Annotated in this window: 57 protein-coding genes, 1 pseudogene and 2 riboswitches (1 of these 60 running past the window's edge); of the genes and pseudogenes, 44 read left to right on the top strand and 14 right to left on the bottom strand. The window is 36.6% G+C overall.

Going from position 1 to position 57,671, the window contains the following annotated elements:
- From HF876_RS09480 to HF876_RS09470, 3 genes are all read left to right on the top strand, one after another.
- On the top strand, positions 1–624 hold the 3' portion of the coding sequence (locus HF876_RS09480) for a ParA family protein (protein WP_169359841.1). Its footprint begins 138 nt before the window's first position; the window shows 624 of its 762 coding nt (coding positions 139–762); its start codon lies beyond the left edge, outside the window; it ends in the stop codon at positions 622–624.
- Positions 617–1,459: a ParB/RepB/Spo0J family partition protein gene (locus HF876_RS09475; protein WP_169359822.1), complete on the top strand. Its 843-nt coding sequence runs from the start codon at positions 617–619 to the stop codon at positions 1,457–1,459. Before HF876_RS09480 ends, HF876_RS09475 begins: the two co-directional genes overlap by 8 nt.
- 62 nt (positions 1,460–1,521) lie before the next feature.
- The gene (locus HF876_RS09470) at positions 1,522–2,220 is read left to right on the top strand and encodes a DUF554 domain-containing protein (RefSeq protein WP_169359821.1); all 699 of its coding nucleotides are present in this window, start codon (positions 1,522–1,524) and stop codon (positions 2,218–2,220) included.
- On the opposite strand, the gene yyaC is transcribed toward HF876_RS09470, so the two are convergent.
- Complete coding sequence (gene yyaC, locus HF876_RS09465; RefSeq protein ID WP_169359820.1) at positions 2,185–2,772, bottom strand: spore protease YyaC; 588 nt, start codon at positions 2,770–2,772, stop codon at positions 2,185–2,187. The genes HF876_RS09470 and yyaC overlap by 36 nt on opposite strands.
- A 75-nt stretch (positions 2,773–2,847) precedes the next feature.
- On the opposite strand from yyaC, the gene HF876_RS09460 reads away from it, so the two are divergent.
- The 3 genes from HF876_RS09460 (at position 2,848) to ychF (ending at position 5,099) form a co-directional block, all read left to right on the top strand.
- Complete coding sequence (locus HF876_RS09460) at positions 2,848–3,702, top strand: mechanosensitive ion channel family protein (protein ID WP_169359819.1); 855 nt, start codon at positions 2,848–2,850, stop codon at positions 3,700–3,702.
- Positions 3,703–3,712: 10 nt separating this feature from the next.
- Complete coding sequence (locus HF876_RS09455) at positions 3,713–3,913, top strand: DUF951 domain-containing protein (protein ID WP_169359818.1); 201 nt, start codon at positions 3,713–3,715, stop codon at positions 3,911–3,913.
- 85 nt (positions 3,914–3,998) lie between these two features.
- Positions 3,999–5,099, top strand: a complete 1,101-nt coding sequence (ychF, locus tag HF876_RS09450) for a redox-regulated ATPase YchF (protein WP_169359817.1) — start codon at positions 3,999–4,001, stop codon at positions 5,097–5,099.
- Between the two features lie 20 nt (positions 5,100–5,119).
- Here the strand turns inward: ychF and HF876_RS09445 are convergent, their stop codons facing one another.
- Positions 5,120–5,683, bottom strand: a complete 564-nt coding sequence (locus tag HF876_RS09445) for a DUF3267 domain-containing protein (RefSeq protein WP_169359816.1) — start codon at positions 5,681–5,683, stop codon at positions 5,120–5,122.
- Between the two features lie 160 nt (positions 5,684–5,843).
- On the opposite strand from HF876_RS09445, the gene rpsF reads away from it, so the two are divergent.
- The 17 genes from rpsF (at position 5,844) to rlmH (ending at position 23,624) form a co-directional block, all read left to right on the top strand.
- Positions 5,844–6,134 (top strand): 30S ribosomal protein S6, encoded by a 291-nt coding sequence (gene rpsF / locus HF876_RS09440; RefSeq protein WP_169359815.1) that lies wholly within the window; start codon positions 5,844–5,846, stop codon positions 6,132–6,134.
- Between the two features lie 43 nt (positions 6,135–6,177).
- Entirely contained in the window at positions 6,178–6,675 is a 498-nt protein-coding gene (gene ssb / locus HF876_RS09435) for a single-stranded DNA-binding protein (RefSeq protein ID WP_169359814.1), read from the top strand.
- Between the two features lie 46 nt (positions 6,676–6,721).
- Positions 6,722–6,958: a 30S ribosomal protein S18 gene (gene rpsR / locus HF876_RS09430; protein WP_142540806.1), complete on the top strand. Its 237-nt coding sequence runs from the start codon at positions 6,722–6,724 to the stop codon at positions 6,956–6,958.
- 491 nt (positions 6,959–7,449) lie between these two features.
- Entirely contained in the window at positions 7,450–8,391 is a 942-nt protein-coding gene (locus tag HF876_RS09425; protein WP_169359813.1) for a YybS family protein, read from the top strand.
- 12 nt (positions 8,392–8,403) lie between these two features.
- Positions 8,404–10,380, top strand: coding sequence for a GGDEF domain-containing protein (locus tag HF876_RS09420; protein WP_169359812.1), 1,977 nt, complete (start codon positions 8,404–8,406; stop codon positions 10,378–10,380).
- A complete protein-coding gene (rplI, locus tag HF876_RS09415; RefSeq protein WP_169359811.1) occupies positions 10,377–10,826 on the top strand; it encodes a 50S ribosomal protein L9 in 450 nt (149 codons plus the stop codon). The genes HF876_RS09420 and rplI overlap by 4 nt, the downstream gene beginning before the upstream one ends.
- A gap of 12 nt (positions 10,827–10,838) precedes the next feature.
- Entirely contained in the window at positions 10,839–12,194 is a 1,356-nt protein-coding gene (gene dnaB / locus HF876_RS09410) for a replicative DNA helicase (protein WP_144540259.1), read from the top strand.
- 135 nt (positions 12,195–12,329) lie between these two features.
- The gene (locus HF876_RS09405) at positions 12,330–13,616 is read left to right on the top strand and encodes an adenylosuccinate synthase (protein ID WP_169359810.1); all 1,287 of its coding nucleotides are present in this window, start codon (positions 12,330–12,332) and stop codon (positions 13,614–13,616) included.
- A 551-nt stretch (positions 13,617–14,167) separates the two neighbouring features.
- Positions 14,168–15,643 carry a M23 family metallopeptidase gene (locus tag HF876_RS09400; RefSeq protein ID WP_169359809.1) on the top strand — a complete coding sequence of 492 codons (1,476 nt, stop codon included), beginning with the start codon at positions 14,168–14,170 and terminating at the stop codon, positions 15,641–15,643.
- Positions 15,644–15,896: 253 nt separating this feature from the next.
- Entirely contained in the window at positions 15,897–16,601 is a 705-nt protein-coding gene (gene yycF, locus HF876_RS09395; RefSeq protein WP_169359808.1) for a response regulator YycF, read from the top strand.
- A gap of 4 nt (positions 16,602–16,605) precedes the next feature.
- The gene (gene walK, locus HF876_RS09390) at positions 16,606–18,423 is read left to right on the top strand and encodes a cell wall metabolism sensor histidine kinase WalK (RefSeq protein WP_169359807.1); all 1,818 of its coding nucleotides are present in this window, start codon (positions 16,606–16,608) and stop codon (positions 18,421–18,423) included.
- Complete coding sequence (locus tag HF876_RS09385) at positions 18,420–19,775, top strand: YycH family regulatory protein (protein WP_169359806.1); 1,356 nt, start codon at positions 18,420–18,422, stop codon at positions 19,773–19,775. Before walK ends, HF876_RS09385 begins: the two co-directional genes overlap by 4 nt.
- Positions 19,762–20,568, top strand: a complete 807-nt coding sequence (locus HF876_RS09380) for a two-component system regulatory protein YycI (RefSeq protein ID WP_169359805.1) — start codon at positions 19,762–19,764, stop codon at positions 20,566–20,568. The genes HF876_RS09385 and HF876_RS09380 overlap by 14 nt, the downstream gene beginning before the upstream one ends.
- A gap of 12 nt (positions 20,569–20,580) precedes the next feature.
- Entirely contained in the window at positions 20,581–21,369 is a 789-nt protein-coding gene (locus HF876_RS09375) for an MBL fold metallo-hydrolase (protein ID WP_169359840.1), read from the top strand.
- Positions 21,370–21,501: 132 nt separating this feature from the next.
- Positions 21,502–22,722 (top strand): S1C family serine protease, encoded by a 1,221-nt coding sequence (locus HF876_RS09370; protein WP_169359804.1) that lies wholly within the window; start codon positions 21,502–21,504, stop codon positions 22,720–22,722.
- A 167-nt stretch (positions 22,723–22,889) separates the two neighbouring features.
- The gene (locus tag HF876_RS09365) at positions 22,890–23,075 is read left to right on the top strand and encodes a CxxH/CxxC protein (protein WP_169359803.1); all 186 of its coding nucleotides are present in this window, start codon (positions 22,890–22,892) and stop codon (positions 23,073–23,075) included.
- A 69-nt stretch (positions 23,076–23,144) separates the two neighbouring features.
- A complete protein-coding gene (gene rlmH / locus HF876_RS09360) occupies positions 23,145–23,624 on the top strand; it encodes a 23S rRNA (pseudouridine(1915)-N(3))-methyltransferase RlmH (RefSeq protein WP_169359802.1) in 480 nt (159 codons plus the stop codon).
- A 130-nt stretch (positions 23,625–23,754) separates the two neighbouring features.
- On the opposite strand, the pseudogene HF876_RS09355 reads toward rlmH, so the two are convergent.
- Both HF876_RS09355 and HF876_RS09350 read right to left on the bottom strand, forming a co-directional pair.
- A pseudogene (locus tag HF876_RS09355) lies at positions 23,755–24,432 on the bottom strand (DJ-1/PfpI family protein); the annotation flags it as partial.
- 39 nt (positions 24,433–24,471) lie between these two features.
- Positions 24,472–24,678, bottom strand: coding sequence for a hypothetical protein (locus HF876_RS09350; RefSeq protein WP_169359801.1), 207 nt, complete (start codon positions 24,676–24,678; stop codon positions 24,472–24,474).
- Between the two features lie 236 nt (positions 24,679–24,914).
- Between HF876_RS09350 and HF876_RS09345 the strand changes: the two genes are divergently transcribed.
- Together HF876_RS09345 and HF876_RS09340 are read left to right on the top strand one after the other, a co-directional pair.
- The gene (locus tag HF876_RS09345) at positions 24,915–25,619 is read left to right on the top strand and encodes a response regulator transcription factor (protein ID WP_169359800.1); all 705 of its coding nucleotides are present in this window, start codon (positions 24,915–24,917) and stop codon (positions 25,617–25,619) included.
- Entirely contained in the window at positions 25,597–26,661 is a 1,065-nt protein-coding gene (locus HF876_RS09340) for an ATP-binding protein (RefSeq protein ID WP_169359799.1), read from the top strand. The genes HF876_RS09345 and HF876_RS09340 overlap by 23 nt, the downstream gene beginning before the upstream one ends.
- A 589-nt stretch (positions 26,662–27,250) precedes the next feature.
- Here HF876_RS09340 and HF876_RS09335 read toward each other — a convergent pair.
- From HF876_RS09335 to HF876_RS09325, 3 genes are all read right to left on the bottom strand, one after another.
- Positions 27,251–27,712 (bottom strand): staygreen family protein, encoded by a 462-nt coding sequence (locus HF876_RS09335; protein ID WP_169359838.1) that lies wholly within the window; start codon positions 27,710–27,712, stop codon positions 27,251–27,253.
- A gap of 414 nt (positions 27,713–28,126) precedes the next feature.
- Entirely contained in the window at positions 28,127–28,861 is a 735-nt protein-coding gene (locus HF876_RS09330) for a glucose 1-dehydrogenase (protein ID WP_169359798.1), read from the bottom strand.
- A 107-nt stretch (positions 28,862–28,968) separates the two neighbouring features.
- Positions 28,969–29,598: a TetR/AcrR family transcriptional regulator gene (locus HF876_RS09325; protein WP_169359797.1), complete on the bottom strand. Its 630-nt coding sequence runs from the start codon at positions 29,596–29,598 to the stop codon at positions 28,969–28,971.
- Between the two features lie 370 nt (positions 29,599–29,968).
- On the opposite strand from HF876_RS09325, the gene ahpC reads away from it, so the two are divergent.
- Positions 29,969–30,532, top strand: coding sequence for an alkyl hydroperoxide reductase subunit C (gene ahpC / locus HF876_RS09320; RefSeq protein ID WP_169359796.1), 564 nt, complete (start codon positions 29,969–29,971; stop codon positions 30,530–30,532).
- Positions 30,533–30,775: 243 nt separating this feature from the next.
- Positions 30,776–32,329, top strand: coding sequence for an alkyl hydroperoxide reductase subunit F (gene ahpF / locus HF876_RS09315; RefSeq protein WP_169359837.1), 1,554 nt, complete (start codon positions 30,776–30,778; stop codon positions 32,327–32,329).
- A 162-nt stretch (positions 32,330–32,491) separates the two neighbouring features.
- Here ahpF and HF876_RS09310 read toward each other — a convergent pair whose 3' ends face one another.
- Positions 32,492–34,225 (bottom strand): methyl-accepting chemotaxis protein, encoded by a 1,734-nt coding sequence (locus HF876_RS09310; protein ID WP_169359795.1) that lies wholly within the window; start codon positions 34,223–34,225, stop codon positions 32,492–32,494.
- A gap of 306 nt (positions 34,226–34,531) precedes the next feature.
- Positions 34,532–34,578, top strand: a riboswitch (PreQ1 riboswitch).
- 124 nt (positions 34,579–34,702) lie between these two features.
- Between HF876_RS09310 and queF the strand changes: the two genes are divergently transcribed.
- The 3 genes from queF (at position 34,703) to HF876_RS09295 (ending at position 36,641) form a co-directional block, all read left to right on the top strand.
- Positions 34,703–35,203, top strand: coding sequence for a preQ(1) synthase (gene queF, locus HF876_RS09305; RefSeq protein WP_169359794.1), 501 nt, complete (start codon positions 34,703–34,705; stop codon positions 35,201–35,203).
- Positions 35,204–35,379: 176 nt separating this feature from the next.
- A complete protein-coding gene (queC, locus tag HF876_RS09300; RefSeq protein ID WP_169359793.1) occupies positions 35,380–36,054 on the top strand; it encodes a 7-cyano-7-deazaguanine synthase QueC in 675 nt (224 codons plus the stop codon).
- Between the two features lie 47 nt (positions 36,055–36,101).
- Positions 36,102–36,641 (top strand): VUT family protein, encoded by a 540-nt coding sequence (locus HF876_RS09295; RefSeq protein WP_169359792.1) that lies wholly within the window; start codon positions 36,102–36,104, stop codon positions 36,639–36,641.
- A 130-nt stretch (positions 36,642–36,771) separates the two neighbouring features.
- On the opposite strand, the gene HF876_RS09290 is transcribed toward HF876_RS09295, so the two are convergent.
- The 3 genes from HF876_RS09290 to hutG all read right to left on the bottom strand — a co-directional run bounded on the left by HF876_RS09290 (position 36,772) and on the right by hutG (position 39,693).
- Positions 36,772–37,362: a hypothetical protein gene (locus tag HF876_RS09290; RefSeq protein ID WP_169359791.1), complete on the bottom strand. Its 591-nt coding sequence runs from the start codon at positions 37,360–37,362 to the stop codon at positions 36,772–36,774.
- 207 nt (positions 37,363–37,569) lie between these two features.
- A complete protein-coding gene (gene gltS, locus HF876_RS09285) occupies positions 37,570–38,754 on the bottom strand; it encodes a sodium/glutamate symporter (RefSeq protein ID WP_169359836.1) in 1,185 nt (394 codons plus the stop codon).
- 9 nt (positions 38,755–38,763) lie between these two features.
- Positions 38,764–39,693 carry a formimidoylglutamase gene (hutG, locus tag HF876_RS09280; protein WP_169359790.1) on the bottom strand — a complete coding sequence of 310 codons (930 nt, stop codon included), beginning with the start codon at positions 39,691–39,693 and terminating at the stop codon, positions 38,764–38,766.
- A gap of 117 nt (positions 39,694–39,810) precedes the next feature.
- Between hutG and HF876_RS09275 the strand changes: the two genes are divergently transcribed.
- On the top strand, positions 39,811–40,689 hold the full coding sequence (locus tag HF876_RS09275) for a LysR family transcriptional regulator (protein ID WP_169359789.1): 879 nt from the start codon (positions 39,811–39,813) through the stop codon (positions 40,687–40,689).
- A gap of 263 nt (positions 40,690–40,952) precedes the next feature.
- Positions 40,953–42,512 carry a malate:quinone oxidoreductase gene (locus HF876_RS09270; RefSeq protein WP_169359788.1) on the top strand — a complete coding sequence of 520 codons (1,560 nt, stop codon included), beginning with the start codon at positions 40,953–40,955 and terminating at the stop codon, positions 42,510–42,512.
- Between the two features lie 98 nt (positions 42,513–42,610).
- Here the strand turns inward: HF876_RS09270 and HF876_RS09265 are convergent, their stop codons facing one another.
- Complete coding sequence (locus HF876_RS09265; protein WP_169359787.1) at positions 42,611–44,026, bottom strand: glycoside hydrolase family 18 protein; 1,416 nt, start codon at positions 44,024–44,026, stop codon at positions 42,611–42,613.
- A gap of 347 nt (positions 44,027–44,373) precedes the next feature.
- On the opposite strand from HF876_RS09265, the gene HF876_RS09260 reads away from it, so the two are divergent.
- Positions 44,374–44,595: a transcriptional regulator SplA domain-containing protein gene (locus tag HF876_RS09260; protein ID WP_169359786.1), complete on the top strand. Its 222-nt coding sequence runs from the start codon at positions 44,374–44,376 to the stop codon at positions 44,593–44,595.
- Between the two features lie 12 nt (positions 44,596–44,607).
- Positions 44,608–45,636, top strand: a complete 1,029-nt coding sequence (gene splB, locus HF876_RS09255) for a spore photoproduct lyase (RefSeq protein WP_169359785.1) — start codon at positions 44,608–44,610, stop codon at positions 45,634–45,636.
- Between the two features lie 86 nt (positions 45,637–45,722).
- On the opposite strand, the gene pgeF is transcribed toward splB, so the two are convergent.
- A complete protein-coding gene (gene pgeF / locus HF876_RS09250; protein WP_169359784.1) occupies positions 45,723–46,484 on the bottom strand; it encodes a peptidoglycan editing factor PgeF in 762 nt (253 codons plus the stop codon).
- A gap of 240 nt (positions 46,485–46,724) precedes the next feature.
- Between pgeF and safA the strand changes: the two genes are divergently transcribed.
- From safA to HF876_RS09210, 8 genes are all read left to right on the top strand, one after another.
- Complete coding sequence (gene safA, locus HF876_RS09245; protein WP_169359783.1) at positions 46,725–47,393, top strand: SafA/ExsA family spore coat assembly protein; 669 nt, start codon at positions 46,725–46,727, stop codon at positions 47,391–47,393.
- A 295-nt stretch (positions 47,394–47,688) separates the two neighbouring features.
- Positions 47,689–48,666 (top strand): M23 family metallopeptidase, encoded by a 978-nt coding sequence (locus tag HF876_RS09240; protein WP_169359782.1) that lies wholly within the window; start codon positions 47,689–47,691, stop codon positions 48,664–48,666.
- 135 nt (positions 48,667–48,801) lie between these two features.
- Positions 48,802–48,984: riboswitch (Lysine riboswitch) on the top strand.
- A gap of 127 nt (positions 48,985–49,111) precedes the next feature.
- The gene (locus HF876_RS09235; protein WP_169359781.1) at positions 49,112–49,948 is read left to right on the top strand and encodes a transporter substrate-binding domain-containing protein; all 837 of its coding nucleotides are present in this window, start codon (positions 49,112–49,114) and stop codon (positions 49,946–49,948) included.
- 105 nt (positions 49,949–50,053) lie between these two features.
- A complete protein-coding gene (locus HF876_RS09230; RefSeq protein WP_169359780.1) occupies positions 50,054–50,815 on the top strand; it encodes an amino acid ABC transporter permease in 762 nt (253 codons plus the stop codon).
- A 17-nt stretch (positions 50,816–50,832) separates the two neighbouring features.
- On the top strand, positions 50,833–51,567 hold the full coding sequence (locus HF876_RS09225; protein WP_169359779.1) for an amino acid ABC transporter ATP-binding protein: 735 nt from the start codon (positions 50,833–50,835) through the stop codon (positions 51,565–51,567).
- A 168-nt stretch (positions 51,568–51,735) separates the two neighbouring features.
- Complete coding sequence (locus tag HF876_RS09220; protein ID WP_169359778.1) at positions 51,736–52,536, top strand: alpha/beta fold hydrolase; 801 nt, start codon at positions 51,736–51,738, stop codon at positions 52,534–52,536.
- A gap of 18 nt (positions 52,537–52,554) precedes the next feature.
- On the top strand, positions 52,555–53,529 hold the full coding sequence (locus HF876_RS09215) for a sensor domain-containing diguanylate cyclase (protein WP_169359777.1): 975 nt from the start codon (positions 52,555–52,557) through the stop codon (positions 53,527–53,529).
- A gap of 13 nt (positions 53,530–53,542) precedes the next feature.
- Positions 53,543–54,250, top strand: coding sequence for a GNAT family N-acetyltransferase (locus tag HF876_RS09210; protein ID WP_169359776.1), 708 nt, complete (start codon positions 53,543–53,545; stop codon positions 54,248–54,250).
- Between the two features lie 50 nt (positions 54,251–54,300).
- Here the strand turns inward: HF876_RS09210 and HF876_RS09205 are convergent, their stop codons facing one another.
- Entirely contained in the window at positions 54,301–54,636 is a 336-nt protein-coding gene (locus HF876_RS09205; RefSeq protein ID WP_169359775.1) for a heme oxygenase, read from the bottom strand.
- A 260-nt stretch (positions 54,637–54,896) separates the two neighbouring features.
- On the opposite strand from HF876_RS09205, the gene HF876_RS09200 reads away from it, so the two are divergent.
- Complete coding sequence (locus HF876_RS09200) at positions 54,897–56,063, top strand: TraB/GumN family protein (RefSeq protein ID WP_169359774.1); 1,167 nt, start codon at positions 54,897–54,899, stop codon at positions 56,061–56,063.
- A 529-nt stretch (positions 56,064–56,592) separates the two neighbouring features.
- The gene (locus tag HF876_RS09195) at positions 56,593–57,585 is read left to right on the top strand and encodes an EAL domain-containing protein (protein WP_169359773.1); all 993 of its coding nucleotides are present in this window, start codon (positions 56,593–56,595) and stop codon (positions 57,583–57,585) included.
- The last annotated feature ends 86 nt before the right edge of the window (positions 57,586–57,671 follow it).

Genomic DNA, 57,671 nt, shown 5'->3' with positions numbered 1-57,671 from the left:
AGTGGCGTTGGTGTCAACAAAGGCGATGTGAATCAATGTATTTATGATGTGTTAATAGATGATGTTAGTGTAAAAGAGACAATTTTAGAAACGAAAGTGGAAAATTTACATATAGTTCCTGCAACCATTTCTTTAGCAGGTGCAGAAATTGAACTAGTATCTACCATTTCAAGAGAGGTACGACTTAAAAAAGCTTTGCAGGAAGTGCAAGCTGATTATGAGTATATTATTATAGATTGTCCTCCTTCACTTGGTCTCTTAACCATCAATTCTCTTACTGCTGCTGATGCTATTATAATCCCAGTTCAATGTGAATTTTATGCTTTGGAAGGGTTAAGCCAGTTACTGAGTACGATTCGATTGGTGCAAAAACACTTAAACAAAACGTTAGCAATTGACGGCGTGTTATTAACAATGTTTGATGCCAGAACAAATCTTGGCATTCAGGTAATTGAAGAAGTTAAAAAATATTTCCAAGACAAAGTATATAAATCTATTATTCCAAGGAATGTTCGTTTAAGTGAAGCACCTAGTCACGGAGAGCCTATAATTATTTATGATCCAAAATCTCGAGGAGCGGAAGTATATTTAGAACTTGCGAAGGAAGTGATTCGTCATGGCTAAAGGACTTGGAAAGGGGATTAATGCTCTTTTTCCTGGAGAAGATACAATGCCAGAAGAAAAAGTAGAACAGATTAGTATTGTTGATATTAAGCCTAATCCTTATCAACCAAGGAAAATATTTGACGATGAGGCATTACAAGAGTTATCGGAATCTATAAAAGAGCACGGAGTACTACAACCTATCATCGTTCGAAAAAAAGGTTCTAAGTTTGAAATTGTTGTAGGAGAGCGTAGATTTAGAGCTTCTAAAAAGGCTCATTTAGATGCAATTCCTGCTGTAGTACGCGAGTTAAATGATCAACAAATGATGGAACTTGCTATCTTAGAAAATCTACAACGAGAAGATTTAACACCCATTGAAGAAGCAGAGGCTTACCAAAATCTGATGGAGACTCTTGGCCTTACCCAAGAACAATTAGCGTTCAGACTGGGGAAAAGTAGACCTCATATAGCAAACCATCTTCGCTTACTTACACTCCCTGATGTTGTTAGAAATGCTGTCTCTGAAGGGAAATTATCCATGGGGCATGGGAAGGCATTATTAGGTTTAAAGAAGAAAAAATCTATCCCTCTCATTATGCAAAAAACAATTAAAGAAAATCTAAATGTAAGGCAGTTAGAAGCCTTAGTTCAACGTTTAAATGAAAATGTTCCACGTGAAACAAAAAAAATAGATAAAGATATTTTTACTTTAGAAAAAGAATCGGAATTAAGAGAACTTTTTGGGACAGCTGTAAAAATAACTAAAAACAATGAAAAAGAAAAAGGAAAAATCGAGATAGAGTTTTACTCGAAGGATGATTTGGAAAGAATTTTAAAATTATTAGAGGATTAGACGTGACCTATTTCTAGGACAACCTAGAGATAGGTTATATTTTTAGGAGAAGAGGATAGGATATGGTGTTATTTGGTACATTGGTCAATGCAATACTGATCATAGCAGGGACATTAATCGGACGACTTTTAAAGGACATCCCTGAAAATATGAAACAAACGGTAATGTATGCTATAGGAATAGTAGTAATGGTAATGGGTATACAAATGGGATTAGAAAGTAGTAATTTTGTTATTATCATTATCTGCATTGTGCTTGGTGCGGTAGTAGGTGAGTGGATAGATATAGACAAATGGATTAACAGGTTAGGGCAGTCTATTGAAAAAAAGTTTGGTTCAAAAAAACAAACAGATAGTATTGCCCAAGGTTTTGTTACAAGCACACTTATATTTGTAATAGGCGCAATGGGTATTTTAGGAGCTTTAAATAGCGGTCTTCAAAATGATCATGAATTATTAATCAGCAAGGGAATCATCGACGGCTTTACTGCTATTATTCTCTCCGCAACATTAGGGATAGGTGTTGTTTTTTCAGCTTTTCCGGTTGCAATTTACCAAGGAACAATAGCATTGCTTGCTACACAAATTACAAGATTGGTACCAGAAGCTGCACTTGATTTGTTTCTTCAGGAAATGACAGCCGCTGGAGGAATTATGATTATTGGTATTGGAATGAATTTAATAGGATTAACTAAAATTAGAGTAGCAAACCTATTACCATCTTTATTATTTGTAGGTATTGTAGTGGCTTTTATTTTTTAAGTTATATCTATGCCATGCAAGAAGTAGAGATCGAGAAATGACCTTTCCCATTTCAAAAGTAAGATTTAATCGAGTACTTTGCAATACATTATATTCCATATAGCCACCGATATTAACAATTGCTTTGATTGAAATTTCACCAATAGGTGGTAAATCTTTTTTTACAGCTTTTCCAGGAAAAAGAGGACCTGGATGAATAATAATTTCTCCAATGTTATTAGCATTCCCTAAGCAGGCATCAATGGCCACAACAAATGGTTTTTGAGAAGAACTGTAGAGCGTATTAGTAGTCTCCTCTAAATTCAACGCATGGAGTGGGCTGTCCAATGTTCCAACGATTTCAAAAGGAAAAGAGTTAAGCTGTGTTAAAAATGACCCAGTCATTGGACCTAAGGCATCTCCAGTTGAACGGTCTGTCCCTATGCAACAAAAAACAAGGTTTTGATGATCAAAAGGTATATATTCTAAAAAGTGGTTGCTTAATCGCCAAATAACTCCTGTTTCTTTATAATAGATAGTGGAAGCTTGAGGCGCAGCATTAATTTTATTCATATATAAACTCGCTTTCTTTTTTAAAGTTAGTATATGCATGGTAGAAAATATTTATTCAATGAGGGTGGGGATGCAATGAATGCAACATATAAAGAGTTGGAAGCATACATATTAAATGAAGTAGATTGGATAGAATTAGGAAAATCGTTTGTTGAAATTATCTTTCTTTTTCTTTTGGCAGCTACTGTTATAAAAATAGGTAAGTCAATTATTCGTCGAGTTTTCGCTGTTAGATTAAAAGGCCCGTTGAGATATTCGGAAAGAAGACATAATACGCTCATAAAGCTATTAGAAAATATTTTAACCTATGCAGTTTATTTCACATTGATAGTAGCAGTTTTATCAAAATTCGGATTTGATGTTGGAGGTTTAATCGCTGGTGCTGGAGTTATAGGCTTAGCGATAGGGTTTGGTGCACAGAGTCTAGTTAAAGATGTAATTACAGGTTTCTTTATCGTATTTGAAGACCAGTTTGCAGTTGGAGATGAGGTTCAAATTGGGACATTTAGAGGGATAGTAGAAGAAATAGGGCTACGTACAACGAAGGTGCGAAGTTATGTAGGGGAAATGTATATTATACCTAACGGGACAATATCTAATGTCGTTAACTATTCTGTGTTCAACACAATTGTTACTATTGATATTAAAGTATCATATGAGTCGGACATAGACGCAGTAGAGAATATGTTAAAGGGATTTTTAGAAAATCTAAATTATAAATATGAAGAGCTTGTAAAAGTACCGGAAATTTTAGGGGTACAAGAGATATCCTCAGATGATTTGGTGCTTAGAATTGGAGTAGAGACGATCCCTATGATGCAGGATGACATTGCTAGAAGAATTAGAAGAGATCTTAAAGAATTTTTAGAGCAATCTGGGGTGGATATTCCGTATCCAATCGTCGTACGTAATGCGAAAACTAATGAGTAGGTGAGAGTAAATGGAAAGAAAAAAATTTCAGCTAAATGATATTGTAGAGATGAAGAAGCAACATCCTTGTGGAACAAATCGTTGGAAAATAATACGCATAGGGGCAGATATACGGATTAAATGTGAAGGTTGTCAGCATAGTGTCATGATTCCACGTATAGAATTCGAGAAGAAAATGAAAAAAGTGCTTGTACAAGCTGAGACAGAGTAAAGATAGACTTTTACTGTCAAAATCAATATAATAGACAGGTTAAAGGGAATACGTTAAGTAAGAAAATTGAAGGGTTGTGACATATATGGCATTAACAGCAGGAATTGTTGGATTACCAAATGTAGGTAAATCCACGTTATTTAATGCAATAACAAAAGCAGGGGCTTTAGCTGCAAACTATCCATTTGCAACAATAGATCCTAATGTAGGGATTGTTGAAGTACCGGATGCTCGTTTAGATAAACTGACAGAATTAGTAGTACCAAAGAAAACAGTGCCAACAGCATTTGAGTTTACTGATATTGCTGGAATAGTAGCAGGAGCAAGTAAAGGCGAAGGCCTTGGCAATAAGTTTCTTGCTCATATTCGTGAGGTAGATGCAATTTGTCAGGTTGTACGATGCTTCCAGGATGATAATATAACGCATGTAGCTGGAAAGGTAGATCCAATTTCTGATATAGAAGTTATTAATTTGGAGCTAATTTTAGCGGATTTAGAAAGCGTAGATAAACGTTTAGCAAGAGTTGCTAAGATGGCTAAACAAAAAGATAAAGAAGCAATGGTAGAAGAGCCTATATTGACTCGTTTAAAAGAAGCATTTGAAGAAGGTAAATCTGGTCGCTCTGTAGATTTTACAGAAGAAGAGCTTCGTGTTGTTAAAGGCCTCCACTTATTAACGATCAAGCCAATGCTTTATGTAGCAAATGTATCTGAGGATGACATTATGGAATCTGAAGATAATGAGTACGTTCAAAAAGTGCGTGCATTTGCTGCAGAGGAAGGCGCGCAGGTTATAGTTGTATGTGCCAAAATCGAAGAAGAGATGGCTGCTCTAGAGGACGATGAAAAGCAAATGTTCTTAGAGGAGCTAGGTATTCAAGAATCTGGTTTAGATCAGCTTATTAAAGCATCATATTCCTTACTTGGACTAGCTACTTACTTTACAGCTGGAGTGCAAGAAGTTCGTGCTTGGACATTCCGTAAGGGTATGAAGGCTCCTCAATGTGCGGGTGTCATTCACTCCGACTTTGAAAAAGGATTTATCCGTGCTGAGACAGTTGCTTACGACGATTTAGTTTCAGCAGGTTCAATGTCTGCTGCGAAAGAAGCAGGTAAGGTACGTTTAGAGGGTAAAGAATATATTGTACAAGACGGGGACGTTATGTTGTTCCGTTTCAACGTTTAATATCAAAAGACCGGTTTGCATTATGCAGACCGGTCTTTTTTAATTACATATAATATTGGAAGGGTAGGATCATCTTTTATTAAACTATCGTTAGGAATTTTCCTTAACTCTTTATACATAGCAAAGTCTCCAGCTGCACCAGCAATAAGCCAGGCACCTAGTAAGACTAATATGGGAGATTCGATCATGTAACCTATAATAACAGGTAATATTCCCGTCATCCAAAATGGGAGCAGTAATGCCTTTTTCATCGATCGATTGGAAATGGGAAGGGAGGTAGTTGCATAAGCAACCCCTAATTTAAGATTCACACCATAGTCCATTTTGTTCCACGGGACCTTACCGAACAACCAAAAGCCAAGCAGATGGAATGCTTCATGTAAGACTATTAAAAGTATAAAACCAAGGAATGTTAATAAAAGACCTAAAAGAGTAATGTTTATTTCATATTCTCTATAAATAAAACCATATAAAACTAGACCTAATATAGAAAATAGAATAGTCATCCATAGGCTATGCCAAGCTACCTTCTTTATATCAATTTCGATAGTAGAAAGAATCGACTCGTTTTTTTCCAACCTCATTCCCCCTTTACACGATTATAGACAAATATTTGAAATAAGACAATCAATCCTTGATATAAGTAAAAGTGTATGATACAATAAACCGATGTGAGTAATAGCATTACTTGCTCCTTGTCGGCTGACCACAGTTCGACCAAAGACCATAGGGAGGTGTAAATAGATGAGAAAGTACGAATTAATGTACATTATCCAACCAGCAATCGAAGAAGATGCGAAAAAAGCTCTAGTTGAGCGTTTCAACGAAATCTTAACTTCAAATGGTGCTGAGATCATCGAAGCTAAAGAGTGGGGTAAACGCCGCTTAGCGTACGAAATCAATGACTTACGTGAAGGTTTCTACCAAATCGTTAAAGTAAACGCTGATTCTCAAGCAATCGATGAATACATTCGTTTAGCTAACATCAATGAAGACATTATCCGTCACATTGCTGTTCGTATGGACGATAAATAATAACAATCGACGATGAATGCTGAACGAGGGAGGTTATTAACTGATGATTAACCGTGTCGTATTAGTTGGAAGACTAACAAAAGATCCGGAACTTCGATATACACCGAGTGGAGTAGCAATGGCTAGATTTACACTTGCTGTAAATCGTACATTCTCTAATCAACAAGGTGAAAGAGAAGCTGATTTTATCAACTGTGTCGTTTGGAGAAAACAAGCAGAAAACACAGCCAATTTCTTGAAAAAAGGAAGTTTAGCAGGTGTAGAAGGCAGAATTCAAACGGGTAGTTATGAAGGACAAGATGGTAAGCGTGTATATACGACGGATGTTGTCGCAGACAGCGTTCAGTTCTTAGAACCACGTGGAGGCTCTGGTGAACGTAGCCAAGGTGGACAATCATATGGTGGCGGACAACAGAATTCTAATCCAACATATCAGCAAAACCAACCAATGAATCAGCAAAACTATACGCGTGTAGATGAAGATCCATTTGGAAATAGTAGCGGTCCGATAGAAGTATCGGATGACGACTTACCATTCTAAAATTTTCTCGCACGTTTTACTTTAATCGAAAAGGAGGCAACCTATTATGGCACCACGTCGCGGAGGCAAAAGACGCCGTAAAGTTTGTTACTTCACTGCTAACAACATCACACACATCGATTATAAAGATGTAGATTTGTTGAAAAAATTCGTGTCAGAACGTGGGAAAATTCTTCCACGTCGTGTGACAGGAACTAGCGCGAAGTACCAACGCAAGTTAACACGAGCTATCAAAGTATCTCGTATTATGGCTTTACTACCATTCTCTTCTGAAGAGAGATAAGTATATATGAAAGACCGGGAAACCGGTCTTTTTTTTGTTGTCTTTATTATGTAGAGAACGGTAATAACTTAACTTTTATAGTATGTGTAGCTCATTAGCGGGTCATATTCCTATGGTTCAAATAGGATCAACAGAACTTAGACGTACTACATTCTACCTGAAAGAATCAGCTAGACCATAATAGCTATTACAAGATCTCGTTAGCATAATATTGGTTTTTCGATTAACTCGTTGGAAGTGGACATTAGTGAAAGAAATTTCATTGTATCTGTGCATAGCAAAGCATATCAAAATCTTTATTTTTATTGCTTGGTCGTATACTAAATAAAAAGGAATTATGAGGTTGACTCGAATAATATAAACTATACAAGAATCATTTACTAAAACCTTCCATAGTACATTTCACCTAATCAGTGTGGTAACATGTAATTTTAGTTGTATAGCAAAATCTGTTACAATGGATAGATGATTATAAAAAAGGAAGGTCGATCATGCAAAAGAATCAGTCAAGCTATTTAACGTTTGGATCTTTAATGATTGCACTATTTGCTATTTTGATAGCAATGTCCGTGTATGTTCCAATTCTAACAATTATCACGTCCCTAATAGCGCCTTTACCTTTAGCTTGGTATAGTGCCAAGTTTGAAAGAAAAGAGTCTTTACTTGTTACAGTTGTAGCAGTTATTATTACTTTTATTATTGGAGGTATAGTAGGTGTTACACTTGGTTTAATAGTAGGTCCAGTTGGTTTTCTAATAGGAGATTCTTTACGAAGAAAGCAGACAAAGCTATATATGCTAATGGCCACAGGAATATTTGTACTACTCATGACAGCTGCTCAGTATATAGTTTCTATTTTAGTATTAAATATTAACCTAATAGAGCAATTTTTAGAGGGCATTAAAATATCCTATGAACAAGTCGGTAATTTACTGGAATCAGCTAATCAAAAACCAGAAACCTATGATGAGATGGTTAGGCAGTTTTTAATTGTCCTAGAAGCTTTAACGCCAACTTACTTTATTTTTCTTATGTTTATAACGGCATTTATCTATATTGCTGTGAACTTACCTATTTTAAAGAAATTAAAAGTACCAGTTCCAAAATTTCCTAAATACATGTATTTTAAATTACCTAAAGCGGTGTTGTGGTATTATTTAGTTGTAGCTATTATATCCTTAGTTACAACATTTGAGGTAGGTACCTTTAGCTATATGCTTATCATAAATGCTACATTCATTTTAAGGGCATTATTATTCTTACAAGGTGTATCCCTGATTCAATATTATTTTCATATTCAGGGTTGGCCAAAATGGAGTGCTATTTTAGCTACCTTCTTAGCAATTCCGCTCTATACGTTTACTATTATCCTAGGTGTGTTAGATTTAGGATTTAATTTGCGAGCATATTTAAAAGACAGATACAAGAAATAAGGAGCTGATTCAGTGGCGTCTTTTTTTAGAAAACGACCAATACGATATCCACTAATATTATTTATGTTCTTAGGTGGAGTGGCATCCTATTTGCTTCTATCTGACAACCTGTTAGTTGGATTATTATTTGCGCTATTAGTTATTGGCGTATTCATATATGCATGGATTATCGAGCAACGTGTTTATGAAGAAACAGAAAGGCATATAGAGACGCTTTCCTACAGGATGAAGAAGGTAGGGGAAGAAGCCTTGCTTGAAATGCCTATTGGGATTATTCTCATCAACGATCAGCATGTTGTGGAATGGGCCAATCCGTATATGACACAGCAGCTACCCTTTGACACAATTATAGGGGAAGAGTTGCTTTCCATATCCTCTGATTTTCAGCAGCTACTAAAGCAAGAGGATTCTAAGGAAATGGTGATCTCTTTAGACGATCATAACTATAAGGTGTTTTATAAAGCAGAGGAAAAACTTCTATACTTCTTTGATATTACGGAGCAAATAGAAATGGAATCCCTCTATTATGGCGATCGTACGGTTATCGGTGTATTATTCATCGATAACTATGATGAGATATCACAGGGAATGGATGACCAAACCAGAGGACAGTTAAACAGCCTGGTAACCTCGTGTGTAAATAATTGGGGTGCCAAGTATGGTATATACGTTAAAAGAATATCCTCTGATCGTTTTTTAGCTGTATTTAATGAATCCATATTAATGGAACTAGAGAAAAGTAAGTTCTCCATTTTAGATGATATTAGAGAAACCACCTCTAAATTTGGTTTTTCTTTAACTTTAAGTGTAGGAGTAGGGGCAGGTTCTACTTCTCTAGTAGAATTAGGAGCACTTGCACAATCCAGCTTAGATTTAGTTTTAGGACGTGGTGGAGATCAAGTAGCCATCAAACATCCTAATGGAAAGGTAAAATTCTATGGAGGCAAAACAAATCCCGTAGAAAAGCGGACGCGCGTGAGAGCCAGAGTTATCTCCCATGCATTGAAGGACCTCATACAGGATAGTGACCAAGTAATCGTGATGGGACATAAGTTCCCCGATATGGATGCCATCGGTGCAGCAGTTGGTGTAAGGAAAATGGCAGAAATGAACAAGATAAATGGTTATGTTGTCATTGATTTCAATGAGCTAGACAAGAGTGTCCTTCGCTTAATGGAGGAAATTAAGGAAAAACCAGAGCTATATAATCGATTCATTAGTGCTGAAGAAGCGATCAACAAAATGACAGAGAAAACACTACTAGTAATAGTGGATACACACAAACCAAGTATGGTTATAGATGAAAAGGTATTACAAAAAGCAGAGAAAGTAGTAGTCATTGACCATCATCGTCGCGGAGAAGAGTTTATCACTAATACGATGCTTGTATACATGGAGCCATATGCTTCCTCCACATCAGAATTAGTAACAGAGCTTATAGAGTACCAGCCGAAAAACGAGAAAATTAACATGCTAGAGGCGACTTCCATGCTAGCAGGTATAATAGTCGATACGAAGAGTTTTACGCTCCGTACAGGGGCTAGAACGTTCGAGGCAGCCTCTTATTTAAGAACGCATGGAGCAGACACCATATTAGTACAACGCCTCCTAAAAGAAGACTTAGATACGTATATTGAACGCTCAAAAATTGTGCAAAATGTTCACTTTTTAAAGGATGGGATCGCAATAGCTTACGGTGATGAGAATACGATTTATAGTCAAGTATTACTCGCCCAAACAGCAGATATTTTGCTCGCTATGAATAATGTTTCTGCTTCCTTTGTAGTAGGTAGAAGAAGTGATTCTTCCGTAGCAATAAGCGCTAGGTCGCTAGGAGAAGTAAATGTTCAAGTAATCATGGAAAAATTAGATGGTGGAGGCCATTTAACAAATGCAGCCTCTCAGATAGCAGGTATCACTGTTCCAGAAGCTATCAATCGATTAAATGAAGCTATATTAGAAACAATTGAAGGAGGAAATGAAGAATGAAAGTAGTATTTTTAAAAGATGTTAAAGGTAAAGGCAAAAAAGGTGAAATTAAGAATGTAGCAGATGGTTATGCACATAACTATTTACTTAAAAATAAACTTGCAGTAGAAGCAAATTCTGCTGCTATCAGTGCTCTAGAAGGACAAAAGAAGAAATCAGAAAAAGAAGCTGCTGAAGAACTAGCAGAAGCAAAAAAATTAAAAGAAACTTTAGAGCAACTAACTGTTGAACTAAAAGCAAAATCTGGGAATGATGGTCGACTATTTGGATCAGTGACAACGAAACAAATTGCCGCACAACTAGAGAAAACTAACGGAATTAAAATAGATAAACGTAAAATGGAACTAGATGATGCAATTCGTGCTCTAGGATACACAAATGTACCAGTAAAACTACATCAAGAGGTAGTAGCTACTTTGAAGGTACATGTATCTGAAGAAGCGTAAGGAGAGAATTCTATGAGCGATCCATTATTGGACCGTGTACCGCCGCATAATCAAGAAGCAGAGCAATCTGTTCTTGGAGCCATATTTTTAGAACCACAAGCATTAATAACAGCCGCAGAGATTGTCATGCCAGAGGATTTTTATCGGGTAGCTCATCAAAAAATATTTCAGACCATGCTTCGTCTGAGTGATCAGGGAAAAGCAATTGATGTTGTAACAGTCACAGAAGAACTTTCTTCTAAGAAGGAATTAGAAGATGTCGGCGGTATCTCCTATATTAGTGAAATAGCAAATGCCGTGCCTACCGCAGCTAACATCGGACATTACGCTAAAATAGTAGAGGAAAAATCTATACTCCGTCGTCTTATTCGCGTGGCTACGACAATAGTAGAGGATGGCTTTACTCGCGAAGATGAGGTAGAAGCTCTCCTTTCCGAAGCAGAAAGAAAAATGATGGAAGTTGCCAATCGTAAAAATGCAGGTGACTTCAAACACATTAAAGATGTGTTAGTAGAGACGTATGACAATATTGAGAAGCTACACACAAGAAAAGGTGACGTTACCGGTATTCCTACTGGTTTCCGTGATTTAGATCGTATAACAGCAGGATTTCAGCGTAATGACCTTATTATTGTGGCTGCCCGTCCTTCGGTAGGTAAAACAGCCTTCGCTTTGAACGTAGCACAAAACGTAGCAACTAAAACAGATGAAAACGTCGCTATCTTTAGTCTAGAGATGGGTGCAGAACAGTTGGTTATGCGTATGCTCTGCGCAGAGGGCAATATTGACGCACAAGTGTTAAGAACAGGTGCGCTGACTACAGAAGACTGGCGCAAGCTGACGATGGCTATGGGTAGCTTATCAAATGCAGGAATCTATATAGATGATACACCGGGTATCCGGGTAAATGAAATAAGAGCAAAATGTAGACGATTAAAGCAGGAGTCAGGCTTAGGCATGATTCTAATTGATTACTTACAGTTGATTCAAGGGAGCGGTGGAAGTCAGGCAAACCGTCAACAAGAGGTATCTGAGATTTCTCGTTCATTAAAGGGGCTAGCCCGTGAATTGAAAGTTCCTGTTATTGCTCTATCGCAGCTTTCCCGTGGTGTTGAGCAACGTCAAGATAAGAGACCAATGATGTCTGATTTACGTGAGTCTGGTTCTATTGAGCAAGATGCCGATATTGTTTCCTTCCTGTATCGAGAAGATTACTACGATAAGGAAACAGAAAATCAGAACATGATTGAGATTATTATTGCTAAGCAACGTAACGGCCCGACTGGCACAGTTACTCTAGCATTTGTGAAAGAATTTAATAAATTTGTGAATATTGATTGGAGTCAACATCAAGCTCCTCCAGCATAAAAACACGAACGAATTGATTAATTAAACATCAATTCGTTCGTGTTTTTTACTTAAGTTGGTTGACTATGGTAAAAATGATTGGTACAATTACACTGATTTTTAATCAGGACGAAATGTCTGACGGAGGTGTTGGCAATGCCATCAGTAGTTGTAGTAGGGACCCAATGGGGAGACGAAGGAAAAGGTAAAATTACTGACTTTTTATCAGAACACTCAGAAGTAATTGCACGTTACCAAGGTGGTAATAATGCAGGACATACAATTATTTTCGGAGGAGAGACCTATAAGCTACATCTCATTCCTTCCGGTATTTTCTATAAGGACAAGATTTCAGTTATTGGAAATGGCATGGTGGTTGACCCCAGAGCATTAGTAAAAGAACTTAAAGGGCTGCATGATCGCGGTGTAACGACTGAAAACTTACGTATTTCTAATCGTGCCCACGTCATTCTTCCATATCATATAAAGCAAGATGAAGTAGAAGAAGCTCGCCGAGGAGCAAGAAAAATTGGAACGACAGGTAAAGGAATTGGTCCTGCCTATATGGACAAGGCTGCTCGTGTAGGTATACGTGTTGCAGATCTTTTAGATTATGAAGTGTTTAAAGAAAAATTAGAGCATAACCTAGAAGAAAAAAATCGTATGTTTGAGAAGTTTTATGAAACAGAAGGATTTACAGTAGAAGAAATTTTAGAAGAATTCTACAGTTACGGCCAAGAAATTGAACAGTATGTAACAGACACCTCAAAAGTACTTAATGATGCATTAGATGAGGGCAGACGCGTACTTTTTGAAGGAGCTCAAGGAGTAATGTTGGATATTGACCAAGGAACGTATCCTTTTGTCACTTCTTCTAACCCGGTAGCTGGCGGAGTAACGATTGGAGCAGGAGTAGGTCCAACAAAAATATCGCATGTGGTAGGAGTATGTAAAGCATACACTTCACGTGTAGGAGATGGGCCATTTCCTACTGAACTCTTTGATGAAGTAGGGAATCAAATCAGGGAAGTAGGAAAAGAGTATGGGACTACAACAGGTAGACCACGTCGTATAGGATGGTTTGATACAGTGGTAATTCGCCATGCGCAAAGAGTAAGTGGATTAACGGATTTAACAGTGAATTCAATTGATGTTTTAACTGGATTAAAAACAGTTAAAATTTGTACAGCATACGAATATAAAGGAGAACTTATCACAGAATATCCAGCAAACCTGCGTATGCTTGCCGAATGTAAGCCAGTATATGAGGAGTTACCAGGTTGGAGTGAGGATATCACTCAGTGTAAATCTCTCGATGAATTACCAGACACTGCAAGACATTATTTAGAACGCATATCTCAATTAACAGGAGTTCCTATCTCTATTTTCTCTGTAGGACCAGATCGTACACAAACAAACGTTATTTCAAGCGTTTGGAGATAATTATAAGTGAAATGAAAGCCGCCAATGAAAACTTGGCGGCTTTTTATGTGAAATAATTTTAAGAATTTTCACCGACAAACAAAGATTTATCCCAGTAAATTGCCTTCTATTCATCTGAATGTAAGACCTATTCTCTCTGTAAGAAACCAGGTCTAAGTAATATATATAAACTGTCTAACAATATAATTGGAAAAGTGGCCAATAGCTAGAAATGGATTTACAAGATATTCATGTCTATCCATTTGATTCTCTTCATATACAAAGCTATAGGTGTCTGAAATTTATCAAATTATTACAAATATAACAGAGGCACCAATAGTAATATGTATAAATAAGAATTTACTGGAGGAAATTCTTAAAAACATAGGATTAAAACCTATAAAAATGATTAAATATAACAACTAAAATGTAAAAATAGAAAATAATGGATTTAAAAATACATTTTCTTTACAAGATAGACTATTCCTACACTTCACTATTTCAAATATGTTAAATTAAGATAGTGTAAAATTTGCACTAGCAACTTAAATAGGTTTGGAAGGAGCTTTATCATGCTTTGGAATAGTAAGAATGAGGAACAAGAGGGTCAAAACTTCACTGTTCTTTCAAACAGAAAATCAAATGTAGTGAAAAAAGCTACTATAATGGTATTACTTATGTCATCTCTAACTTTTAATATGGCATTTGCTAATGAAGAGGATAATAAGGCTTTAAAAGAAATTTATCATATATATGCAGAAGGTCAGTATATTGGGGCTATTTCCGATAAAACGGAAATGGAAAAGCTTTTTGATAAAAAAGTGCAAGAGAGTAGCTCCCAATATGACGGTCTTCAACTACAAGCAGGCAATAACCTAAAGGTTATTACTGAACAAGTTTATACTCCCTCAACAAACGATGAAACAACATTGCAAAAGCTTAACGATTTAATAGAAGTGGAAGCAACCGCGTTTGCCTTATCTGTCAATGACGAGATGGCAGTCTACGTCAAAGACATTGCAACATACCATGAAGTTATTAAAAAATTAAAACTTCAGTTTATCACAGAAGAAGAGCTAGCCACATTGGAAGCTAGAAAAAGTGTTACAGATAGCTTACCCGAATTACAAACTGGCGAAACTAGAATTGTAGATTTAATTTTAAAACAAGAAGTCTCAGGGGTTACGGTAGATGTGACACCCGAAAAGGTTGTATCTGCTGATGAAGCAGTTAAGCTTCTTTTAGAAGGAACTTTAGAGCAAGAAACCTATAAAGTTTCAGCTGGTGACGTACTTGGTAATATTGCAAGTAAATTTAATTTAACCTCAGCGGAATTATTAACGATCAATCCAGGACTTACAGATACAAGTGTCTTACAGATAAATCAAGAGCTTAATGTCACTGTACTTAAACCACTTATAAATATGGAAGTAGTTTATGAGAAAAAGGTAGAGGAAACTGTACCTCATACTAAACAAGTAATAGAAACAGATGAGATGTTCAAAGGTGATACAAAAGTGAAGCAAGAAGGTGCCGATGGAAAACGAGTGGCGACTTATTTGATTCGTCAAGAGAATGGTGTAGAAATTGGCCAATCACTTTCAAATGAAACGATTTTAGAGCAACCTAAGGAACATGTTGTATTAAAGGGAACAAAAGTGATTCCATCACGTGGTTCTGGAGTGTTTGCATGGCCAGCAGAAGGTGGCTACATTTCTAGTAAAATGGGTTACCGTTGGGGACGTAAGCATGAAGGTATTGATATTGCTCGACCAAGTGGATTTAATATTAAAGCTGCAGATAATGGAGTAGTTGAAGCTGCTGGTTGGGATGGTACATACGGTAATCGTGTAATCGTTAATCATAAAAATGGGTATAAAACGACGTATGCTCATCTCTCCTCAGTTAGTGTAAGTGTGGGAGATGTAGTGCCACAAGGCTCAAAACTAGGCGTTATGGGGAATACAGGACGCTCCACAGGAACTCACTTGCATTTTGAAGTGAAGAAGGACGGAGTTACGATTGACCCCTTATCTGTGTTAAAATAAATATAAGTTAGAGACAGTCGCTAGCCGGCTGTCTTTTTATGTATTGTGAAATATTGAATTAGGAAAGAATTAAATTTCCTGGGAAATATTTCGACAAAGCTCGACCTTAAACTTTCAATTTCTACCCTCATTTTTTCTCACTTCTTTAATGATGCAAGGAGAGTAAAAGAATGATAGAGTAATGATATATTAATTGTTTAAAGTAATGTATTTGATTAAAATATAGCAGAAAAGGGCGAAAGGGGTTTAACAAGTGAGTAAAAAAATACTAGTAGTGGATGATGAAAAGCCGATTGCTGACATACTACAATTTAATTTGAAAAAAGAGGGCTATCAGGTTTTCTGTGCATATGATGGCGATGATGCATTGAAAAAAGTAGACGAGATTCAACCAGATCTCATGCTGTTAGACATAATGTTACCCAACAGAGATGGAATGGAAGTTTGTAGAGAAATTCGTAAACGCTTTAGCTTTCCTATCATAATGCTAACTGCTAAAGACTCAGAGATAGATAAGGTCTTAGGGTTAGAGCTAGGTGCAGATGATTATGTAACAAAGCCATTTAGTACAAGAGAGTTAATAGCTCGAGTTAAAGCTAACATGAGAAGACACCAAACCATTCAAGAAGATAATGAAGTAGTTACTAATGACATTACTATTGGTCCACTAACTATCCAACCGGATGCTTATTTGGTATTAAAAAGAGATGAAACAATTGAATTGACTCACCGTGAGTTTGAACTCTTACATTATCTTTCTAAACATATTGGACAAGTAATGACAAGGGAACATCTATTACAAACAGTTTGGGGTTATGATTATTTTGGTGATGTCCGTACTGTAGATGTTACAATCAGACGTTTACGTGAGAAAATTGAAGATAATCCTAGTCATCCAAACTGGATTGTAACTAGACGAGGCGTTGGTTACTATTTAAGAAGTCCTGAGCAGGAGTAATTCGATGCATAAGGTTGGTTACTTTAAATCAGTTCATGTAAAGATTGTGTTGATTTATGTTTTACTGATTTTAATAGCTATGCAAATAATTGGTCTATATTTTGTCAAGGGATTGGAGCATACATTAAAAGAAAACTTTCAACAATCTGTTAAGGATCGCGTTGGTGTATTAGAGTTTAGTGCAAGAGAAGAACTTGTTAAAATACGGGTAGAAGAAGACCAAACATTAGAACAAAGCTTACGTTCTATTTTGAATGGTCTTAATTCTGATGATATTAAAGAAGTTCGAGTAATCGATGCGAAATATCAAATACGAGCTACCTCAGATTCGAACAACCAAGCAATCGTTGGACAAAAGTCGTTAGATGAGCTAGTCCATAAATCTATCACGGCAGAAGAAGATTTTGATAGCATCGCCTCTAAATCAGGAGAACGTGTATGGATATTAGTAACGCCAATTATTTCACAGGGTGAGGTAATTGGAACTCTTTATATTGAATCGAATATTGAAAATGTATTTGGTCAAATGAACGAAATAAACCAAATCCTCGCAGTGGGTACGGCAGTAGCCCTTGTAATCACAATTGTACTAGGTATTCTTATAGCACAAACGATTACAAGACCTATATCGGAGATGAGGAAACAAGCACAGGCTATGTCTAAGGGCAACTTTTCTCGTAAGGTAAGAGTTTATGGAAATGATGAAATCGGTCAGTTAGCACATGCATTTAATCATCTAACAAATAGGCTGCAAGAATCCCAGTCGACTACAGAAGCTGAGCGTAGGAAACTTGCCTCTGTTTTAACTAATATGACGGATGGAGTAATAGCCACTGATCGAAAGGGTAGAGTTATTTTGATCAATGATCCTGCCCTAAGGCTCTTGCGCATACCAAGAGAAATGGTTCTCAACAGGCCTATTATTTCAGTGCTTGGCATTGATAGCATTCATTCCTTCGAAGATCTCATTCATTCAAAGGAATCCATGAATTTAGATTTCAGTACCCAGGAACGACCATATATACTTCGTGCGAACTTTTCAGTTATCCAAAAAGAAACTGGTTTCGTAAATGGTTTAATCGCTGTTTTACATGACAATACCGAGCAAGAGAAGATTGATATGGAACGTCGAGAGTTTGTAGCTAATGTATCGCATGAACTTCGAACTCCTTTAACTACTATGAGCAGTTATTTGGAGGCACTAGCGGATGGAGCATGGAAGGATGAGGAGATAGCACCGTCATTTCTAATGGTTACGCAAACGGAGACCCAACGAATGATTCGATTGGTAAATGACTTACTACAATTGTCTAAGATGGATAGTCGTGACTATGATTTGAATAGAGAAATCGTTAATTTTAATCTATTTTTCAATCGTATTATTGATCGTTTTGAACTGTCTAAATCACAAAATGTTACGTTCCAACGTATGCTTCCAGATACGCCGTACTATGTAGACATTGATACAGATAAGTTAACTCAAGTAATCGATAATATTATATCGAATGCGTTAAAGTATTCCCCAGATGGAGGGAATATTCGATTTGGCATAGCAGTCAAAGATGAGTGGTTACAAGTGATGATATCAGATGATGGTATGGGAATACCTTCTGAAAATGTAAATCGCATTTTCGATCGTTTTTATCGAGTAGACCGGGCTAGAGCCCGTTCAATGGGAGGGACAGGGCTTGGCCTAGCCATTGCCCGGGAAATGATTGAAGCCCATGGAGGTAAGATTTGGGCAGAAAGTGAAGAAGGTCATGGAACTACTATATTCTTTACTTTAGAAATACTGTTGGATGAAGAAGGTGAGTGGGATTGAAGTATATTGAACCAGTAAAATCTATTATTTTATTATTACTAATACTGCTTAGTCTTACACTTACCTTTACGATTTGGACCTATTCACCAAAATATGATACTACTGAACCACCTGTCGTTAATATATCGATTGCAGAGAAGAAGAAGATGGAAGATGTTATAAAACCGTATCGTTTGCTGATTAGTCAACCCGAAAATCTAAGAGGCTCCTATTCGATCGTAGATATCAATAATGTTATAAATCCCATGAAAAATTGGGAGATTGAAACGGTGAAACTGTATAGTAATAATACGAATGCGGGGCAGGTAAATGAATTAATCAACAAGCCATATACGAGTACATTGTTTTTTCAAGCAGATATACCGATAGAATCTTATAGTTCGATTTTAAAGTTTTTAGATCCTATCTTTCCTAACTCTTCTTTTAATCGTCTAGTTATAGATTGGTCCTCGAAAAGTGTGGACCAAAGAGTAGAGGAAAAGGAATCTGATCAAGGGGCTACTTTGTATTTCATAAGCACCACCTTGAATAAAATCTATACGGCAAATGTGACGAAGGAAGATATCTTTGGTTTCTCTGAGCGTATGGTCAAGACTTCCAATGCTATGCTGGAATATAAAGAAATCGTAAGAGAAGGCAAATTATCCTTATATACTACAAGTAACCCTGAAAAGGTTGTTCAATATACTTATTTAGTGGAAGAGATTGATACGAATAGGTTCAAAGATGCCCTTTTTAATATACCAAGTTTAGTTGTTCGGCGAAGTAACCCAGTAGGATCAGGAGAACAATATACGGATGATAACGCATTAATGACTGTAGACCCTATTTCTAAAAGGTTAAGCTACGTTCATCCAGCATCAGAAGGTGAATTTCTTGGTAAATCATCGGAACTTTTATATAATAGCTTAAGCTTTGTAAATGAGCATGACGGTTGGACTGATGATTATCGATTTAGTAGAATGAATAAGAATGCGAGTCAAGTAAATTATCAACTGTATTTTGATGGGTTGCCTGTATTCAGTAAGGATATGTTGACTACAGAAATAGTTCAAGTTTGGGGAAGTAATAGAGTTTATCGTTACAATAGACCGTATTACACGTTAAATGCTCTACCGATAACTTCCACTGATTTAGAGTTACCTTCCGGTCAAAATGCATATGAATTACTTAGCTTAGCCCCAAATTCACAAGTCTCTTTAATAGAGGATTTAGTACAAGGCTATTATATATCCAAAGACGAAGACCAACCTTTATTTACTTTGGTGCCCTCTTGGTATTATCAAGTTAATGGATCATGGTTAAGACTATCTCCAGAAACTATAGGAGGTGGCACCTATGGATTGGAATAAAACGAAGACTATTTTTATCATTGTTTTTTCTATCTTGAATGTCTTTTTGTTTTCCTTATATTTGAATAGATATACAGCAGGTCAAAATATAGAAGTTTTAAGCTCTACCACGACAGAGGAACGTCTAAAAGTAGAGAACATTAATGTGTCAAAAGCTTCTAGTGTTACTGTGGAAGAAGCCTATTATGTTTCTGGTAGTGTTCATAACTTTAAGCCAGAAGAAATAGAAGAATTAGAAAATCAAACAGTTGAATTTAAGCCTGATGCACAAATAGTCGGCACATTTATAAAACCTATACCAATAACCGAAGAGAATTCCATCGAAACTCTCATCAGTGATAATATATTTAAAGGTTCTTCATATGGATTGTGGAAAATAGACGAGGAAGCTCGTATGGCAATTTTTTTTCAAAAAGTAAATGATCGTCTTGTCTATTACAATCAAAAAGCTAAATTAGTAGTCTATTGGAATGAGAATAATGAACTCATAAGCTATGAGCAAACCATCCTAGATAACTTAGAGGATTATAGTGAGTCTAAAAATCTATTGCCTACTATTCAAGCAGTTTCAAATCTATATTCCAAAGGTTTGCTAGTTGCCAATTCAACCGTTACAGATATTAGTCTGGGCTATTTTACATTAGTCCAACAAGCCGAGACGCAGGTATTTGCACCAACTTGGCGAATACTTGTGGAACGTGAGGACGGAACTATAGATGAACACTTTGTAAATGCGGTAGAAGGAAGAATTATTGAAATACCAACAGAAGTAGATTCATCAGCAGTAGAATAAGGAGTTTTGATGATGAAGTTTAGTGTATTAGCTAGCGGGAGCAGCGGAAACGCCATCTACGTAGAAAACGAGAAGCATTCCTTTTTAGTTGACGTAGGCCTAAGCGGCAAAAAAATGGACGAGCTCTTTCAAGGAATTGGAAGAGAAATAAAAAATCTTTCTGGTATCTTCATTACTCACGAGCATAGTGATCATATAAAGGGGCTCGGTGTATTAGCTAGAAAATATGGTGTACCAATATACGCCAATGAAAAAACATGGGGAGCAATGGATTCACTTGTTGGAAAGGTGCCCTTAGATCAACGTTTCACTTTTGATATGGAATCGGTGAAAACGTTTGGCTCTATGGATATCCAATCGTTTGGTGTCTCCCATGATGCTGCAGATCCGATGTTTTATATATTTCATGAAAATGGGCGCAAGCTTGTTTTAATTACAGATACGGGATATGTAAGTGATCGCATGAAGGGACATATTAAAGGAGCAGATGCCTTTGTCTTCGAAAGCAATCATGATGTCAGTATGCTACAAATGGGACGCTATCCTTGGTCGGTCAAACGCCGAATACTAAGTGACGTGGGACATGTCTCTAACGAAGATGCTGCGGTAGCTATGAGTGAGGTAATTGATTTAAAATCAACTAATGTGTACCTCTCACATCTTAGCAAGGATAATAACATGAAGGACCTAGCAAGAATGAGCGTTACCCAAACCTTACAATCGTGTGGTATCATCGCAGGTGAATATGTTCACTTACACGACACGGATGCAAATCAGCCAACTGAATTAGTACTAGTATAATTATAAAGTTCCAGGAGCCTAAAAGCTTTTGGAGCTTTTTTTAATTTAATTTTAGATTATTTTCATTTAATTTTAATGTTTAGTGGGTAAAGTAAGCATACGAACATATTGTTTAATGAAAGGGAGAGTGCAATGGGTTACTATAATTCATATGGTCCTGAACAAGAACCACCAAAAGTAAGAAATAAGGATAAGAAAAGAGGAGTAATAGGTTATTTCTTCAGTGGATTAGCAGGAGTCCTAGTAGGAGCTCTTCTAGTTTGGTTTTTAACTCCTTCTGTTGTAAATAATTTACCTTCCCAAACAGAAGGGGAAGCAACGACAAGTAAAACAACTAAAACAGAGCAAGTAAGCGTCGATATTACTACGGATGTAACCGGAGCAGTAGAAAAAGCCTCGGCGGGAGTAGTCGGTATTACTAATATTCAATCCGTAAGAAATTTCTGGAGCCAAAGTTCCACGGAGCAGGAGGCTGGCACTGGTTCAGGAGTAATCTATAAAAAAGAAGGCGGAAAAGCATATATCATTACGAACCATCATGTAATTGCAGGTGCAGAAGCATTAGAAGTGACATTAAAGGATGGAGTAAAAGCAGACGCAAAATTAGTCGGAAGTGACATGTGGACAGATCTAGCCGTGTTAGAAATAGACGATAAAGGAATTGAAACAGTTTTAGAGATCGGAAACTCAGATACATTAAAGCAGGGAGAAACAGTTATTGCTATTGGTAATCCTCTCGGCTTAGACTTCTATGGTTCAGTTACAACTGGTGTAGTTTCTGGTACGGACCGTGCTATTCCAGTGGATATCAATGAAGATGGGACTGTGGATTGGCAAGCAGAAGTTTTACAAACGGATGCGGCCATTAACCCGGGTAATAGTGGTGGAGCATTGATTAATTTAGCCGGTCAGCTTATAGGCATCAATTCGATGAAAATCTCTGAGTCAACAATAGAAGGAATAGGCTTGGCGATTCCAGTAAACTCCGCAATGCCTATAATTGAAGACTTAGAAGTCAATGGTAAAGTAATTCGACCTTCTATGGGTGTTACACTTATCGATTTAACAAATGTTCCAGCATTTCATCAACGAGATACTTTAAAACTACCTGCAGAAGTTACTACTGGGGTTGTTGTAGATGAAGTATATGAAGGAACACCTGCAGCAATTGCTGGTATAAAAACCTATGATGTCATCGTAGAAATGGATGGAGAAAAAGTGGAGAATTCCATCGATCTTAGAAAGCATCTATATAATGAAAAAGATATTGGTGATAGCTTGGACGTCAAGGTGTACCGTCAAGGAGAAATAGTCGAATTAACTTTAACATTAAAGGACTCCACTCAGTTATAGACATGTGGATAACTAAAAAGTAGCAACAAAAGTTTTACACAACGAGTATGGAAAGAAAAGCTTGTCTTTCCTACTCGTTTTTTCTTTGTTAAAATAGACTGTGGATAACAATAGAAAAAATGTGTATAACTATGTTAAGTAATTTTAAAGAGAAAGGGAGTTAAATAGTGAGAATATTCAGTTGCGAAACCCATATAAATCACGCTTTAGATATCTTTGTAGCAGAGGAAAAAACATTCCCAGTGATGGAGAAAATAAATGAGGAAAAACAGTTATCCACAAGTTGTACCTATTGTAACAATTCTGCAATATATCTTGTGGCTCATGAAAATGACGACACAACATGTAGATAAGTGTTGTGGATATGTGGATAAGTGTTGTTAATAACTTGTTTGTAAATGAAATGTAAAGGTGGATAACCTGTGAATATACAAATTATATCAGTAGGTAAGCTGAAGGAAAAATACTTGAAAATGGGGATTGAAGAATATACAAAGAGACTGGGAAGCTATGCAAAAATAGATCTTGTCGAAGTAGCAGATGAAAAAGCTCCTGAGAATCTGAGCGAGGCAGACATGGAAATCGTAAAGAAGAAGGAAGGAGACCGTATCCTAGCAAAAATCGGTGCAGACACATATGTCATCGCTTTAGCTATCGAAGGAAAGATGAAAACCTCTGAACAGCTTGCTGCAGATATCGAGTCGTTAATGACTTATGGAAGAAGCAAAATAGCTTTTGTAATAGGTGGTTCTCTAGGATTGCATGAAGAAGTTATGAAGCGAAGCGACGAAAAGTTATCCTTTTCCAAAATGACTCTACCACACCAGCTTATGAAGCTCGTTTTAGTGGAGCAGATTTACCGAGCATTTCGAATTATGAAGGGTGAACCGTATCATAAATAGATGAGGTTTTTAAAATAACCACCTAGAACGTTAATTTATCAGCGTTTTAGGTGGTTATTTTAATTAAGGATTTGTTGAATTTCCATCTTAACGCTACGTGTTATAAAATTTATTCAGTTAAGGCCTCATTACTTGTCGGTTTAATTATATTTTTTTGTTGATTTTCTCTCGGTACATCTCCCTCTGCTCTCCAAACCGTACCCCTGCGTTCATACTCTAACAGTTGCTCCACTGCGTGTGCTATACGGGGACCTAATTCTCGCTCAACTAGGTAAAGGGCAACATCGAGTCCCGAAGTAACGCCACCGCCAGTAACAATATTACCATCATCTACAATTCTAGCATTAACCGGAATCGCATTTGTAGTACTTAAAAGCCCCATCCCCATGTGGTGGGTAACAGCATGCCGGTCTTCTAACAATCCACCCATTGCTAAAATGAGAGAACCACCGCAAACTGCTGAAAGCAATAGATCTGGTTTCTTAATAGCTTCAATGAGTAAATTACTTAACTCTGTTTCCGTTGCTTGTTGTAATTTAGCTGGGCTCGAATCTGGTCCATCCTCGTGAACCGAACTAAATGCTCCTGGAATAAGAATAATTCCTTTACTGTTTATATCAAGTTTACCGCTAGCTTGAATAGGTAAGTGATTTACCCCGCTTGGTACCATTCGTTCCCCTTCAGGAGAAACGAGTTGAACGGTGATGTCTTCATTTGCGTACATCGCTGCAGCAGTAAACACTTCATAAGGTGCAATAACGTCTAATAAATCAAATCCATCAAACAATACAATTTGGATATACAGAATATTACCTCCATTTAAAATGATTTTTATTCGATAATGTCTTTACTTTGTAAGTAAATTTTTCAGTCGTTGATATTCCGACTCAGTTAGGTCCCCCTCAATTACAAGGTCTTTAAGACGGTCAATTTGCTTGGAATGCATATAACGACAGCGTATTGCGTATATGCGAACCGCTACAATACAGAATAGTGTAAGGCAAAACAAAGCACCGAATGGAAAGAATGAGAAAGTTTGATCTTCAATACCCATTTGTAAATCCTCCCTTAATATAGTTAAAGTGTGGAGTATTTCAAATAGATGATGATAGCTCCACAATGAAAGAATAACCTTTGAATGTCTCAAAAGAGGGTATGAAACAATCACAAAATCATCACAATCCATCGGAAAACTTATTCTTTAATGTAAAAGTGATAAACTAAAACTATATTTTAATTTTGTTAGTTGGTATCTATGGGAGTCGTCTGAGGAAAGGTGGAATTTTCGTAATGGAAAGATATACGGTTTTAGTCGTTGACGATGACATTAGCATTGTTGAACTATTGAGAGATTTCTTAGAAAATGAAGGCTTTTATGTGAAAACGGCTTATGACACTAATTGGGCACTCGTCGCCCTGAAACAAAGTACAATTGATTGCCTCGTCCTAGATATCATGATGCCGGGTCAAAATGGTTTTGAGTTATGTCGGCAGATCCGTATGGAAAGTAATGTGCCAATTCTATTTTTAAGTGCTCTGAGTGATGACGTAGATAAAATTCGTGGATTAGCACTTGGAGGAGACGATTATATAGTCAAAACTGCTTCGCCGGGAGAGATTGTTGCAAGAGTAAAGGCTGTATTAAGGCGATCCAGTTCTAAGCAAGAATTCAGAAAGGTCTTAGATTATGGACGTCTCTTATTGGATTTGTCCACAAGAGAAGTATTTATAGATGGGCAATCCATATCACTGACTCCGAAAGAGTATGATTTGCTGCAACTGTTCGCGGAACATCCAAAATATGTTTTTTCATATGATCAATTACTCGGAAAATTTTGGGAAGGGATTGGTGATAAACATACTATTCGTGTCCATCTAAGCCGACTTCGGGAGAAAATTGAAGCTGATCCGAATAATCCCCAATTTATAGTTAACGTATGGGGTATAGGTTATCGCTTCAAAGGAGAAAAAAGTGAAAACTATTCGCATTCGTAAATTTACCATTCTTAGTTTATTAATTATACTTATTTTCCCGTGGATATTTTATGTAGGTGGGCATTTTCTTGAAACAAAGTCATTCAATCTTGGAATTCCGACCAAGTCAAAAATTACACAAATAGTTGCGGGAATTACGGGTCTACTATTGGCCTTTTTGATTGTGGCCTATACAATGCGAAGATATATTCTCCTCCCTTTAGAGAAAATGAGCCTCTGTGCTCGCCAAATTGCAGATGGAGATTTGGATATCCAAATCCCTTCTTCAAAGATTTCAGAAATTGCTGAAGTCCATGATGGGTTTAATGTAATGGTCGATAGTTTAAAAAAATCTTTTGATAAACAAGTTGAATTGGAAGATGAACGGAGGTTTGTGATTGCTGCTGTTGCGCATGATTTACGGACACCGTTATTTGCCTTACGGGGTTATTTAGACGGCCTAGAGCAAGGTATTGCTGATTCGCCTGAAAAGAAAGCAAAGTATTTGGCAGTTTGTAAGGAGAAGTCAGCACAGTTGGACCGACTTGTAGAGGAGCTTTTCACGTTTGCGAAGACAGAGTACCAAGAAATGGTACGTGGTGAAAATAGGGTTGATCTGATACTTGTTCTCAAGAAATCGATTGAAAGCTTAAGCCCTCGGGCTGAGCAAAAGGATATCTCTATCATTGTAAATAATTTGACAAGTGATTGTAATATTAAGGGCGATTCACACTTATTAGAGCGAGCATTGAATAACTTAATAGATAATGCGGTCAGACATACACCTAGAAATGGTGAAATTTATATCAATTGCAATAGAAATGAAACCTTTGTGATCTTTACGATACAAGATACAGGGGAGGGGTTCTCTGAAGAGGATCTGCAAAGAGTTTTTGAACCGCTATATCGAGGGGAAGCATCAAGAAATCGCTCAACTGGAGGAGCCGGATTAGGATTAACTATTTCTCAGCGAATTATTAAACAGCATGGCGGGGACCTAGTTGTAGGAAATCACCCAAAAGGTGGAGCATACTTAAAAGGCTGTATACCCTTGGATACTTAATTATCAGTGCTCTTAATGTTTGAAGGATAGACCGTTCACTAAACTTAAGAAATTTTTTCAATATCTAGACTGAATTTGTGATAGGGAGAAGTATATTATTTCTAAAAGAACAAACTAGAACGATATTGTCGCAATATTCTAGCTGGTAACAATTTAACAGTATTAGTATACCAGTCATTAAAGGAATATAAATTCCTCTTGAAATGGGAAATCCCTATTCAAAATTAAGAAACAAAAAAGCAGCATCTCACAAGGAGATGCTGCGGTAGAATTCTTTGTTCCTGAAGAACTCTAATGGGTTTGGCACCCAATAATGCTAATTTGCCTAATCTAAAGTTACCATTATTCGGTGTCAACGAGAGTTGTTTATTACTTATATAATATAGCATAGCAATCCGTGATATCGTTACTAATTATGTATTCTGTGTATAGAATACATAAAAATGAGGCCACATTCGATTTATACAAATCGCACTTATTTAATAAGAGAACCACCAAAAATATTGATCCAACATGTTTTGGTGGTTTAAACGTAAACGAGTTGTATGAAGCTTCCATATTAAGGTCGGTAGGTATTCAAGTTATTTGTTTATAGTGTTATGGAGTAATTGCTAAAGGTACCCCAAACCTCCTGTTTAAATAATGACGGATAAATGGACATAAAGTTAACGATTATTAAGGCATAATCTAAACTTGGGTATAGGTCAAATAAAAACCTATCGCCATATCGAATGGTTGTTAATGCAAGTGGTAATTCGCGCCTAAAAACTTCATTCCGCTTTGTTGCTGCACTTAAGTCGTGATTTTCTTTATCTAGATATAGATATACGTTGTAATTTAAACTATTTCCTTGTGTTTTCCAAACGCCTAGTACTTCGTCTCTCATTTCAGTATTAATTTTATCCCATGCAAATTGTGTTCCAATTGTTAAGAATAATTCTCCAGTGAAATCAGAGTGAGTCAGTGTGTGACTTCTGGAAATGATGGGTCCTGTAGCTGAAACACCATCTCGATATTCAACAGTGAGTTTATCTGGATTTAACTTACTAATGCCACCAACTCCAATCGTTTTTTTACCAATATGCTATTTTTTAGTTTGAGGTTGGTTAAAAGACACAGGTGTAATGATTTTAATTGGAGGAGCAGAAGTAAAAAGGATAGCGGAGACCAAATAGGTCAAGTTATCCCTTCCAATGTTAATAAATTTTGCAATAAACCTCAAAAGCGTCCTAATTTTGTTAAGCTACTGTTACTTAGTAGTTCTTCATAAAATAATGAGTAAGTTGGTAAATTGGATAGAATGACATAATTCAGGTTTTTTTCACAATACCTAGGGGTGAAAAAATGGCTAGAGTTAAATACCGAGATAAAGACATTGATCTCATCGCAGGGTGAACTGGGAATGAAAATTAAATAAAAAAAAGGTCGATTTTCTACATTAATAGAAAATCGACCTTTTAAAATCTTATTGTGCAGTTAATCCGCCATCGATTACAAATTCTGAACCTGTGGAATAGCTAGACTCGTCCGAAGCTAAGAATAGTACCATATTAGATACTTCTTCTGGCTGTGCAACGCGTTTTAAAGGAATGTGTTTAGCGAATTCTTCAACCGCTGCTTTTGTATCTTCTTGCACAACCATTGGTGTAGCGATTACACCTGGATGTACAGAGTTTACGCGAATGCCCATTGGAGCTAAGTTAATTGCAGCTGCTTTTGTCATACCACGTACGGCAAATTTAGTGTCAGTGTAACCAACAGCCCCAGCAACTAAGCCGTTCATAGAAGAAATGTTGACGATGGAACCGCCACCAGCTTTCATCATGGAAGCTGCTACTGTTTTCATCCCTAAGAAAACAGAAACTTGGTTAATATCCACGATACGACGGTATTCTTCTACTGTAATATCAAGCATATTTTTAGCCATTGTAATACCGGCATTGTTTACTAAAATGTTTACTGGACCAAAAGCTTCTTCTGCTTTTGCAATAACGGTAGCCCAATCCTCTTCAGATGTTACGTTTTGTTTTACAAAAAGAGCATTCTCACCTAACTCAGCTGCAAATGCATTTCCTTTTTCCTCATTTAAATCTGTTAAAATGACTTTTGCACCGTGCTCAACGAATAATTTTGCATGTGCTGCACCCATACCTTGCGCAGCTCCTGTAATAATTGCAACTTTACCTGATAAACGACTCATGTAAATGGCCTCCTAAGTTTCATATAAAGTGATAGTTGACTATCACTTTTATACTTACTAGTAAACAACTTAACTGTCAAAATGTCAATTCCTAAGTCCGTTACTTATTATGGTCGGATGTAACGTAAAAAAACATCCTTCATCATTAATAATTGTTTTTCTGCAGTAAGTAACGACGAAAGATAGGCATCATGCTTTGTCAGCCTTGATTTATAAGCGAATATACTAAAATTTTGAACCATCGTCATCATAAATACTTGCAAATCGGCATCAGATCTTAAACTACCATCTTGCTTGCCCTGATCACCTACTGTTAATAAAATACCTGCCAATTTGCTGCGTGCAGATAAGTATTCTGCATATTGATCAGGTGATTCCTCCGCTATTTTTTCATATAAATCAAATGACTCAAAAAACTTCGCTAAACGTAGCTGTGGATCCTTCGTTACATTTATATAATAATCTAAAATCTGCTCTATTTTTTCATATGCAGGGATTGTTTGCTCCACAATCTCCCCTACATCTGTAGCCATTTTATCCGTAATAGCATTTGTAGCAGCTATCACTAAATACTCTTTTTTAGGAAAATAACGGAATAACGTTGCTATTCCAACGCCAGCAGCAGTTGCGATATCTTGCATTTGTATAGTTTGTATACCTTGCTCCAAAAATAACTCCGTTGCAATCTTGATAATATTTTCACGGCGTTGTTGCTTTTGTTGTTCTCGTTTACTCAAATTTAATCACTCCAGCTATTCTTCATACAATGATTGTAACATGCTTTATCGTATCATCTTATTTTCATATCGAAGCTGCTTAATTGAAATAGGCAACAAGATAAGATCGTTTAAGAAAATTTGCGAAGACGGAATCTATAGTTAGTCCAATGGTCTAATTTTTTGTATATTTGGGACATGAGTTTACGATAAAGTTAAAGACCTTCTTTATGGACATTATTAACAGAGTATTGGATAACAACTATTTTCATACCTTAATGGTTGACTGAGAACTAAATGTATAGAATAATAAAACTATACATTAGAATTATTATAAGATAATTTTAATACTTATGAGAAATAATAAATAATACATAGGAGGCTATAAATCATGGCATTAATAGGTAAAGAAATTGCACCATTCACTGCAAAAGCATTTCAACAAGGTGAATTTATCGACGTATCTTCTGAAAACTTCAAAGGTAAATGGTCGGTAGTATGCTTCTATCCTGCAGATTTCACTTTCGTATGTCCTACAGAGCTAGAAGACTTACAAAATGAATATGCAACATTAAAATCTTTAGGAGTTGAAGTTTACTCTGTATCGACAGACACTCACTTCACACATAAAGCTTGGCATGATACTTCCGATACTATCGGCAAGATCGAATACATAATGATTGGTGATCCATCCCACACAATTTCTAAAGCATTCGATGTATTAAATGAAGAAGATGGCTTAGCAGAGCGCGGTACTTTCATCCTTGACCCAGAAGGTATTGTACAAGCTTATGAAATTAACGCTGGTGGTATCGGTCGTGATGCATCTACGTTAGTAAACAAAATAAAAGCAGCTCAATATGTTCGCAACAATCCAGGCGAAGTTTGCCCAGCTAAATGGCAAGAAGGCGGCGAAACTTTAACTCCAAGCTTAGACCTAGTTGGTAAAATCTAAGTTTCTAAGCTATATAAACTAGAGCGAGATTTAAGCGGCAAGTGCCTGTTATGAAATTATTTTCAGACAGCCTTGTCGCTATTTTTTATTAGGATTATAAAGAAAAAAGAAATAAGCGTATTAAAAAATTATGAATAGAGGTGAGGGGCTGCTCGTTGAGGATAACATATAGATTTATTATTTAATGATAGTTATATAATTTTCTGACTATAATAATTCTACATGTCAGCGACAGCGAAGTTTATGCTATTAGATGCAAACTTGAAAGCTCAGTTACAACAGTATTTAGCATTATTAGAAGGTGAGATAGTTATCAAAGTAAGCGTAAGCGATGATAAGGTATCCAATGATATGCTTGATCTTGTAACGGAGTTAGAAAATATGTCTCCGCTAATTACTGTACAACATGCATTACTAGAGCGTACTCCTAGCTTTAGTATTAATAAGGTAGGGGAAGAAACAGGTGTAACATTCGCAGGCTTACCGCTTGGCCATGAATTTACATCATTAGTCTTAGCCTTATTGCAGGTTTCTGGTCGTGCTCCAAAGGTAGACGAGTCAGTGATTAAACGTATTCAAGCAATCAAGAAACCTATGAAATTTGAAACGTACGTGAGCCTGACTTGTCACAATTGTCCAGACGTTGTGCAAGCATTGAATATTATGTCTGTGTTAAATCCAAATATCTCTAACACAATGGTAGAGGGTGGCACGTTCCAAGACGAAATTAAAGAACGTGACATTATGGCCGTACCAACAGTTTATATGAACGGTGAGAACTTTAGTGGAGGGCGTATGGAGCTTGAGGATATTTTAAACAAGCTTGGAGAAGCGTCTGACGGCTCTGAATTTGGAGATGTTGAACCGTTCGATGTATTAGTAGTTGGTGGCGGTCCGGCAGGTGCCTCAGCCGCAATCTATTCTGCTCGTAAAGGTATTCGCACAGGAATTGTAGCGGAGCGCTTTGGTGGCCAAGTAAATGACACATTGGCTATTGAGAACATTATTGGTACCAGAGCTACAGAAGGTCCACAATTTGTTTCAAGCCTAGAGGCACATGTAGCGGATTACAATGTAGATATTATGAAATCCCAACGAGTTACAAGTATTGCTCGTAACGAGATGGTAGAAGTAACTTTAGAAAACGGTGCAGTATTGAAAGGAAAAACAGTTATTCTTTCAACAGGGGCACGCTACCGTCAATTAGGTGTACCGGGCGAGCAAGAATTTAAAAATAAAGGCGTAGCATATTGTCCGCATTGTGATGGTCCTATCTTCAAAGGGAAAGATGTGGCAGTAGTTGGCGGTGGAAACTCTGGAGTTGAAGCAGCAATTGACTTAGCGGGAATTGTGAATCATGTTTACCTATTACAACGAAATACAGAGCTAAAGGCTGATACAGTATTACAAGAGCGTTTACATAGTCTATCTAATGTAACGGTTTTAACAAATGCCTTAACACAAGAAATTACAGGTACAGATAAAGTGAACGGGTTAACTTATTTGGATGTTGTGTCTGGAAAAGAAGAGCATATTGAGCTACAAGGAGTTTTCGTACAAATTGGTCTACTACCGAACACAGAATTTTTAAAAGGTATAATTGATTTAAATCAAAATAATGAAATCATTATTAATAAGCATGGTGCGACAAGCATGCCTGGTGTATTCGCAGCAGGTGACTGTACGGACACAGTATACAAGCAAATCATCATTTCAATGGGTTCAGGGGCAACCGCTGCACTTGGATCATTTGATTATTTGATACGTAACACGACGCCTCAACTAGTTAATGGTTAATATCTTACTAATCTAGTCCTAGTTATAAAGAATACAAAAGCAGTATCAAGATTATTTTAAAAAAAGAAACCAACTTTGTTTTATATGAGTTGGTTTCTTTTTATATATTAATGATTTCATTTCGTTGTTCCTTTAGAGAGCATTGAGCACTTATCAAGCATCTTAGTCTTCAATATGGAAACTTTGAATCATCTCATTTACTTTTTCACTTAGCCCATTTAACATCTCAGCCGATTCTTGTAGGTTTATAAAAGCCTCGTACTGATGATCAACAGAAGCATTTATTAACTCTGTTTTTAGTGAAACCTCATTAGCAACATCTGATATTTCTGAAATAGCTTTTACAACGTCTTCCTTAATAAGATTGGCATTCAAAATCTCCCCATTAATTTCAGTAAGCGAATGCAGAATGTGACTAATGGCGTCATTTAGCGTATTAAATGCTTTACCTGTTTCCCCCATAATAATGCCTTGCTCACTGTTAATATGAGCGGTTTGATTCATTAAATCGAGCGTTTTAACTGTATCGTTCTCAATCGTCATGATCGTGTCTTCGATTTGTTTGGAGGCAGTTGCCGATTGTGCTGCTAATTTTTGTACCTCAGCTGCAACAACAGCAAAACCAACACCGTATTCACCAGCTCTCGCTGCCTCAATACTTGCATTAAGTGCAAGTAAGTTAGTTTGACTAGAAATTTCATTTAATGTTTGAACAATATATCCGATTTTTTTCATATTTTCCGCAAGTACATGTACCACTTTAACAACTTCATCGGTACTGTTTATTGATATTTCTGTTTTTTCTTGTAAGTCTTTGAGCTTTCCTACCCCCCGTTGAAGAACAACCTTAGCATTTGCTGATAGCTCATCCATTTGTATGTTTTTTTCATTTAATTTATTTATAACATTTGAAAGTTCCAAGGTTTTTTGATCGGTTGCTTCTGTTAAGACTTTTTGTTTTGTCACTCCCTCAGCAATTTCCACAATTTCTTTGCTTATTTTTTCACCAGTTACACTAGTTTCATCTGAGATTAAACTAAGTTGATGGGAAGAATCACTAAGGTGTTCTACTGTATTTCTGACGGTTGATATTAATTGTTTCGTTTGTTCAGTCATTAAATTAAAATCCTTCGATAATTCCCCTAATTCATCATTTGCAAATGATTTAATATTTACTGTTAAATCGCCTTCAGCTACCTTTTTAACACTATTTCTTAATGTTTGAATCGGACGATTGATAGAACGAATAACTAATAGACCTAGTAACGAACTAACTATTAAACAAAGTAAGATTACAATGCATGTAACTGTAAAGAGAAGAGAATACTTTTCTTTTACTTCTTTTAACATGATTTCGTTATTATCGAAATATAAATCACCAATTACATCTAAGGATTCTTCTGCTGCATCAAATTTTATATATCCTTCATTTTGAGATAACAACATACCTTGTTCACGGTCGGAAGGATTGGAAGAGGATAGTAACTGAACAACTTCATTCGAGATTGTAAAGTATTCTTCTTTCATATCTTCATGCGCTTGCGCTAGTTTTTTTTCGTTTGGGAGATTAATAATATTTGAGTAATACTCTGAAAATCTTTCTTCGATATCTACCTTTTGACCATTATATTCTTCTAATTGATCTTTAAAGGCACTAGTACTTGGTTCATATAAATAGAGATTTTTTTCAGCTATATACATTTGATGAAAGTCGATTCCAACTGTTCGCAATAAATTCAAATTTTTAGACCTACTCTCCAAGCTCTCTTCTAACGAAGATTGGACATTTTGTAGATTAAATAAACCCATTAAACCTAGTAGAATATTGGTTGCAACTACTATAGTAATTATAGTAGAGATTTTGGTTTTAATAGACATTTTAAAACTTCTTATCATAATGAGGAGCCCCTTTTTAATTTTTATCCTTCGGCAAATCGTCGTTATACTTATAGATGACTTTTATCCTTGTTAAAGTCCTATAAAATGGTCATTGTTATAACTTTTGTATTACCTTTCATTCACAAAAAGTAATTCTACCATAATAATTGATTTTAGAAAATAAAAGATTACCAATTATTTCATTGAAGGGGCTAAACTATTATGAAACCTTCATAGTAAGGAACAGAGTAATACATTAATAATTCAATTTGACATTTATCTCCATGTATTATATTATTTTTTTAGATAAATACCTGAAATTTTTCAGGAGAGGTTCATAGCAGATACCCTCTATAAAAAACTATGGATACATGACGAACATGCCATGTCCATAACTGGACATGGCTTTTTTGTTTTAATCCTGTAAAGTTTTATAGAAAATGTTGCAGCCTCTCCTTGAAAAGATTTGGTATTACTTTTCAAGGGGGTTTTTTTATGTCTGGCCGAAAGTCAGCTGAAGGATTAGAAGATTTGACCTTATTAGGAAATCAAAAAGTGCAATATGCATTTAACTATGCGCCTGAAGTATTAGAATCAGTAGACAATCTACATTCTAATCGAGATTATTTTGTGAAGTTTAATTGCCCAGAGTTTACGAGTCTATGTCCAATAACGCAACAACCTGATTTTGCCACTATGTATATTTCATACATCCCAGATAAAAAAATAGTGGAAAGTAAATCGCTGAAGCTATATTTATTTAGCTTTAGAAACCATGGTGATTTCCACGAGGACTGTGTGAACATTATTATGAATGATTTAATCAACCTGCTAGACCCTAGATATATTGAGGTTTGGGGGAAATTTACACCACGTGGTGGTATCTCTATTGATCCGTGGTGCAACTATGGACGACCAGGAACAAAATATGAGGAAATCGCGAGCTATCGTTTAATGAACCATGATCTTAATCCAGAAAATATTGATAATCGATAAATGGAATTGAATAGGAACTAGGAACTTCTTACTTCTAGACGATTACTTATAAATAAAATTAATTAAATAGATCCTTGTTAGCAAGGAAGAGGTTATTAGCGACCCTCTTAAAAAAACTAAGATGAAAACAGCACTTCTCTTAGTGTGCTGTTTTTCGTCGTGAAGGAGATTTATACATGAAACAAAGTAAAGCACTTATTGTATTCAGTGGAGGGCAAGATAGTACGACTTGTTTGTTCTGGGCGATTGAAAATTTTGCAGAAGTGGTGGCCGTGACCTTTGATTATGGTCAAAGGCATCGCCTGGAGATTGACTGTGCAAAAGAAATAGCAAAAGAGCTTGGCATCGAACATCATGTGCTCGATATGTCATTACTAAATCAGCTTGCAGCTAATGCATTGACACGCGAGGAAATCAAAATTGAAGAAGGGGATAAAAGTGAGCTACCTTCAACATTTGTTCCCGGAAGAAATCTGCTTTTTCTTTCATTTGCTGGTGTCTTAGCTAGTCAAGTAGGAGCAAAGCATATCGTGACAGGGGTTTGTGAAACAGACTTTAGTGGGTATCCCGATTGTCGCGACGTTTTTATCAAATCGATGAATGTGACATTAAATTTATCAATGGATAGTTCCTTTGTCATTCATACACCATTAATGTGGATCAACAAGGCACAAACATGGGAGCTAGCAGATTCTCTTGGTGTATTTGAGTATGTGAGAGAAAGAACTTTAACTTGTTATAACGGAATCATTGCAGATGGTTGTGGAGAGTGCCCAGCATGTAAATTACGTGAAAATGGGCTTGAGGAGTATTTAAATACGAAGCGAGAACTTGAGGAAAAGAATATATAAACGGTACTAACCTTTACAAAGTTAGTGATGTTTAAAGGAGAAGCATAATGAGAATATTATTTTATTTATTATCTATTGTTATTGCAAATGTGGTGACGGCTAGATTTGCACCGTTAGAGTTTGGCATGTTTATCGTTCCTATGGGAACGCTTTTTGTTGGAGCAACCTTTATATTTCGAGATCTTGTGCAAAACAAATATGGTAGAGCTAAAACATATTTATTTATCTTCTTAGCATTACTCTTATCAGGGACTGCATCATTTGCACTTGGAGATACTTTAATGATTGTGGTAGCATCTGCTTTATCTTTTGTTATCGCCGAGACAGCAGATACAGAAATCTATACACGCTTAAAGTTACCAATGGCGTGGAGAGTTTTTTACAGTGGGATTGTGGGAGGTCTTCTTGATTCTGTTGTTTTCGTAATCGTTGGATTGAGTCCACTTGGAGCAGGATTTATACCGTGGGAAGCTGTACCCGCAGCAATTGTCGGCCAAGTAATTGTGAAGACAGTCATTCAAATGATAGGTGCCTTGATACTGAACCAAGGGCTTGCTCTTAAAGCAAGGCGTCTAAGGGAGGTATAAAAAATAGGCTTAGCTTAGGCTAGGCTGTATTTACGATAAAGAATGCATAAACACGATTTTATATAAAAAAGAGCCGATTTAAGAGATTATCTTAAATCGGTTCTTTTGAGAGAGAAGAAAAGTGAATAGTTTAGTGTTCATGTTTTTCCTCTTCTCTCTCTTTTTTTATTTCTTCTATTTGCTTCATCTGTTCATGATACTCGTTCTCCACATCTGAAGTAGCTGGGAGGAAGGATTCTGCGTTGAAGTCGATTCTCTTTCCGTATCGAATCATTTCATAAATAATCATGCCGTTGTTCGGTTTACCATTAATCGTAATCATAGGTACTATATCAAATAACAAATAATAGAAGGCATAGAAAACAAAGCGATCCCAAAATGTTTTATATTCTGCAGCCCATCCGTTGGCAATTAAGAAGTTAATGAGGAGGGCAATAATCAGGTTAACCAATATTGGTCCAGAATAAATGCTAACATAAGCAAACTTACTTTTACGCTTTAAGTCATCGTAAGAAAACCAGCTATACAAATGATAATACTTACGTATATCAATCATTCCAATTTTAAAGAGTCTGGGTCCAGAACCGATTGTGAGCCGTGGTTTTACTACTCCGAATAACCAGCTAACGATTAAATAACCGGATTCTCGCAGAAATACGACCACAGGCAAGATGATAAATGCAGAAATAATCAGTGACAAGAGGTCAGATAGTCCAAACATAAAAACATCACATCCTAAGCTCAACTCATAAGTATATTAGATACCCGGAATAAAATATTTGAATCCTCCAAACATTAATTGGGAAATATTACATGATGGTTTTTGATTTGGAAGTCTAGGAGTTTCTTTGAGATAACTATTTTGAATAACCTATTCAATAAGAAAACACAAACCTTTGATCTTCAAAGGCTTGCGCTTTTATTTTGTCTATTTAAACAAATTAATTGTAGTAATAATAATTGGCATACCGAAAACATCGATCAAAAAAGCACCAACGATTGGTACTACTAAGAACGCCTTACGGGATGGCCCAAATTTTGAAACTACTGCTGACATATTGGCCATGGCGTTAGGTGTTGCTCCAAGTCCATGACCAAGGAAACCTGATACCATAATGGCTGCATCATAATTTTTTCCTAGCAAACGGAAAAGGACGATTACTGCAAATAATACGATGAAGATCACTTGCGCTAATATGATGACAAACAATGGAAGGGCTAAGTCTGCTACTTCCCAGAGCTTGATGCTCATCAGTGCCATAGATAGGAAAATACCAAGAGAGATATCTCCTATTAGGTTAATCTCTTTCATATTGATTAGATTAGGATTAAAGCGATCTAAAATGTTACGAACAATTACAGCTACAAACATCGCCCCTACGTAGCCCGGTAACACAAAACCAGTCATAGTAGAGAACCATTCACCGACATATGTACCAACAGCCATACAGAAGGTAATTAAGAAGACCTGTACCATAAATGATTTCTCGGTAATTTCATGCTGTGCTTTTTCTACATATTCTTCTGTTTCTTCAGAAGATGGCTTTAAGTTGAACTTGCGTATTAAATATTGAACGACTGGACCACCGACAAGGGCACCAGCGATTAGACCACAAGTAGCGGCAGCCATACCAATGGAGATAGCAGATGGAATTCCAAGACCTTCAATGGTTTCCCCATAGGCAGCTGCAGCCCCATGTCCACCCTCCATGGAAACAGCTCCAGCCATTACACCGATCAGCGGATGAATATCCATTACCTTTGCCAACGAAACGCCAATTACGTTTTGCATGAAAGCTAGAAATCCACAAGCTAACCAATATATAACGAGTAGTTTTCCTCCTAATTTTACAAGCTTGAAGCTTGCCCCAAGTCCGATGGTTGTAAAAAAGGTAATCATGAAAATGGATTGAAGTGATGTATCTAACGTTATGTCAAGAATATCAAAACTTTTTAATACGGTTGCTAAAATGGCGAAAATTAAGCCTCCAACTACTGGTGCCGGGATGCAAAAGCGGTTCAACCATCCAATTCTTTTAACTAAAAATGTACCGATTAAAAATAATGCCACTGCTAGACTGAGCGTTGTAATTTGATTTAATACCATACATATCCCCCTTGTTTATTCGAAACTATTCATAATTACTTCATTGATATAGTAAGCTCCCAATTTTGCCGTCCGGTTATCTACATCAAGTAAAGGGTTGACCTCACAAATACTAAAGCTGACTGTTTTTTTATGAGAAGCCATTTGGCGTAGAATGTCTCGGACCTTTACAGCTGATAAGCCAAATGGTGACGGTGCACTGACTCCAGGCGCCTCCGCAGCATTTAAAACATCCATACAAAGTGTAACGAGCAACACATCATGTGTATCCATAAAATTATGTAAGTCTATAGTAAACGAAGGGAAGTCCAACTGTTCATCTGTAAAATAACTCACATTATACTGATCTGCTATATCAAATAAGGCAGTGGTATTGCCATATTGTTGAATACCGCAAACGAAATAATCTGCATTTGGATCCTCATCTAAAATTTGCTTAAACATCGTACCTGAGGAAGGCTGTTTATCGTATGAGCGCATGTCAAAGTGTGCATCTATATTAATTAATCCAATGGAAGCATCTGGACCAAATGCTTTTCGCACACCTAAATACTGTCCGTACAATGTTTCATGCCCACCGCCTAGTACGATCGCCTTTCCATTTGATAAGATGTTGGAAACCTTATCTCCTAGTTCACTTTGAGCTTGCTCTAATTCATTGCCTTCGCAAATGACATCCCCATAATCTATTAAAGCGTTTTCATAATTTGGATGACGCCAAGGTAATGTTGCTAACTGTTTACGTAAAGCGAGAGGTGCATTCTTTGCTCCAATGCGTCCGTTGTTACGTTGTACTCCTTCATCACATGCAAAGCCAATTATTCCAATGTTCCCTTGAGTATCTGTAGATGCCAACTGCACTACTTGATGATAACGGTAGTAAGTGTGGTCTGACTCATGATCCACGCGACCTTGCCATATTTTTAACTCTGTAGGTTTATGCATATTTCCACCCTCATTTATCTAAAAAATCATATTGTTAGTATAATTTTAAACATTTATAATAACCAATATTAATTTTTTATATTATAATAGTTTAAAACTATAAATGGGGGCGAAGAATTGGATTTACGAAAGATGTATTACTTTAATGCCACTGTGAAATATCGCAGCTTTTCCAGGGCAGCTAAAGCCTTGCATATTTCTCAGCCTTCATTAAGTAATGCCATTAAGGCACTTGAGCAAGAAATGGATACTCCGTTAATAGAAAGAACAACAAAGCAGTTTCAATTAACAGAAATGGGTCAGCAGTTTTGGGAACGGTCAAAAGGCTTAGTTGCTCAGTTCGAGGTCATGCAAACAGAGTTAAAGGAGCTGGCAAAAGGAGAACAGTTAGAAATCAGATTAGGAGTAATTGAATCAGCAAATTATTGGTTGTCACAAGTCATTACTGATTATCAAAAGTTATATCCATCCAACCAGCTTACTCTTATTGACACGCTTTATAATCAAACAGTAAGACAAGCATTGCTAGGCTTACATGTACATGGAGTCATTACAAACCAGCACATTGTGGATGAAGAAATACAAAGTGAATTATTGTATAACGAACCCTATGTTGTACTTATAAAAAAAGATCATCCTTTTGCCCAAAAAGAACAACTTACACTGAAGGATTTTACTCAGGAACCACTTATAATAGGGATGCCTGAGTTTGAAACAAGTGCACAAATATTAAAGGCATTCGAACAGGAAAATGTGACACCACATATATCCTATAAAATAGAGAGATTTGAAATGATAAAAGTATTAGTAGAGGAAGGTTTAGGAATTGCGATTCTACCCCAAAATTATGTTACGCAGCATCTATCTGACTCTCTACTAACACGCCCTGTTCATAGTGCATATTTAAATCGGAACGTGTATTTAAGCACCATGAAGGGACGTACATTTTCCAAGAGTATTTTAGTGCTTTTTGAACTCATAAAGAAGAGGCACTGATTATTTACAAGCATTATATTTGTTTCCGTTAGACAGGTTCGTATTTAAAGTATTTTGGTGGATTTTTTATTCCCATTATCTAAATTAATTCACAATTTCTACACACTTTAAAAAAATCATTAATTATATTATAATAGAATAGATATTCTGAACTTATAAACAAATTTAAAGCAATAGTCACGGTTATATAGAGTCAGAAGCAGGTTAACTAACTCTTTGTTTTGGTAGCGTTAACAAGGCTTCTGCAAATATAAAGTATAGGGATGGTAAAAGTGAGCAACACAGAAACTAAAACAGATGTTATCTTAATTGGTGCCGGTATTATGAGCGCGACTTTAGGAACGCTTTTAAAGGAATTAGTACCGGAGTGGGATATAAAAGTATTTGAGAAGCTCGAAAGTGCAGGAGAAGAGAGCTCAAATGAATGGAATAATGCGGGAACAGGACATGCAGCTCTTTGTGAGCTCAACTACACTTCTGTAAGACCAGATGGTTCTATTGATATCACAAAAGCAATCAATGTAAATGAACAGTTTCAGGTTTCTATGCAATTTTGGTCTCATCTCGTAAAAAGTAATTTAATCGAGAATCCTCAGGACTTTATTATGCCTTTACCTCATATGAGTATGGTTCAAGGAACAGAAAACGTGGAGTTCTTGAAGAAGCGCTTTGAAGCGATGACCCAAAATCCATTATTTGAAGGAATGGAATTCTCTGATGATCCAGCACAGTTAAAAGAATGGATTCCATTAATCATGGAAAACCGTACCGCTAATGAAGCGATCGCTGCAACTAAAATTGACACTGGTACAGATGTTAACTTTGGTGCATTGACTCGTATGTTATTCGATCACTTAAAGACTAAAGATGTTAAAGTGAATTATAAGTCTAGTGTAGAGAATTTAAACCGTACTCAAGATGGCAAATGGGAAGTAAAAGTGAAGAACCTTGCAGAAGGCAAAATCGAGAACCATACAGCGAAATTCGTCTTTGTTGGTGGTGGAGGCGGAAGTCTACATCTCCTACAAAAATCGGGTATTCCTGAAGGAAAACATATCGGTGGCTTCCCAGTAAGCGGTATATTCATGGTTTGTAACAATCCTGAAATAGTTGCGAAGCATCATGCTAAGGTATATGGTAAAGCTGCTGTTGGAGCTCCACCAATGTCTGTACCTCATTTGGATACTCGCTTTATTGACAATAAAAAATCACTACTATTTGGACCTTTCGCTGGTTTCTCACCGAAGTTCCTAAAAACTGGATCGATGATGGATTTAGTAACTTCTGTTAAGCCACATAATCTCTTTACAATGCTAGCTGCAGGTGCCAAAGAGATGTCTCTAACAAAATATTTGGTCCAACAGGTAATGCTGTCTAAAGAACAACGCCTGGAAGAGCTACGAATCTTTATCCCAGATGCTAAAGCAGAGGATTGGGACTTGGTTGTAGCAGGCCAACGTGTACAAGTGATTAAGGACACAGAAGCTGGAGGAAAAGGAACTCTTCAATTTGGTACAGAAGTTATCACTGCAGAGGACGGTTCCATTGCGGCCTTATTAGGTGCTTCTCCAGGTGCCTCTACTGCAGTACCAGTTATGTTGGACGTTCTTAAACGATGCTTCCCAGATCATATAACGGAGTGGGAGCCAAAGATCAAAGAGATGATTCCATCTTACGGTATGTCTCTTATGAACAATCCAGAGCTACTTAAGGATGTACATGCAGAAACAGCAGAAACACTTCGACTAAAAATAGACCAAAAGGTAGCAGAGAACATGGAACCTTTGGAAGACGTTAGTGAAGTTATAGACGATATTGTATAAGCGATATTTTATAAATCATCAAGAACCTACCATCTTCAATAGATGGTAGGTTTCTTTCTTTATTTATAGTCACTCGACATCTAAATGAGAGATAGACTTTAATCTTTTATTTTCTTTACTACAAAGTTATCATCTAACAATACCCAGTTTTGAGGGAAGGAATAACCTAACACCCAATAACTAATACCTCGCAAACGATATTGTTTGACTAAATTAAATTTAGCCTGAGCACTTCGAGCATCCTCAAACCAAACCTCATGTTTTTGTCCCTGCTCATCTGTGTAATTAAAAAAAGGTGATTGAGCCACTGTATCAAACTGTATTCTTGCTCCGTATTGGGTAGCCAATGTAATTGCATCCTGCGGGCTAAAGGTCTCTGCAATTTGCCCAGCTTCATGAGGAATTCTCCAGTCTCTTGCATATATTTGAAAGCCTAAAAATAGTTTGTCTGCAGGAATAACAGTTAAAGCATATTCTACTACCTTTTTCATTTGATTGACGGGGGAAATCGCTTGAGGAGATGCACCGCGCCAACCCCATTCATACGTCATTAGGATCACAAAGTCTGCAATTCTTCCATGTGCTTCATAATCATGTGCTTCATATAGCAAGCCGGATTGAGTCTCGCTAACTTTAGGAGCCACTGCAGTAGAAACAAAGTACCCTTTAGGATGAAGTGTATCAACTGCTAGCTGGAGAAAGGAGGTATAAGCATCTCTGTCTTCTGGTAATACGTTTTCCAGGTCAATATTCAATCCTCTATAACCCTTATCCTCCATAATCTGAAGAACGTTTGTCATCAATTTCTTTAATATATCTGGATTAGAGAAAATGACATGCATGAGATTAGTTCCAGCCTCAGTAGATGAAAAATTGGTGATCACCATCATTGGTACAATATTATCGGTAATAGCTGCTTCTATTAACAGTTCGTCCTGTAAGGGCTCTAAATCTCCACTTTCAGTAAGCTTGTAAGCAAAGGGACTAATATAGGTGAGTAGAGATTGAAGACTGTTTACCGTCTGGACGGCATCCTCTTCTTTCTGATAGGTATAGGCGTTCACTTCGACTAATGGCTTGACTCTAGGAATGATTAGTTGTGTTCCTGGATATAGGAGGCCAGGCGTTTGTATTTTATTTTGATTAATAAGTGCTTGAATAGTTGTTCCATAAAGGCTAGCAATTTGTCGTAGTGTTTCACCAGGTTGCACAACATGAATGATAGGAGGAATAAAAATTCGCTCACCAGGATATAAAAGATTTGGATTTGCTAGTCTGTTAGAAAGAAGAATAGTTTGTTCCGTTATACCATACTGTTGTGCGATTGACCAAAGAGTTTCGCCAGTTTGAACTGTATGATAGACTCCATAAATAGGAATAATAAGCGATTGACCAACCAATAGAGTATTTGGGTCAGGTAATTGGTTCGCTTGTAAAATCGCATTTATATCTATTTGGTACCGATTAGCAATTTCCCAAAGCGTATCTCCATTATTAACGACATATATAATCAATGGGCAGCTCCTTTTTTCTTAGGTTTACTAAAGCATATGTTTAGTTAACCGAATATAAATGTAGAACTTATACTTTTTTAAAATTCTCCTATTTATTTTTTCTAAGGGATGGCCTGTCTGAATGAAATAAGGATTAAAAAATTTCTTGATTACCGCAATATATGTAGTGAATCACAAATTTCTTTGTACTTAATATGTTAAAGGGTCTTTTAAAGAAATTATGATTTTGATTTCAATAACTAAACCATATTCGATTTATCGGATATGGTTTTTTCAATTGTATTTATTACATAAATTCTTTTAGAAAAGCCAAGCTAGTGAAAAAGCTAGGAGTGTGAGAGAAGCAAATGGAAGATTATACAGCAGGAGATATTGTTTACGTTTTTTATCGGAACCCCCATATCCAAAGTGTCGCTAACGTTCAATCAGCGGCAGTAGTAAATGATCCAGATAACCCGGATGGACTGGCTGTTTTTGTTTATGAAACGTATTATCCTTTAACAGCTGATTTGGCTATTTATACAAGCGCCTATGAAGCAGAGCAAGCGTATCGTCACTATTTTCAATAATGGAGGTTGAACATGAGAAAACCTTTTACACCTCAGCTTGTGTATTTTGAGCCTAAGGCACTTGATTATCCACTAGGTAGAGAACTGAAAGAAAAGTTTGAGAAGATGGGGAAAGAAATTCATTATACGACCTCTCATAACCAAATACGTAACCTTCCTGGAGATAATGACTTTCAAAAATACCGCATAGCTAAGTCTACGCTAGTTGTAGGAATCAGAAAAACCCTGAAATTTGATTCCTCTAAGCCTTCTGCGGAATATGCCATTCCTTTTGCTACTGGTTGTATGGGACATTGCCATTATTGCTATTTACAAACAACCATGGGAACCAAACCTTATATCCGTACATATGTGAATGTAGAGGAAATTCTCGGAGCAGCTGATAAGTATATGGAAGAACGTGCACCGGAGATCACAAGATTCGAAGCATCCTGTACCTCTGACATTGTGGGAATAGACCATTTAACTCATACCTTAAAAAGAGCGATTGAACATTTTGGTAAATCGGAATTCGGTAGACTGCGATTCGTGACGAAATTTCACTTTGTAGATCATTTATTAGATGCGAAGCATAATGGAAAGACCAGATTTCGCTTTAGTGTAAATGCGGATTATGTGATTAAAAATTTTGAGCCTGGTACTTCTCCATTAGACAAGAGGATTGAGGCTGCAGGGAAGGTTGCAAGAGCAGGATATCCACTTGGGTTTATTGTCGCTCCTATATATCTTCATGAAGGCTGGAAAGAGGGGTATTATCATATGTTTGAACGATTAGATGCAGAGCTTCCAAAGGATGCACGAGATGATATTACCTTTGAATTCATCCAGCATCGTTTTACGAAGCCTGCTAAAAAGGTGATCGAAAAAAACTACCCAATGACTAAGCTTGAACTGGACGAAGAATCCCGAAGAATAAAATGGGGGAAGTATGGTATAGGAAAATATATTTATCGAAAAGAAGAAGAGGAAGACATCAAAGAGCATCTATATAGTTATATGGAAAAGTTCTTTCCTAATGCAAAATTTGAATACTTTACTTAAAAAAACAGCCCGGTTCTTCACAGAATCGGGCTTTTTAAATGAAGCTTGAGTAATTGATTAAAGAGATTACAACCTATTTTAGAAAGTTACTTCTTCCTCATTATAAAACTTAAATGTCTCCCAGTATTTCTATCCTCTCGGTAAGAGAAGCCATCTGGACTTAAGAAAGTACATGTGCGATCTATCGAAATCTGTTCAGGCGGTATACCAGCCAGTTCACACTGCTTTTGAACAGTCAATTGGTTATCGATATGATATTTACCTGTTTCTTTTCTGTAATACATAAAGTCATCTGCATACCCTAGGTTCTTAAATTTTGTGTAGACATCCTCATCCACTTCAAATTTTTCTTGGCTTAGTGCAGTGCCTATTTGTACGTGAAAATCAGCAGGGTTACATTGTTCGTGTGTTTTCAGATGCTCAAATAGCTGACTTGTAATTTCCTTGATGGTTCCTTGCCAACCAGAGTGAATGACTCCAATAAGTCCATTAATTTCATTATAAAAGATGACTGGTACGCAATCTGCTGTAAAACTGCATAATAATATGTTTGGTTCAAATGTGTAAAGAGCGTCTGTGTCTTTAATAGCGGTTTCCAAAAGCGTTGCTCCATGTCCTTTATCAATCGCTGTCACTTTATAGAAATTTGCACTATGGGTTTGATTGGCACAAACAAAATCTTCTAAACTGCAATTGAGATGGTCTGCTAATTTCTTGCGATTTTCTAGTATGTGTAATGGATTTTCACAGATGTGTAAGGCCATATTGTTCTCTTCCCAGGCAGTAGGGTCTTTCTTAGTTGTTCCAGAGAGGAAACGTTCGTCGTTTAAATAATTTTTAATATTCATATAATCACCTATTTTTAATATATCTTAAACACTCATTGTTGTATAGGACAGTAGACTTAACTCAACCTTTAAAAAAAACAGAAAAATTATAAAAAGAATTTGACTTTAGAGGAATTTTCCTCCTTGAATATTTCAAAAGTGTTACCTTTGAACCAGTTATTTTTCCCGTACTATCAAGCTTTCTCTTCTATTTGTTTCTCTTTGTAATCTAACTGTAAAATTACATCCAATTATTAAGGGATGATTTATAGGACTTTTTTATTTTACTATATTAATAGAGTAAAAAAAGAAAGGAAGATTACCTTGTTTAAAACTAAATTAAAAGTTGCTGCAGTAGCAGTCGCAATTTCTTTATTATTACCACTAACTGCATTTGCAGCTAATACCTATACCGTTGTATCAGGAGATTCTCTTTGGAAAATAGCAGTAAAAACACAAACCGGAGTTTCAGAATTAATTGAGAAAAATCCTCAGTTAGAAAATCCAAATCTTATTTATCCAGGACAAAAAATTAATGTTCCGACAAAAGATTCTTATAACATTGAACAAGATGTAATTAAACTTGTAAATGTGGAAAGAGCAAATGCTGGCCTGTCTCCTTTAAGCTATGACTGGGAGCTAGGAAGAGTGGCACAATATAAATCACAAGATATGCACGATCAAAAATATTTTAGCCATACAAGTCCTGTTTATGGAACTCCATTTACAATGATGAAGAATTTTGGAATTAGCTATAAATCAGCAGGAGAAAATATCGCACAAGGTCAAACGACTGCGAAAGCAGTAGTTAACGCTTGGATGAATAGTGAAGGACATAGAGCCAATATCTTAAACAAAAACTATACTCATATTGGGGTAGGTTACGTGAAAGACGGAAACTATTGGACTCAAATGTTTATACAAAAATAATTGATTTAGGGTGGGAATGACGACGTAAGTGTTGTCATTTCCACTCTTTTAGCTTACGGCCTATGTCTGCCCTTCAAAGTGTAGATGTAGGCTATTTTCATTTCTGTTTATGTTCCATGTGAAACTTTTCCTTCGATATCAACAAAACAAAAAAGAATTAAATAAAGTCTGCAAAAAGAAAACGGTCTACTCTCTCGTTTCCTTTACTTTTTGATATTAAGTGAAACCTTAGTTATCTTTTTCCGTATTAGATGATAAATACTTACAATGTTATAAATTGGAGGTAAACAGATCCATGAATGTAGAGAAATTTATATCGCCCAAAAATTTTGGAGAAGTATTCCTATATGGAAACCATGAAGAAATTTATAACCAATGCGTCAAAGAATTTAAAGAGCTAGTATCACTGGACCAATTTGTTGATTTAGCCATTACCTTTAATCAGGAGGTTGAAAGCTACCAAATGATTAAAAATACCGAGATTGGTTATTCAACTCAGTATTTATGGTTAGATAACAATAAGGAGAGAATAGTTAGTGTAACCTTTGATACGGCTAACTACATCCAGGGCATAGTATTAAAACCTTATGTAACCTTCCCCAAAAGCGATCAACGTTACACCAAAAATAAATATATAATGCCTATTAAAGAAGAATGGTTTGTTTTCTGGGGTGGGACGAATGAATTTCTTAACTATCATTACGTTTATGAATCTCAGCGCTATGCATATGATTTAGTGAAGATGAAGAATGGTCAGACGCATAAGGATAATAGATTACTCAATGAAAGTTACAATGCTTTTGATAAAGAGGTAGTTGCGCCAGCAGACGGTAAGGTAGTAAAGGTTATAAATGATATTGTAGATAATATTCCCGGAGAAATGAATGAAAAAGAACCAGCCGGAAACTATGTCATTTTGGAGCATGAAAATAGAGAATATAGCTTGCTTGCGCATTTCAAACAACATTCTATAGTAGTAAAAGAAGGAGACGCGGTGAAGCAGGGGCAAACAATTGGCCTTTGTGGAAATTCTGGAAACTCCTCTGAGCCTCATATACATTTTCAGGTGATGGATTCGTCTGATTATGTGAACTGCCATTCTATACGTATAAGTTTCTATGATGGGGTGGAGCCAATTCAAGGCGATACAGTAACGACCTACAAACCGAACGAAAAGTCGAAAATGGATGTCTTTGACAAAGTGGAAAATACATTTACTTTAGCAGATTTTTTCTTATTTATTCCCCGTATTATAGGTTCATTTTTTAAATAAGATTGTTCGTTTCTATTTAGAATGATGAAGTTTAAAAAATAGTAATATTTTGATTAATCAATAGAATGTTTGTTGACAGATGAAAATCTCTATTGTAGACTATGAACAACTAATTGAATATAACCTCGCTTTTATAAGTGAGGTAGAGGCGCGATATTTAACAGTCCTTAGAGGAGCTTGAGAAGCTTAGATACTAAGGAGAAGGAAATGTCGCCGAAGCTTGTAATAAACTCATTATTACATGCTGGGTCTGCAGTGAAGAATTGCAGGACTGTCCATTATAAACGTCCCGGTTTATAATGGTGTGCTATCTCATTGGGAAAAGTAGAGGATTTAGGGCAACCATACATTATGACCTGAGTCTACCTCAAGTCTTTTTTTGTACGGTTGTCCTTTTTGTATGGTTGCATACATATAATAACTTTAAAAAAGGAGATTACTAGAGATGAAAAAGAGACTATTTACATTCACATTTTTACTATCCATTTTTTTATTGCTTGCTGCTTGTGGAACTAAAGAGGAGGGAAGCGTTGGATCAGCATCTGCCCAAGATACATTTACAGTAGGACTAGAGGCAGGATATGCACCCTTTAACTGGACTCAAATGGATGACAAAAACGGTGGAGTGAAATTGGACGGTAACGCAGAGTATGCTGGTGGATACGATGTAGAAATTGCTAAAAAAATTGCAGAAGGCTTAGGTAAAGAACTGGTAATCGTTAAAACCGAATGGGACGGTCTAGTTCCAGCTTTAACTTCGGGTAAGATTGATGCAATTATTGCTGGAATGTCACCAACAGCAGAGCGTAAAAAAACAATTGATTTCTCTGAAAACTATTATACTTCCAACTTTGTTATGGTTGTAAAAAAGGGCGGAAAATTTGAGGATGCCACTTCCATTCAAGACTTTAATGGAGCAAAAGTTACAGGCCAATTAAATACTTCCCACTACGGAGTGATAGATCAAATTAAAGGTGTAAAAAAACAGCCTGCATCAGATAATTTTCCAGCAATGCGTGTAGCACTGGAATCCGGCATGATCGACGGTTATGTATCTGAACGTCCTGAAGGAATTAGTGCTTCCTCTGCAAATGATAACTTCAGCATGGTTGAATTCGAAGAAGGATTTATTGCAGATGAAGAAGAAACAGCTGTTGCAGTAGGATTGAAAAAAGGTAGCGATTTAACAGATAAAATAAATGAAATATTAGCAGGAATTTCAGAAGAAGAACGTCAAGAAATTATGGATAATGCTATTTCCAATCAACCAGCTGCAGAATAAGTATACTAACGGCTGCTAATAAAAGCAGCCGTTTCATTTTTTAAAGTACTTACTTCACTTGGTTAGTGGATGTTCAAGGCAACAGAATGTGTAAGGAGGAAGACAATGAGTTTAGAATGGATTATCTCCATTATTACCAATAACTGGCCGATGTTTTTGCGTGGAGCAGGAGTAACCCTGTTGATTTCTATTATAGGAACTATTGTAGGAGCAATCATTGGATTATTAGCAGGCGTTATTAGGACCATCCCACTACCTGAAAAGAGGGTAAGTAGATATTTTTTAAAGCTGGTTAATCTTATTCTATCCATCTATATAGAATTCTTCCGAGGGACACCAATGATCGTCCAAGCCATGGTCATCTTTTATGGATCATCACTGGCCTTTGGGTTAGACATGGATCGTTTACTAGCAGCAATTTTTATTGTATCTATTAATACGGGAGCATATATGGCTGAAATTGTTCGTGGGGGAGTCATTTCAATTGATAAGGGACAATTTGAGGCATCACAAGCGATAGGGATGAATCATATACAAACGATGCTATATGTTGTGTTACCCCAGGTTATCCGTAACATACTTCCAGCAACCGGCAACCAATTCATCATTAATATTAAAGATACCTCTGTTTTAAATGTGATAGGGGTAACGGAATTATATTTCCAAACGAAGTCTGTAGCTGGAAACAACTTCAGATATTTTGAGTCATTCTTTGTAGCTTGTATTTTATACTTCATCATGACGTTTGCTGTTACATTAATCTTACGACATTTTGAAAAGAAACTAGATGGACCCGAAAACTACACAGTCATTGGTCAGCCTATGCAAATGGCTGTACTGCCAAAAGGTCCTTATGAAAACAAGTAAACAAAGGAGGAGCAAATATGGAACACGTAATTGATATTCAGCATTTAAGTAAATCCTTTGGAGCACATGAAGTTTTAAAAGATATAAATTTCTCTGTAAAAAAAGGCGAGGTTGTATGTATCATAGGCTCTTCAGGATCGGGTAAGTCAACACTTCTGCGATGTGTTAATTTATTGGAAAAGCCTAGTGGAGGACAAATTATTTATAAAGGAAATAATATTTTAGACAATAAGCATGATATCAATTCCTATAGGACAAAGCTTGGCATGGTATTTCAGCAGTTTAATTTGTTTAATAATCATAATGTATTAAGCAACTGTTCAGTCGGACAGGTAAAGGTATTAAAGCGTTCAAAGGAAGAAGCCGAAAAAATTGCGATGAGATATTTAAAGGTGGTGGGCATGGATGGCTACGTCAATGCTAAGCCAAAGCAATTATCTGGTGGACAAAAGCAAAGAGTAGCTATTGCACGAGCTTTGTCTATGGAGCCTGATGTAATGTTGTTTGATGAGCCTACATCGGCACTTGATCCAGAAATGGTCGGCGAGGTATTAAAAGTTATGAAGGAGCTTGCGAATACTGGTCTTACTATGTTGATTGTTACGCATGAAATGGAATTTGCGAAAGAAGTCTCGGATCGAATAGTCTTCATGGACAAGGGGGTCATTGCAGAGGAAGGTCCCCCGGATCAAATTTTTAATCATCCTTTACAGGAACGGACGAGAGAATTCCTAAAAAGAACGCGGAAATAGACTCTAGGATGTTAGTAGCATTTCATCTTTTTATCTAGAATAAAATTCAATAAAATAGTATATTGGTAATATATACATTGGATAAATTATCAAATCTATGTAAGGCTTCCCTTTCAAAAGAAAAGGAAGCCTTTTATATAAGGTACGAAATAAACTAGAGGTGTTCCTATGAGTGAAGTATTAAAACGTAATAATGTAAAAGTAATTGGAAATAAGGAAAAAGTAATCATGTTTGCGCATGGCTTTGGATGTGACCAAACGATGTGGAGGCATATTATTCCTTCATTTCTGGATGACTATAAAATTGTATTATTTGATTATGTTGGTTCCGGTGAATCGGATTTAAGTGTTTATAATGCAGAGAAATACGCCTCGCTTAAAGGCTATGTCCGAGACGTCTTAGACATAGTAGAGGCATTGGAATTGAGAGACGTTATATTTGTAGGTCATTCGGTAAGCTCCATGATTGGTATGTTAGCAGCGATTCAAAAGCCGGATGTTTTTCAGAAGTTGGTTATGATTGGACCTTCTCCGAGATATCTTAATGATCACGAGTATTACGGTGGATTCGATGAAAGAGATATCCACGAGATGCTAGATATGATGGAGATGAATTTTATAGGGTGGGCAAGCTATATGGCTCCAATAGTGGCTGCCACTGAAAAACACCCCGCGGTAGCAAAGGAAGTAGAAAAAAGTTTTAGTTCAACAAATCCGAAGATAACAAAGCAATTTGCAGAGGTGACCTTCTTTTCTGACCATCGTAAAGATTTAGAGAAATCATCTAGCCCGGTGCTAATCATTCAATGCTCAGAAGACAGTATTGTTCCTATTCAGGTGGGAGAATATTTACACCATCATATAGAGAATAGTGAATTTAAGATAATGGATGTAAAGGGGCATTATCCTCACCTTAGTCACCCGTGTGAAACAGCGGAGCTCATTAAAGGGTATCTATACCAGGTGTAGGGAAGGGAATGACATTTTATGGAGGAACGTTTGGATTTGGCACCTTGTGGCTATGTCACTATTAGTCAAGAAGGTATACTAATTGATATGAATAAAACCTTTCTTCAAATGATAGGGTTTTCCTTTGACGATCTTTCTCAAAAACATATAGAAACAATCATGTCTAAAACGAATCAGTTTATATTCCATACTTATTTTTATCCTTATATCCGATTATATGGACATATGGAAGAGTTATTTCTTAGTCTACAGCATAAGGATGGGCAGAGCATTCCTGTGTTGTTAAACGGAAAAAAAGCTACTCGAGAGGGTGCAGATGTAATTGACTGTGTATTAGTTTCCATGGGAAAAAGAATAGGATATGAACAGGAAATTAGGTTAGCAAAAAAGCAATTAGAGGAAGCATTTCAAGAAAAAGAACTGGCTCTTTCTAAATTAGAAGAGCTTCATGAGGAAATAGAGGAAAAGCAAGAAAAGCTACTTGTACTCAATAGCAAGCTAGAGAAATTAGCTATAACTGATAAATTGACTGGTTTAAAAAACCGTCGTTATTTTCATATCAAGCTAGAAGAGATGATCATTCAATACGAGCAAAAAGGACAGGCTTTTTCCTTATGCTTAATTGATATCGATCATTTTAAGCAAGTGAACGATACTTGGGGTCATACAATGGGAGATCGAGTGCTAGAGCAACTAGCAAAAATAGCAGACTTAACAGTACGTCCAGCGGATACATTACTTAGATACGGAGGAGAGGAGTTTATCGTTCTTCTCCCGTTTACTAATGCACAACAGGCTAAAAACCAGGGAGAACGTTTAAGGCAGGAAATAGAAGCAGCAGATTGGGTTATAGGTGAAGTGACGATAAGTATGGGGATAGCAACATATACATCCGAAGACACGCATGCAAGCGTGGTAGAGAAGGCTGACCAAGCGTTATATTATTCCAAGCGAAATGGTAGAAACAGAATTACGCATATAGACGATTTATAAGGGGGGCGCACAAATGGTTGCTTTTAACGTCATAAAAAAAGACCAGGAATACTGGCTTGCCGATCAAATAAAAATGAATCAATCTAAAGAAGTATATTGGGCAGAACTAAAAACTCTTTTAGCAGCTTGGGAAAGCAATCAGGTAAATTATCTGTCGCTTCTGATGGATGCGGAGTATGAGGAACAATTATTAAATGAAGGTTTTCATAAGGTTTCTTCCGTGGTGGAATATACAAGAACACTAGAGGAACGCTTTATTTTAGATAGCTCTATTTTTGTGCAATCTCTTTCGGATAGCTTAATGACAGATGAGGAATTCGCCAAACTATATGATGAATGTCGAAGCGGATCGGCGAACAAAAATAATTTGTTCTCTATTGATCAAATCATGGAAGCCTTCTTAAATGAGTTAGGTCCTAACTGGCGTAACCATTGTCATATCTTCTATAAAGCAAAAGAACCTTTGGGTATCAGCATTCCTCATATAGAAGACGGAACAACTGAGGAAGGTAGGTTGTTTTACTTTGGAGTAACTCCAGAGCATAGAGGTAAAGGTTTCGGTAAGGTACTTCACTTATATTCATTAGAGCTTTTAAAGAATATGCATGCGACATATTATGTAGGTAGTACAGATGAGAATAATGAATACATGATACGGATTTTTAAGGCCAATGGATGCTTATTAAGGGATAAAAAAGGAATCTATCGTATCGATAAATAAAAGCAAAGGAGCAAGCGAATTAACATCACTTGCTCCTTTTAATAATTTATTTAGTTGGAAATTGCTCCAACAGTAGAAGCCACTTTAGAAATGATTAACTCACTACCTAATAGTGGAGATTCTTTCGATGCTTCTTCAGAACCTGGTTCTGGTCGTTTATGTGCTGCCTTGAAGAGGTCGCTATTTTTCCATGCTTGGAAACTTTCTTCGTTTTCCCAATACATATTGACATTCATTTCATCATATTCAGTGGTACCCTGTGTAATAGTAACCTCAACTTTTACGAAGCCTTCCATTTCTTGTAGTGGACTTGGTTTTGTAAAGTTTGGAGCCATTTTTTCTGCAAATCCTGGTTTTGTTTTAATACGATTCGTAACGATAATCATTAGCCATTCTCCTCTTTTAACTTATTTGAATCAATGTAAGTATAACATTTCAGCCTCAAATTTAAACTTTCATGTACTAAGAAGAATCACATAATCCAAGGAAAAAACTAAAAATAAACAGATTAGGTTATGATTAAATCTCCTATTTTTTTGTATAAACAAATTGAATTTTATGCCCAAGTACTTCATTATTATAGGTACAAGTCTTTACATGCTCAGTCGATGTGTAAAGAAATACATTTACACGAAGGAAGTAGTTTATGTCGGAAGCAAATATAACTCGTTTAGAGGTCGATGGCAAGGAAGTTATTTTGATTGGTACTGCTCACGTTTCAAGGTTAAGTGCTGAGCAGGTAAAAGAAGTGATCGAAAAAGAAAAACCGGATTCCGTGTGTATAGAGTTGGACGAACAGAGATATCAATCTATTACAGATAATAACAAATGGAAAGAGACAGATATTTTTAAAATCATAAAAGAGAAGAAAGCGACATTGCTATTGATGAACTTAGCTATTTCTTCCTTTCAAAACCGTATGGCGAAGCAGTTTGATATTAAACCCGGCCAGGAAATGATACAAGGGATAGAGAGTGCAAAAGAAAATGGAGCAGAACTTGTACTAGCCGATCGTAATATTCAAATAACATTTTCACGTATCTGGCATAATCTTGGTTGGCTTGGTAAGTCTCAGCTCCTAACGTCAGTATTTTATAGCATTTTTAGTAAAGATACCATTTCAGAAGAAGAGCTAGAGAATATGAAGTCACAAGACACTTTAAATGCAGTGCTTGCAGAATTCACAGAGTCATTTCCAAGGTTGAAAACACCATTAATCGATGAAAGAGACCAGTTTTTAGCTCAAAAGATTAAGGAAGCTCCAGGGAAAAAAGTTGTAGCAGTTTTAGGGGCAGCTCATGTTCCAGGGATTACAAAAGAAATATACAAGCATCAAGATTTAGAAAGACTATCAGCTGTCCCTCCGAAATCTATTTTACCTAAAATCATTGGATGGTCCTTGCCTATCCTTTTAATCGCTTTGGTTGCTTATACTTTTATAGCTAATCCTACGGCAGGATGGGACCAGGCATGGAGCTGGATTATTTGGACGGGATCCATGGCGGCAATAGGAGCAATTGTAGCATTAGGTCATCCTTTAGCTATAGTTACAGCCTTTATCGTGGCACCAATAACCGCACTGCACCCTATATTAGCCTCAGGTTGGTTTTCAGGATTAGTGCAGGCTTATATGAAACGACCAACAATAGGGGATTTTGAAAGGCTGTCAGAAGATGTATTTACGATAAAAGGGTTCTGGAAAAATAAGGTGACTAGAGTCTTGCTAGTTTTAGTGTTAACTAACCTTTTTGGTTCTCTCGGTACAATTATCGGTGGTGCTGATGTCATCAGAGTATTCTTTAAAAACCTGTAAAGGAGGAGCGTGTGATGCGCTTCTCTTTTTTGTTGTTTAGGAAATTATAAAACTCGGAACCTGTGGATAAATTGATGTCTAGCTCCACCGCCTTGCCCCTCGGGGTCAAATGGATAAAAGCTCCGGTGGCTAAGGAGCTGCCTCCTCGCATTTCCCCATTTGCCTGTCGGGGCAGAGATAGGCGGTTGCGCTTTTCTTGATGTCTAGCTCCACCGCCTTTCCCCTCGGGGTCAAATGGGAAAATACTGTGGTGGCTGAGGAGCTGCCTCCTTGCTTTTCTCCATTTGCCTGTCGGGGCAGACATAGGCGGTTGCGCTTTTCTTGTGTTTCCTTATCCAACAGCCGTTGAATGTGTTCGTAAATTTTGAAATTACTTCTTGTTGCTACCCCTATCACCTATCCTCCTATGTTTTTTTAATTCCATAAATCAAAGACTTCTGATTATGCATGTTACAAAAGATTTAATATAATCATTATAATAGGAAAAAACACATAATTATGGGTATTTTAATAGGTAGGAGGGATTATATTGGAATGTAGCGGTTGTGCAGTAAGAGATTTGATAGTTGAGTTCAAAATGGACGGTGACCTGAATAATCAGGTGTTCCCGGATATAATAGAGTTTATTCAAAGTAGGACATTAAAGTTAGAAGAGAATAATCGTCATTTTACTCTTCGCGAGAATGATGCGAAGGACTTTGTTGACTATAGTATAGATCATTTAGATATTACGAAGATATCCTATAAGATTCCTAATAAGGATTGGCAACCTTTCTATAAGATAGAGGAATTGTTTAAGGTAGAGTGGGTGGACAGTGTAATTAGGAACGAACAAGTAATTATCTACTATCAGCCAATTGTAGATAAAAATAACAAGACATATGCCTATGAACTTCTTTCTAGATTTTTAGATGAGGATGGGGAAATCTTATATCCTGGCCAGATTTTTAGCGCTGCTAAAGAGAGAGGAAGACTTTATGCGTTAGACCGGATTTGTAGAATGACTGCTGTAAAATATGCTGCAAAGCTAGACAATAAAAAAGCATTCATAAATTTTATACCAACCTCTATCTATTCGCCGGAGCATTGTCTTAAATCCACCAACGAGGTAGCCAATCGTCTAGGTGTTAATCCTAGAAACTTGGTTTTTGAAGTTGTAGAAACTGAAAAAATAGAAGATGTTAACCACTTAAAAAAGATTCTGGCCTTTTATAAAGCAAGGGGCTACCAATATGCCTTAGACGATGTAGGAGTAGGACATAGCACTCTGCAAATGCTAGAGGATATTAAGCCCCATTATATGAAGCTGGACATGAAATATGTTCAAGGGGTGACCTCTGATAAAGAGAAACAAAGAGTTGCATTGCAATTTTTAGAAAAAGCATTAGAAATCCATTCCATCCCATTAGCAGAAGGGGTAGAGCAAAAAGAGGATTTTGAATGGCTGAAAGACGCAGGCTATCAATTATTTCAAGGATACTACTTTGGAAAACCTCTCCCGCATCCCTTGGAATATAAGTGATCAAGAACAAAAAGAGGCTGGGACAAAACTAGCTTCTAATATTGGAAAAAGAGAAATTGAGCTCACTCAATTTCTCTTTTTCCTTA

The organism is Psychrobacillus sp. BL-248-WT-3, from assembly GCF_012843435.1.
GTDB lineage: Bacteria > Bacillota > Bacilli > Bacillales_A > Planococcaceae > Psychrobacillus.
Note: the sequence above shows the minus strand (reverse complement) of the source record. Positions and strands in the feature narration are given on the sequence as shown.

Excerpts from the sequence above, each read along its gene's own strand:
- queC (WP_169359793.1), top strand. The coding sequence starts at position 35,380 with ATGAAACAAAGTAAAGCACTTATTGTATTCAGTGGAGGGCAAGATAGT.
- HF876_RS09200 (WP_169359774.1), top strand. The coding sequence starts at position 54,897 with ATGTCGGAAGCAAATATAACTCGTTTAGAGGTCGATGGCAAGGAAGTT.
- HF876_RS09295 (WP_169359792.1), top strand. The coding sequence starts at position 36,102 with ATGAGAATATTATTTTATTTATTATCTATTGTTATTGCAAATGTGGTG.
- HF876_RS09260 (WP_169359786.1), top strand. The coding sequence starts at position 44,374 with ATGGAAGATTATACAGCAGGAGATATTGTTTACGTTTTTTATCGGAAC.
- HF876_RS09230 (WP_169359780.1), top strand. The coding sequence starts at position 50,054 with ATGAGTTTAGAATGGATTATCTCCATTATTACCAATAACTGGCCGATG.
- HF876_RS09345 (WP_169359800.1), top strand. The coding sequence starts at position 24,915 with ATGGAAAGATATACGGTTTTAGTCGTTGACGATGACATTAGCATTGTT.
- HF876_RS09470 (WP_169359821.1), top strand. The coding sequence starts at position 1,522 with ATGGTGTTATTTGGTACATTGGTCAATGCAATACTGATCATAGCAGGG.
- ahpF (WP_169359837.1), top strand. The coding sequence starts at position 30,776 with ATGCTATTAGATGCAAACTTGAAAGCTCAGTTACAACAGTATTTAGCA.
- HF876_RS09350 (WP_169359801.1), bottom strand. The coding sequence starts at position 24,678 with ATGGGTATTGAAGATCAAACTTTCTCATTCTTTCCATTCGGTGCTTTG.
- ssb (WP_169359814.1), top strand. The coding sequence starts at position 6,178 with ATGATTAACCGTGTCGTATTAGTTGGAAGACTAACAAAAGATCCGGAA.
- HF876_RS09460 (WP_169359819.1), top strand. The coding sequence starts at position 2,848 with ATGAATGCAACATATAAAGAGTTGGAAGCATACATATTAAATGAAGTA.
- HF876_RS09455 (WP_169359818.1), top strand. The coding sequence starts at position 3,713 with ATGGAAAGAAAAAAATTTCAGCTAAATGATATTGTAGAGATGAAGAAG.
- dnaB (WP_144540259.1), top strand. The coding sequence starts at position 10,839 with ATGAGCGATCCATTATTGGACCGTGTACCGCCGCATAATCAAGAAGCA.
- queF (WP_169359794.1), top strand. The coding sequence starts at position 34,703 with ATGTCTGGCCGAAAGTCAGCTGAAGGATTAGAAGATTTGACCTTATTA.
- ychF (WP_169359817.1), top strand. The coding sequence starts at position 3,999 with ATGGCATTAACAGCAGGAATTGTTGGATTACCAAATGTAGGTAAATCC.
- HF876_RS09425 (WP_169359813.1), top strand. The coding sequence starts at position 7,450 with ATGCAAAAGAATCAGTCAAGCTATTTAACGTTTGGATCTTTAATGATT.
- HF876_RS09310 (WP_169359795.1), bottom strand. The coding sequence starts at position 34,225 with ATGATAAGAAGTTTTAAAATGTCTATTAAAACCAAAATCTCTACTATA.
- HF876_RS09225 (WP_169359779.1), top strand. The coding sequence starts at position 50,833 with ATGGAACACGTAATTGATATTCAGCATTTAAGTAAATCCTTTGGAGCA.
- walK (WP_169359807.1), top strand. The coding sequence starts at position 16,606 with ATGCATAAGGTTGGTTACTTTAAATCAGTTCATGTAAAGATTGTGTTG.
- HF876_RS09445 (WP_169359816.1), bottom strand. The coding sequence starts at position 5,683 with ATGAGGTTGGAAAAAAACGAGTCGATTCTTTCTACTATCGAAATTGAT.
- ahpC (WP_169359796.1), top strand. The coding sequence starts at position 29,969 with ATGGCATTAATAGGTAAAGAAATTGCACCATTCACTGCAAAAGCATTT.
- splB (WP_169359785.1), top strand. The coding sequence starts at position 44,608 with ATGAGAAAACCTTTTACACCTCAGCTTGTGTATTTTGAGCCTAAGGCA.
- HF876_RS09290 (WP_169359791.1), bottom strand. The coding sequence starts at position 37,362 with ATGTTTGGACTATCTGACCTCTTGTCACTGATTATTTCTGCATTTATC.
- HF876_RS09475 (WP_169359822.1), top strand. The coding sequence starts at position 617 with ATGGCTAAAGGACTTGGAAAGGGGATTAATGCTCTTTTTCCTGGAGAA.
- HF876_RS09400 (WP_169359809.1), top strand. The coding sequence starts at position 14,168 with ATGCTTTGGAATAGTAAGAATGAGGAACAAGAGGGTCAAAACTTCACT.
- HF876_RS09220 (WP_169359778.1), top strand. The coding sequence starts at position 51,736 with ATGAGTGAAGTATTAAAACGTAATAATGTAAAAGTAATTGGAAATAAG.
- rplI (WP_169359811.1), top strand. The coding sequence starts at position 10,377 with ATGAAAGTAGTATTTTTAAAAGATGTTAAAGGTAAAGGCAAAAAAGGT.
- hutG (WP_169359790.1), bottom strand. The coding sequence starts at position 39,693 with ATGCATAAACCTACAGAGTTAAAAATATGGCAAGGTCGCGTGGATCAT.
- HF876_RS09215 (WP_169359777.1), top strand. The coding sequence starts at position 52,555 with ATGGAGGAACGTTTGGATTTGGCACCTTGTGGCTATGTCACTATTAGT.
- HF876_RS09240 (WP_169359782.1), top strand. The coding sequence starts at position 47,689 with ATGAATGTAGAGAAATTTATATCGCCCAAAAATTTTGGAGAAGTATTC.
- safA (WP_169359783.1), top strand. The coding sequence starts at position 46,725 with ATGATTTATAGGACTTTTTTATTTTACTATATTAATAGAGTAAAAAAA.
- HF876_RS09270 (WP_169359788.1), top strand. The coding sequence starts at position 40,953 with ATGGTAAAAGTGAGCAACACAGAAACTAAAACAGATGTTATCTTAATT.
- HF876_RS09405 (WP_169359810.1), top strand. The coding sequence starts at position 12,330 with ATGCCATCAGTAGTTGTAGTAGGGACCCAATGGGGAGACGAAGGAAAA.
- HF876_RS09205 (WP_169359775.1), bottom strand. The coding sequence starts at position 54,636 with ATGATTATCGTTACGAATCGTATTAAAACAAAACCAGGATTTGCAGAA.
- pgeF (WP_169359784.1), bottom strand. The coding sequence starts at position 46,484 with ATGAATATTAAAAATTATTTAAACGACGAACGTTTCCTCTCTGGAACA.
- HF876_RS09210 (WP_169359776.1), top strand. The coding sequence starts at position 53,543 with ATGGTTGCTTTTAACGTCATAAAAAAAGACCAGGAATACTGGCTTGCC.
- HF876_RS09380 (WP_169359805.1), top strand. The coding sequence starts at position 19,762 with ATGGATTGGAATAAAACGAAGACTATTTTTATCATTGTTTTTTCTATC.
- HF876_RS09370 (WP_169359804.1), top strand. The coding sequence starts at position 21,502 with ATGGGTTACTATAATTCATATGGTCCTGAACAAGAACCACCAAAAGTA.
- HF876_RS09375 (WP_169359840.1), top strand. The coding sequence starts at position 20,581 with ATGAAGTTTAGTGTATTAGCTAGCGGGAGCAGCGGAAACGCCATCTAC.
- rpsF (WP_169359815.1), top strand. The coding sequence starts at position 5,844 with ATGAGAAAGTACGAATTAATGTACATTATCCAACCAGCAATCGAAGAA.
- HF876_RS09235 (WP_169359781.1), top strand. The coding sequence starts at position 49,112 with ATGAAAAAGAGACTATTTACATTCACATTTTTACTATCCATTTTTTTA.
- rpsR (WP_142540806.1), top strand. The coding sequence starts at position 6,722 with ATGGCACCACGTCGCGGAGGCAAAAGACGCCGTAAAGTTTGTTACTTC.
- yyaC (WP_169359820.1), bottom strand. The coding sequence starts at position 2,772 with ATGAATAAAATTAATGCTGCGCCTCAAGCTTCCACTATCTATTATAAA.
- HF876_RS09330 (WP_169359798.1), bottom strand. The coding sequence starts at position 28,861 with ATGAGTCGTTTATCAGGTAAAGTTGCAATTATTACAGGAGCTGCGCAA.